General features: G+C 66.6%; 50 protein-coding genes, 3 tRNA genes, 1 pseudogene and 2 riboswitches (2 of these 56 running past the window's edge). Of the genes and pseudogenes, 37 read left to right on the top strand and 17 right to left on the bottom strand.

Translation table 11 applies throughout. The features are described 5' to 3' along the window. On the bottom strand, window positions 1-995 hold the 5' portion of the coding sequence (locus AC6JAC_RS15305) for a sensor histidine kinase (protein ID WP_028272569.1). Its footprint begins 796 nt before the window's first position; the window shows 995 of its 1,791 coding nt (coding positions 1-995); its start codon is at window positions 993-995; its stop codon lies beyond the left edge, outside the window. A gap of 177 nt (window positions 996-1,172) precedes the next feature. Between AC6JAC_RS15305 and AC6JAC_RS15300 the strand changes: the two genes are divergently transcribed. The 4 genes from AC6JAC_RS15300 to gatB all read left to right on the top strand — a co-directional run bounded on the left by AC6JAC_RS15300 (window position 1,173) and on the right by gatB (window position 6,186). Then, window positions 1,173-2,660: a CitMHS family transporter gene (locus AC6JAC_RS15300; protein WP_028272568.1), complete on the top strand. Its 1,488-nt coding sequence runs from the start codon at window positions 1,173-1,175 to the stop codon at window positions 2,658-2,660. 161 nt (window positions 2,661-2,821) lie between these two features. Next, complete coding sequence (gatC, locus tag AC6JAC_RS15295) at window positions 2,822-3,118, top strand: Asp-tRNA(Asn)/Glu-tRNA(Gln) amidotransferase subunit GatC (protein WP_028272567.1); 297 nt, start codon at window positions 2,822-2,824, stop codon at window positions 3,116-3,118. 3 nt (window positions 3,119-3,121) lie between these two features. Beyond that, window positions 3,122-4,678, top strand: coding sequence for an Asp-tRNA(Asn)/Glu-tRNA(Gln) amidotransferase subunit GatA (gene gatA, locus AC6JAC_RS15290; RefSeq protein ID WP_028272566.1), 1,557 nt, complete (start codon window positions 3,122-3,124; stop codon window positions 4,676-4,678). Then, window positions 4,678-6,186 carry an Asp-tRNA(Asn)/Glu-tRNA(Gln) amidotransferase subunit GatB gene (gatB, locus tag AC6JAC_RS15285; protein ID WP_028272565.1) on the top strand — a complete coding sequence of 503 codons (1,509 nt, stop codon included), beginning with the start codon at window positions 4,678-4,680 and terminating at the stop codon, window positions 6,184-6,186. Before gatA ends, gatB begins: the two co-directional genes overlap by 1 nt. A 100-nt stretch (window positions 6,187-6,286) precedes the next feature. Here gatB and AC6JAC_RS15280 read toward each other — a convergent pair whose 3' ends face one another. After that, window positions 6,287-7,195: a LysR family transcriptional regulator gene (locus AC6JAC_RS15280; protein ID WP_028272564.1), complete on the bottom strand. Its 909-nt coding sequence runs from the start codon at window positions 7,193-7,195 to the stop codon at window positions 6,287-6,289. Between the two features lie 146 nt (window positions 7,196-7,341). Between AC6JAC_RS15280 and tdh the strand changes: the two genes are divergently transcribed. Genes tdh through hutI form a run of 4 tightly spaced genes read left to right on the top strand, consistent with a single transcriptional unit; the run spans window position 7,342 to window position 12,053 of the window. Then, window positions 7,342-8,388 carry an L-threonine 3-dehydrogenase gene (gene tdh / locus AC6JAC_RS15275; RefSeq protein ID WP_028272563.1) on the top strand — a complete coding sequence of 349 codons (1,047 nt, stop codon included), beginning with the start codon at window positions 7,342-7,344 and terminating at the stop codon, window positions 8,386-8,388. A 56-nt stretch (window positions 8,389-8,444) separates the two neighbouring features. Further along, window positions 8,445-9,653 carry a glycine C-acetyltransferase gene (locus AC6JAC_RS15270; protein WP_028272562.1) on the top strand — a complete coding sequence of 403 codons (1,209 nt, stop codon included), beginning with the start codon at window positions 8,445-8,447 and terminating at the stop codon, window positions 9,651-9,653. A 40-nt stretch (window positions 9,654-9,693) separates the two neighbouring features. Then, window positions 9,694-10,821, top strand: coding sequence for an NAD(P)/FAD-dependent oxidoreductase (locus tag AC6JAC_RS15265; protein WP_028272561.1), 1,128 nt, complete (start codon window positions 9,694-9,696; stop codon window positions 10,819-10,821). A gap of 11 nt (window positions 10,822-10,832) precedes the next feature. Then, window positions 10,833-12,053, top strand: a complete 1,221-nt coding sequence (gene hutI, locus AC6JAC_RS15260; RefSeq protein WP_028272560.1) for an imidazolonepropionase — start codon at window positions 10,833-10,835, stop codon at window positions 12,051-12,053. A 6-nt stretch (window positions 12,054-12,059) separates the two neighbouring features. Here hutI and AC6JAC_RS15255 read toward each other — a convergent pair whose 3' ends face one another. Further along, complete coding sequence (locus AC6JAC_RS15255) at window positions 12,060-12,740, bottom strand: histidine phosphatase family protein (RefSeq protein ID WP_028272559.1); 681 nt, start codon at window positions 12,738-12,740, stop codon at window positions 12,060-12,062. Between the two features lie 85 nt (window positions 12,741-12,825). On the opposite strand from AC6JAC_RS15255, the gene AC6JAC_RS15250 reads away from it, so the two are divergent. After that, window positions 12,826-13,593, top strand: a complete 768-nt coding sequence (locus AC6JAC_RS15250; protein ID WP_454698037.1) for a CPBP family intramembrane glutamic endopeptidase — start codon at window positions 12,826-12,828, stop codon at window positions 13,591-13,593. A gap of 132 nt (window positions 13,594-13,725) precedes the next feature. Here AC6JAC_RS15250 and AC6JAC_RS15245 read toward each other — a convergent pair whose 3' ends face one another. Beyond that, entirely contained in the window at window positions 13,726-14,364 is a 639-nt protein-coding gene (locus AC6JAC_RS15245) for a VOC family protein (protein WP_028272557.1), read from the bottom strand. Window positions 14,365-14,524: 160 nt separating this feature from the next. After that, window positions 14,525-14,640: riboswitch (SAM riboswitch) on the top strand. A gap of 74 nt (window positions 14,641-14,714) precedes the next feature. Between AC6JAC_RS15245 and AC6JAC_RS15240 the strand changes: the two genes are divergently transcribed. From AC6JAC_RS15240 to AC6JAC_RS15225, 4 genes are all read left to right on the top strand, one after another. Then, the gene (locus tag AC6JAC_RS15240) at window positions 14,715-16,031 is read left to right on the top strand and encodes a bifunctional o-acetylhomoserine/o-acetylserine sulfhydrylase (RefSeq protein WP_497965279.1); all 1,317 of its coding nucleotides are present in this window, start codon (window positions 14,715-14,717) and stop codon (window positions 16,029-16,031) included. Window positions 16,032-16,122: 91 nt separating this feature from the next. Further along, window positions 16,123-16,238: riboswitch (SAM riboswitch) on the top strand. A 12-nt stretch (window positions 16,239-16,250) separates the two neighbouring features. Further along, window positions 16,251-17,477 carry a homoserine O-acetyltransferase MetX gene (gene metX / locus AC6JAC_RS15235; RefSeq protein WP_497965277.1) on the top strand — a complete coding sequence of 409 codons (1,227 nt, stop codon included), beginning with the start codon at window positions 16,251-16,253 and terminating at the stop codon, window positions 17,475-17,477. 194 nt (window positions 17,478-17,671) lie between these two features. Further along, a complete protein-coding gene (locus tag AC6JAC_RS15230; protein ID WP_028272554.1) occupies window positions 17,672-19,066 on the top strand; it encodes an MFS transporter in 1,395 nt (464 codons plus the stop codon). A 5-nt stretch (window positions 19,067-19,071) separates the two neighbouring features. Beyond that, entirely contained in the window at window positions 19,072-20,190 is a 1,119-nt protein-coding gene (locus AC6JAC_RS15225) for a zinc-dependent alcohol dehydrogenase family protein (protein ID WP_497965275.1), read from the top strand. Window positions 20,191-20,210: 20 nt separating this feature from the next. Here the strand turns inward: AC6JAC_RS15225 and AC6JAC_RS15220 are convergent, their stop codons facing one another. Beyond that, entirely contained in the window at window positions 20,211-21,110 is a 900-nt protein-coding gene (locus AC6JAC_RS15220; protein WP_043439513.1) for a LysR family transcriptional regulator, read from the bottom strand. A 174-nt stretch (window positions 21,111-21,284) separates the two neighbouring features. On the opposite strand from AC6JAC_RS15220, the gene mmsB reads away from it, so the two are divergent. From mmsB to AC6JAC_RS15200, 4 genes and pseudogenes are all read left to right on the top strand, one after another. Then, window positions 21,285-22,187, top strand: coding sequence for a 3-hydroxyisobutyrate dehydrogenase (mmsB, locus tag AC6JAC_RS15215; protein ID WP_028272551.1), 903 nt, complete (start codon window positions 21,285-21,287; stop codon window positions 22,185-22,187). A 30-nt stretch (window positions 22,188-22,217) separates the two neighbouring features. Next, window positions 22,218-23,702: a CoA-acylating methylmalonate-semialdehyde dehydrogenase gene (locus AC6JAC_RS15210; RefSeq protein WP_497965273.1), complete on the top strand. Its 1,485-nt coding sequence runs from the start codon at window positions 22,218-22,220 to the stop codon at window positions 23,700-23,702. A 49-nt stretch (window positions 23,703-23,751) separates the two neighbouring features. After that, a complete protein-coding gene (locus tag AC6JAC_RS15205) occupies window positions 23,752-24,648 on the top strand; it encodes a hypothetical protein (RefSeq protein WP_497965271.1) in 897 nt (298 codons plus the stop codon). Between the two features lie 24 nt (window positions 24,649-24,672). Next, a pseudogene (locus AC6JAC_RS15200) lies at window positions 24,673-25,880 on the top strand (HNH endonuclease); the annotation flags it as partial. Between the two features lie 173 nt (window positions 25,881-26,053). Here the strand turns inward: AC6JAC_RS15200 and AC6JAC_RS15195 are convergent. From AC6JAC_RS15195 to AC6JAC_RS15185, 3 genes are all read right to left on the bottom strand, one after another. Next, on the bottom strand, window positions 26,054-26,626 hold the full coding sequence (locus tag AC6JAC_RS15195; protein WP_497965269.1) for a hypothetical protein: 573 nt from the start codon (window positions 26,624-26,626) through the stop codon (window positions 26,054-26,056). A gap of 135 nt (window positions 26,627-26,761) precedes the next feature. Continuing rightward, window positions 26,762-27,889 carry a winged helix DNA-binding domain-containing protein gene (locus AC6JAC_RS15190; RefSeq protein WP_497965267.1) on the bottom strand — a complete coding sequence of 376 codons (1,128 nt, stop codon included), beginning with the start codon at window positions 27,887-27,889 and terminating at the stop codon, window positions 26,762-26,764. A 6-nt stretch (window positions 27,890-27,895) separates the two neighbouring features. Continuing rightward, window positions 27,896-28,717, bottom strand: a complete 822-nt coding sequence (locus tag AC6JAC_RS15185) for an SGNH/GDSL hydrolase family protein (protein WP_231511378.1) — start codon at window positions 28,715-28,717, stop codon at window positions 27,896-27,898. A 149-nt stretch (window positions 28,718-28,866) separates the two neighbouring features. Between AC6JAC_RS15185 and AC6JAC_RS15180 the strand changes: the two genes are divergently transcribed. Further along, window positions 28,867-29,517 (top strand): alpha/beta hydrolase, encoded by a 651-nt coding sequence (locus AC6JAC_RS15180; protein ID WP_028272544.1) that lies wholly within the window; start codon window positions 28,867-28,869, stop codon window positions 29,515-29,517. A 16-nt stretch (window positions 29,518-29,533) separates the two neighbouring features. Here AC6JAC_RS15180 and AC6JAC_RS15175 read toward each other — a convergent pair whose 3' ends face one another. Continuing rightward, the gene (locus tag AC6JAC_RS15175; protein WP_028272543.1) at window positions 29,534-29,770 is read right to left on the bottom strand and encodes an RNA-binding S4 domain-containing protein; all 237 of its coding nucleotides are present in this window, start codon (window positions 29,768-29,770) and stop codon (window positions 29,534-29,536) included. A 33-nt stretch (window positions 29,771-29,803) separates the two neighbouring features. Between AC6JAC_RS15175 and AC6JAC_RS15170 the strand changes: the two genes are divergently transcribed. The 3 genes from AC6JAC_RS15170 to AC6JAC_RS15160 all read left to right on the top strand — a co-directional run bounded on the left by AC6JAC_RS15170 (window position 29,804) and on the right by AC6JAC_RS15160 (window position 33,325). Then, on the top strand, window positions 29,804-30,805 hold the full coding sequence (locus AC6JAC_RS15170; protein ID WP_497965264.1) for a DMT family transporter: 1,002 nt from the start codon (window positions 29,804-29,806) through the stop codon (window positions 30,803-30,805). Between the two features lie 124 nt (window positions 30,806-30,929). Continuing rightward, window positions 30,930-32,315: a glycine--tRNA ligase gene (locus tag AC6JAC_RS15165; protein ID WP_028272541.1), complete on the top strand. Its 1,386-nt coding sequence runs from the start codon at window positions 30,930-30,932 to the stop codon at window positions 32,313-32,315. Between the two features lie 2 nt (window positions 32,316-32,317). Then, window positions 32,318-33,325 carry a GNAT family N-acetyltransferase gene (locus AC6JAC_RS15160; RefSeq protein WP_497965262.1) on the top strand — a complete coding sequence of 336 codons (1,008 nt, stop codon included), beginning with the start codon at window positions 32,318-32,320 and terminating at the stop codon, window positions 33,323-33,325. 74 nt (window positions 33,326-33,399) lie between these two features. Here the strand turns inward: AC6JAC_RS15160 and AC6JAC_RS15155 are convergent, their stop codons facing one another. The 4 genes from AC6JAC_RS15155 to AC6JAC_RS15140 all read right to left on the bottom strand — a co-directional run bounded on the left by AC6JAC_RS15155 (window position 33,400) and on the right by AC6JAC_RS15140 (window position 37,313). Continuing rightward, on the bottom strand, window positions 33,400-34,839 hold the full coding sequence (locus AC6JAC_RS15155; protein ID WP_497965260.1) for a short-chain fatty acid transporter: 1,440 nt from the start codon (window positions 34,837-34,839) through the stop codon (window positions 33,400-33,402). Window positions 34,840-34,919: 80 nt separating this feature from the next. Further along, window positions 34,920-35,750: a lysophospholipid acyltransferase family protein gene (locus AC6JAC_RS15150; RefSeq protein WP_497965258.1), complete on the bottom strand. Its 831-nt coding sequence runs from the start codon at window positions 35,748-35,750 to the stop codon at window positions 34,920-34,922. Between the two features lies 1 nt (window position 35,751). Beyond that, window positions 35,752-36,576 carry a DUF1295 domain-containing protein gene (locus AC6JAC_RS15145; protein WP_497965256.1) on the bottom strand — a complete coding sequence of 275 codons (825 nt, stop codon included), beginning with the start codon at window positions 36,574-36,576 and terminating at the stop codon, window positions 35,752-35,754. A gap of 2 nt (window positions 36,577-36,578) precedes the next feature. After that, a complete protein-coding gene (locus tag AC6JAC_RS15140; protein ID WP_043439505.1) occupies window positions 36,579-37,313 on the bottom strand; it encodes an alpha/beta hydrolase in 735 nt (244 codons plus the stop codon). Window positions 37,314-37,560: 247 nt separating this feature from the next. On the opposite strand from AC6JAC_RS15140, the gene AC6JAC_RS15135 reads away from it, so the two are divergent. The 7 genes from AC6JAC_RS15135 to AC6JAC_RS15105 all read left to right on the top strand — a co-directional run bounded on the left by AC6JAC_RS15135 (window position 37,561) and on the right by AC6JAC_RS15105 (window position 45,311). After that, a complete protein-coding gene (locus AC6JAC_RS15135; protein WP_028272537.1) occupies window positions 37,561-38,934 on the top strand; it encodes an FAD-binding oxidoreductase in 1,374 nt (457 codons plus the stop codon). A gap of 26 nt (window positions 38,935-38,960) precedes the next feature. After that, entirely contained in the window at window positions 38,961-40,439 is a 1,479-nt protein-coding gene (locus tag AC6JAC_RS15130; RefSeq protein WP_497965254.1) for a YibE/F family protein, read from the top strand. A 97-nt stretch (window positions 40,440-40,536) separates the two neighbouring features. Beyond that, window positions 40,537-41,718: a tRNA dihydrouridine synthase DusB gene (gene dusB, locus AC6JAC_RS15125; protein ID WP_028272535.1), complete on the top strand. Its 1,182-nt coding sequence runs from the start codon at window positions 40,537-40,539 to the stop codon at window positions 41,716-41,718. Continuing rightward, a complete protein-coding gene (locus tag AC6JAC_RS15120; protein WP_497965252.1) occupies window positions 41,711-43,000 on the top strand; it encodes a deoxyguanosinetriphosphate triphosphohydrolase in 1,290 nt (429 codons plus the stop codon). Before dusB ends, AC6JAC_RS15120 begins: the two co-directional genes overlap by 8 nt. Window positions 43,001-43,016: 16 nt before the next feature. After that, complete coding sequence (gene dnaG, locus AC6JAC_RS15115) at window positions 43,017-44,972, top strand: DNA primase (protein WP_497965250.1); 1,956 nt, start codon at window positions 43,017-43,019, stop codon at window positions 44,970-44,972. A gap of 67 nt (window positions 44,973-45,039) precedes the next feature. Beyond that, window positions 45,040-45,112, top strand: a tRNA-Asn gene (locus tag AC6JAC_RS15110). 126 nt (window positions 45,113-45,238) lie between these two features. Continuing rightward, a tRNA-Asn gene (locus AC6JAC_RS15105) sits at window positions 45,239-45,311 on the top strand. Window positions 45,312-45,370: 59 nt separating this feature from the next. Here AC6JAC_RS15105 and AC6JAC_RS15100 read toward each other — a convergent pair. From AC6JAC_RS15100 to AC6JAC_RS15090, 3 genes are all read right to left on the bottom strand, one after another. Then, window positions 45,371-45,784, bottom strand: a complete 414-nt coding sequence (locus AC6JAC_RS15100) for a hypothetical protein (RefSeq protein WP_028272120.1) — start codon at window positions 45,782-45,784, stop codon at window positions 45,371-45,373. An 89-nt stretch (window positions 45,785-45,873) separates the two neighbouring features. Continuing rightward, entirely contained in the window at window positions 45,874-46,053 is a 180-nt protein-coding gene (locus tag AC6JAC_RS15095) for a hypothetical protein (protein ID WP_028272121.1), read from the bottom strand. 50 nt (window positions 46,054-46,103) lie between these two features. Then, the gene (locus AC6JAC_RS15090; protein ID WP_028272122.1) at window positions 46,104-47,327 is read right to left on the bottom strand and encodes a multidrug effflux MFS transporter; all 1,224 of its coding nucleotides are present in this window, start codon (window positions 47,325-47,327) and stop codon (window positions 46,104-46,106) included. Window positions 47,328-47,511: 184 nt separating this feature from the next. On the opposite strand from AC6JAC_RS15090, the gene AC6JAC_RS15085 reads away from it, so the two are divergent. From AC6JAC_RS15085 to AC6JAC_RS15060, 6 genes are all read left to right on the top strand, one after another. Next, window positions 47,512-48,378 carry a phage holin family protein gene (locus tag AC6JAC_RS15085; RefSeq protein WP_497965247.1) on the top strand — a complete coding sequence of 289 codons (867 nt, stop codon included), beginning with the start codon at window positions 47,512-47,514 and terminating at the stop codon, window positions 48,376-48,378. Window positions 48,379-48,429: 51 nt separating this feature from the next. Further along, a complete protein-coding gene (locus AC6JAC_RS15080; RefSeq protein WP_028272124.1) occupies window positions 48,430-49,053 on the top strand; it encodes a CDP-alcohol phosphatidyltransferase family protein in 624 nt (207 codons plus the stop codon). Next, window positions 49,053-49,958, top strand: a complete 906-nt coding sequence (locus tag AC6JAC_RS15075; RefSeq protein ID WP_028272125.1) for a DMT family transporter — start codon at window positions 49,053-49,055, stop codon at window positions 49,956-49,958. Before AC6JAC_RS15080 ends, AC6JAC_RS15075 begins: the two co-directional genes overlap by 1 nt. Window positions 49,959-50,066: 108 nt before the next feature. Further along, window positions 50,067-51,263, top strand: a complete 1,197-nt coding sequence (locus AC6JAC_RS15070) for a glycosyltransferase (protein ID WP_028272126.1) — start codon at window positions 50,067-50,069, stop codon at window positions 51,261-51,263. Between the two features lie 144 nt (window positions 51,264-51,407). After that, window positions 51,408-51,481: transfer RNA gene (locus AC6JAC_RS15065), tRNA-Ile, on the top strand. Between the two features lie 166 nt (window positions 51,482-51,647). Further along, window positions 51,648-52,838 carry an acyl-CoA dehydrogenase family protein gene (locus tag AC6JAC_RS15060; RefSeq protein WP_028272127.1) on the top strand — a complete coding sequence of 397 codons (1,191 nt, stop codon included), beginning with the start codon at window positions 51,648-51,650 and terminating at the stop codon, window positions 52,836-52,838. A 52-nt stretch (window positions 52,839-52,890) separates the two neighbouring features. Here AC6JAC_RS15060 and AC6JAC_RS15055 read toward each other — a convergent pair whose 3' ends face one another. Continuing rightward, a complete protein-coding gene (locus tag AC6JAC_RS15055) occupies window positions 52,891-53,472 on the bottom strand; it encodes a M23 family metallopeptidase (RefSeq protein WP_497965244.1) in 582 nt (193 codons plus the stop codon). Window positions 53,473-53,918: 446 nt separating this feature from the next. Between AC6JAC_RS15055 and rpsB the strand changes: the two genes are divergently transcribed. The 3 genes from rpsB to pyrH form a co-directional block, all read left to right on the top strand. Beyond that, window positions 53,919-54,788 (top strand): 30S ribosomal protein S2, encoded by an 870-nt coding sequence (gene rpsB, locus AC6JAC_RS15050; protein ID WP_497965242.1) that lies wholly within the window; start codon window positions 53,919-53,921, stop codon window positions 54,786-54,788. Window positions 54,789-54,916: 128 nt separating this feature from the next. Continuing rightward, window positions 54,917-55,753, top strand: coding sequence for a translation elongation factor Ts (gene tsf, locus AC6JAC_RS15045; protein ID WP_028272130.1), 837 nt, complete (start codon window positions 54,917-54,919; stop codon window positions 55,751-55,753). 148 nt (window positions 55,754-55,901) lie between these two features. Beyond that, window positions 55,902-56,607 carry the 5' portion of a UMP kinase gene (pyrH, locus tag AC6JAC_RS15040; protein WP_028272131.1) on the top strand. The gene runs 32 nt beyond the window's last position, so only the first 706 of its 738 coding nucleotides appear in the window; it begins with the start codon at window positions 55,902-55,904; the stop codon falls past the right edge of the window.

The following is a 56,607-nucleotide window of genomic DNA, read 5'->3' as shown; positions in this document are numbered from 1 at the left end:
AGGTGCTGCAGCTCGGTGCGGTCGCGGAGCATCACCACCCAGCCCAGGTCTTCCTGCCGGTGCAGCGCCTTGCGGGCGCTGGCCACCAAGACGCGGGCACCGGCGATGACTTCGACGGCGTCGGCCTCGGCCGCGTCCGGCAGGGTCAGCGCCTTCAGCTGCTGCGGCACCGGAGCCTGCTTCCACGGCGTGCCGGCAAGGTCCGGCTGTCCCAGGAGCCTCTGCGCGGCGGCGTTGAAGACGCTGATCCTGCCATCGGCCGAGACGCCGATCACGCCGTCGTCAACGCCTTGGAGGACGGCCACCTGGTCGTGGACCAGCGTGCTGATCTCCTCCGGTTCCAGGCCGAGCGTCAGCCGCTGCAGGCGGCGACGCAGCAGGAAGGAGGCCAGGATTCCGGCCAGCAGCGAGCCGGCGGCCGTCAGCGCAATGGGCGTGATGTCGCGGGCGAGGCTCTGGACCACGTTCTCGGTGGAATACCCCACGCTGACCTCGCCCACCACGGTGTCCGAGTCCGGCGCGAAGACCGGTACCTTGGCCCCTGCCGAGGGTCCCAGCGTTCCGGTGTTCCGGGTGGTTACTTCTTTGCCCGAGAGGGCTTCGGAGGGATCCGTGCTGACTTTTTCGCCGAGCCGTTCGGCGTCCGGGTGGGCGAGCCGCAGGCCGGTTTCATCCGTAATCACCACAAACAACGCCCCGGTGCGGGTCCGGGCCCCCTCGGCCACCGCCATCAGGGGGCCGGCCAGCAGCACCGGCGCCGGGGGAGTGCCCGCCTCGCGGCTGATGGCCTGGACCTCGCGGCGGACCGCGGGATCCGAGGCGACCGTGCGGGCCAGGGTGAGCGCCTGGTTTTCGGCTTCCCGGCCAAGCCGCTCGTAGGTGAGCCACGCATGCACGGCGCCGCTGAGCAGCACAACGAGCAGAACCACCCCGAGCTGAAGCAGCAGGGTCTGGGTGGAAAACCGCAGGGGCTGCCTCGGTGCCGGACGCTTCATTGCCCTCCTGAGGGGTTTTGTGACGGAGCGGGGGTGCTGAGCTAAATGAGCAAAATGCTCCCAATAAGCAGTATGCCAATCAATTGAGCCAAAGGCACGGCCGTGACGCGGGCCACTCTAACGTCTGTAGTGCGCATCACACCGGAGTGGTGCCATTGACTGACAAAGGAGCCGGCCGTGCTGGTATTACTTGGATTCGCCATGATCGCGGTATTCATGGTGCTGATCATGACGAAGAAGTTGACGCCAGTGCTGGCGCTGATCATCGTCCCCACCGTCTTCGGGCTGTTCGCCGGGGCCGGACTGGGCATCGGGGACATGGTGCTGGACTCCATGAAGTCCATGACGTCCACCGCCGCGCTGCTGATGTTCGCCATCATCTACTTCGGCCTGATGATCGACGTCGGGCTGTTCGACCCGCTGGTGCGGTTCATCCTCCGCAAGCTGGGCAACGACCCCGCCAAGGTGGTCCTGGGCACCGCACTCCTGGCCGCCGCAGTGTCCCTGGACGGCGACGGCTCCACCACCTTCATCCTCACCACCGCGGCGATGCTGCCCATCTACCTCCGGCTGAAGATGAGCCCCGTGGTCCTCACCTGCGTCGCCGGCCTCGCCAACGGCACCATGAACATCGTCCCGTGGGGCGGCCCCACCGCCCGCGCCGCCAGCGCCCTCAAGATCGACGTCAATGACGTCTTCGTCCCCATGATCCCGTCGCTGATCGGCGGCCTCGCCGTCGTCCTGGTCTTCGCCTGGGTGCTCGGCCTGCAGGAACGCAACCGCCTCCGCGCCACCCAGCCGGAAATCTGGGGCGTGCCTGATACCGCTGAAGGGTTCGACGGCGGCAGCACTGCCGGCGGTTCCGGAACCGGCGGCGGACGCAAGGGTCCCGGCACCGTTCCCGCAACGGGCGGCCCCGCAGACCTCTCCCCGGCAGGATCCTCCGTAGCAGTCCTCGAGCGCACCGAAACCCCGCTGGACAGCACTGCGGACGACCGCGATTCCGCGATGGCGGGCACCGCCCTGGATCCGAACCGCAAGACCCTGCGCCCCAAGCTGCAGTGGTTCAACCTGGGCCTCACCGTCGCCGTCATGGGCATGCTCATCGCCGACCTCGTGCCCCTGCCTTACGTGTTCATGGTGGGCTCGGCCATCGCCCTGCTGGTCAACTTCCCGCACGTCAAGGACCAGGGTGCCCAGCTCGTGGCCCACGCACAGTCCATCGTGGCCGTGGTCAGCATGGTCATGGCCGCCGCCGTCCTGACCGGTGTCCTGACCGGCACCGGAATGGTTGAGGCGATGTCCGCGTGGCTCGTGCAGATCATCCCCTCTGACATGGGACCGCTCATGGCAGTCATCACCGGTGTACTGAGCATCCCCATGACGTTCTTCATGAGCAACGATGCCTTCTACTTCGGCGTACTTCCCGTGCTGAGCGAGACGGCCGCGCACTACGGCATCAGTGCCGCCGAGATGGCGCGTGCCTCCATCACCGGCCAGCCGTTCCACATGCAGAGCCCGCTGGTCCCGGCAATCCTGCTCCTGGTTTCCCTGGCCAAGGTGGACCTGGGGGACCACCACAAAAAGGTGCTGTGGCGCAGCGCCGTCGTCTCCCTCGTAATGCTCGGTATTGGAATGCTGACGGGAGCCATCGGCATCGGCTAGGGTAAAGCTGCCTGCGGCTGCCGGCTGCTTGCAGCCTGGCTTCTTGCGGCAGGGCCGCAGGTCAGTGTTGCCCGTCTGACGCCCGCTGGGGGTCGTCAGGCGGGCACACTGTTGCAACGTAGACTATTGGGGAAACCAAAACTACATTGCAGGGGAGATCCATGGCTGCGATCAACCGCGACGACGTCGCGCATCTCGCGCGTCTCGCGCACATCGAGATGAGTGCTGAAGAGCTGGACCGGATGGCCGGCGAACTCGCCGTCATCGTCGATTCAGTGAAGTCCGTAAGTGAAGCCGCCGGTGATGATGTCCCGGCCACGTCCCACCCGATTCCGCTGACGAATGTGTTCCGCGAGGACGTTGTGGGCCACACCTTCACAGCCGAGCAGTCCCTGAGCGGCGCCCCTGACGCATACGAAGGCCGCTTCAAGGTTCCGGCCATCCTGGATGAGGACTGATACATGACTGAGAACAACGTTCTGATCCGCCTCTCCGCCGCCGCGCTCGCCGAAAAGCTCGCGGCCGGCGAGGTCACTTCCGTAGAAGTCACCCAGGCCTACCTGGACCGCATCGCAGCGGTTGACGGCGGACCGCGGGGCGTCCACGCCTTCCTGCACGTCAACACCGAGGAGGCGCTCGCCGTCGCCGCAGAGGTGGACGCCATCCGCGCCGCCGGCGGCGCGGCAGCTGAAGAGCTCCATGAACTCGCCGGCGTGCCCATCGCCGTCAAGGACCTCATCGTCACCGTCGGCCAGCCCACCACGGCGGGCTCCAAGATCCTCGAAGGCTGGCACAGCCCGTACGACGCCACGGTGGTCAAGCGCCTCCGCGACGCCAAGATGCCCATCCTGGGCAAGACCAACCTGGACGAATTCGCCATGGGGTCCTCCACGGAACACTCCGCCTACGGCCCCACCCGCAACCCGTGGGACCTGGACCGGATCCCGGGCGGCTCGGGCGGCGGCTCCGCTGCCGCCGTCGCCGCTTTCGAAGCGCCCCTGGCCTTGGGCACGGACACCGGCGGATCCATCCGCCAGCCCGGCGCCGTCACCGGCACCGTGGGCGTCAAGCCCACCTACGGCAGCGTGTCCCGCTACGGCGCCATCGCCATGGCCTCCTCGCTGGACCAGATCGGTCCGGTCTCCCGCACCGTGCTGGACTCGGCCCTCCTGCACCAGGTCATCGGCGGCCACGATCCGCATGACTCCACGTCCCTGCCGGACCCGCTGGAGGACCTCGTTGCCGCCGCACGGACGGGCAACGTGGATGGCATGAAGATCGGCATCATCAAGGAACTCCACGGCGAGGGCTACCAGGCCGGTGTGGAGAACCGCTTCAACGAATCGCTCGAACTGCTCAAGCAGGCCGGCGCGGAAATCGTTGAGGTGTCCTGCCCCAACTTCAAGTACGCGCTGGGCGCCTACTACCTGATCATGCCCTCGGAGGCTTCCTCCAACCTGGCAAAGTTCGACGGCGTCCGGTACGGCCTGCGCGTGCTGCCCAAGGATGCGCCGCTCACCATCGAACGCGTCATGGGCGCCACCCGCGCCGCAGGCTTCGGCGACGAAGTGAAGCGCCGCATCATCCTGGGCACCTACGCGCTCAGCGCCGGGTACTACGACGCCTACTACGGCTCTGCCCAGAAGGTCCGCACCCTGATCCAGCGGGACTTCGAGGCTGCGTTCGCCCAGGCCGACGTGCTGATTTCCCCGACGGCCCCCACCACGGCCTTCAAGCTCGGTGAGAAGCTGAACGACCCCCTGGCCATGTACCTGAACGACGTCGCCACCATTCCGGCCAACATGGCCGGCGTCCCGGGGCTGTCCCTGCCGGGCGGCCTGGCGGATGAGGACGGGCTTCCCGTCGGCATCCAGCTCCTGGCCCCTGCCCGCCAGGACGCGCGCCTGTACCGCGTAGGTGCGGTGCTTGAATCGCTGCTCGAGGCGCAGTGGGGCGGCCCGTTGCTGGACCGCGCCCCGGAGTTGGCCGCTTCGATCGAAACCCAGGAGGCAAAATAATGAGCACTGACGCAACCCTGAGCTTCGAAGAGGCCATGGAGAAGTACGATCCCGTCCTGGGGTTCGAGGTCCACGTGGAGCTCAACACCAAGACCAAGATGTTCTCCTCCGCCCCGAACGTCTTCGGCGACGAGCCCAACACGAACGTCAACGAGGTGGACCTCGGCATGCCGGGCGTGCTGCCCGTGGTGAACAAGACCGCGATCGAGTCCTCCATCAAGATCGGCCTGGCGCTCAACTGCAAGATCGCCGAGACCTGCCGCTTCGCCCGGAAGAACTACTTCTACCCGGACACCCCGAAGAACTTCCAGACCTCGCAGTACGACGAGCCCATCGCGTACGACGGCTACCTGGACATTGAACTCTCCGACGGCACCGTGTTCCGCGTCGAAATCGAACGCGCCCACATGGAAGAGGACGCCGGCAAGCTTACCCACATGGGCGGATCCGCAGGCCGCATCCAGGGCGCGGACTACTCCCTGGTGGACTACAACCGCTCCGGCGTTCCGCTGGTGGAAATCGTCACCAAGCCGATCCAGGGTGCCGGCAGCCGTGCCCCGGAACTGGCCAAGGCCTACGTCGCCGCGGTCCGCGAGATCGTCAAGAACCTCGGAGTTTCGGACGCGAAGATGGAGCGCGGCAACGTCCGCTGCGACGCCAACGTGTCGCTGCGCCCGCACGGCCGCGAACGCTTCGGCATCCGCTCGGAAACCAAGAACGTCAACTCGCTGCGCGCCGTCGAACACGCCGTCCGCTACGAAATCCAGCGGCACGCCGCCGTCCTGGACTCCGGTGAGCCGGTCATCCAGGAAACGCGCCACTGGCACGAGGACACCCGCTCGACGACGTCGGGCCGGGCCAAGTCCGACGCCGATGACTACCGCTACTTCCCGGAGCCGGACCTGGTTCCGATTGTGGCTTCCCGTGAATGGGTGGAGGAACTGCGCGCCACCCTGCCCGAGCCGCCGGCCGAGCGCCGCAAGCGCCTGCAGGCCGACTGGGGCTATTCGGACCTGGAATTCCGCGACGTGGTCAACGCCGGCGTCATGGATGAGATCGAGGAAACCATCGCCGCCGGCGCCACGGCCACCGTGGCCCGCAAATGGTGGATGGGCGAGATCGTGGGGCGTGCCAAGAACGCCGACGTCGACCCCGGCCAGCTGGGCGTCAAGCCCGAAACCATCGTGGAACTGAACAAGATGGTGGAGGCCGGCAAGATCAACAACAAGATGGCCGCCGAAGTGCTCGACGGCGTGCTCGCCGGCGAAGGCACCCCGGCGGAGATCGTGGAGAAGCGCGGCCTGGCCGTGGTCTCCGACGACGGGCCCCTCCTCGAAGCCATCGACGCTGCCCTCGCCGCGCAGCCCGGCGTCGCGGACAAGATCCGCGGCGGCAAGCTGCAGGCGATCGGTGCCATTGTTGGTGCCGTCATGAAGGCCACCCGCGGCCAGGCCGACGCCGGCCGCGTCAAGGAGCTGATCCTGGAGCGCCTCGGCGTCGAAGGCTAAGTTCCCTGATTTAACCCAACTGGGTCGCAGTTAATGTCGTTTAGAACGCTCATAACGACATCTACTGCGACCCAGTTGGGGTTTAAGGGGAGGGCCGGGGCTACGGGGAGACCAGCCCGGCCATGATGTCCTCCAGGGCCTCGCACACCATCATCACCGAGGTTCGCTTGAGGTTTTCCGGCCTGGCCAGGATGTCGATCCGGCGCCGGGTGCTGATGCCCTGCAGCGGCCGCAGCACGATTTCCGGGTTCAACACAGGCCGCGCGGTGTGCCGGGGCAGCAGCCCGATCACGCTGCCCGTGGCCACCAGCCCGGCCACGGTGGAATAGTCGTTGATCCGGTGGACGATGTTCAGTTCCCTGCTGGACACGGCGGCGACGGCGGACAGCACGTCCGCGGGGGAGTAGCCTGTGTGGCTGGTCACCCATGGTTCGCCGACGACGTCGTGCGCCGTGAGCGTTTCCTTGCCCGCCAGCCGGTGCCCGGCGGACAATGCCACGTCCAGCGGTTCGTGTGCGAGCGGGATGACGGCCACCCGTTCCTCCGGCCACCGGGGGCTGTGGTCCATGCGGTGCGCCAGGACGAGGTCATACCGGGCGGTCAATGCGGGGAAGTCCTGCTGGGCGACGTCCTCGTCGGAGAGCAGCACTCGTGGCTTGTCCGGCGAGTCGAGCAGCCGTGCCAGCGGAGCGAACAGCGCCTGCCCGGCGCTGTGGAAACCGCTCACCGTCACCGGCGCCACCGTGGAACCGTGGTAGGCCCCGATCGCCATCCGCGCATCGGCCATCGCGCTGACGACGGCGGCACCGGCGTCGGCCAGTGCCTGGCCGGCTTCGGTCAGCACCAGGTTCCTGCCCTCCTTGCGGGTCAGCGGCACGTCGACGCTGCGCTGGAGTGCAGCCAGTTGCTGGGATACGGCGGACGGGGTGACCAGGAGCGTTTCGGCCACCGCTTTGACGCTGCCAAGGGCGCCGAGTTCCCGGAGCATTTCCAGCTGATGGATTTCCATGCCCCGAGTCTATTGCTTAGCGAAACCTAAATCGTCGATTGAGAAGAATTCGGTTGTGCTAATGCTTCTTTGTGGTTCTAATGAAGGGAGCCAGCCCGGACACACCGCGGGCACCGCACGACGCAACACCGAGAGTTAGGAAGCCAATGAAGGCTCTGTACAAAGCCGGCGCACACGCCGGATTTGAGCTGGTGGACCGCCCCGAGCCGGAAACCGGCCCGGGCGACGTAAAGATCCGCGTGATGACCACCGGGATCTGCGGTACGGACCTTCATATCCAGTCCTGGGACGCCTGGGCGCAGGGCATGATCGAGGCGCCCCTGATCGCCGGCCACGAGTTCTACGGCGAAGTAGTGGAAATCGGCGAGGACGTCCGCGACGTCAAGGTAGGAAACCGGGTCTCCGGCGAAGGGCACATTGTCTGCGGCATCTGCCGGAACTGCCGCGCCGGCCGGCGGCAGATGTGCATCCACACCGTGAGCGTCGGCGTCCAGCGTGACGGCGCCTTCGCCGAATACGTGGTGATCCCCGAGACCAACGTCTGGGTCCACCAGGATCCCTCCGTCACCCCCGAACTGGGCGCCATTTTCGATCCCTTCGGCAACGCCGTCCACACGGCCCTGAGCTTCCCGCTCGTGGGCGAGGACGTGCTGATCACGGGCGCAGGGCCCATCGGCCTCATGGCCATCGCCGTCGCCCGCCATGCCGGAGCCCGGAAAATCGCCATCACCGACGTCTCCGCCCCGCGCCTGGAGCTGGCCCGCCAGCTGGGCGTGGACCTCGCCATCGACGTCTCGAAGATGCGGGTCAAGGACGCCCAGCGCGAACTGGGCATGCGCGAAGGCTTCGACATCGGCATGGAAATGTCCGGCCACCCCACCGCCCTGCCGGAGATGATCGACAACATGAACCACGGCGGCCGGATTGCGATGCTGGGCCTGCCGAGCCAGTCCATTGATATCGACTGGGGCAAGGTGGTCACGCATATGCTGACCATGAAGGGCATCTACGGCCGGGAAATGTTCGAGACCTGGTACGCGATGAGCGCCATGCTGTCCTCCAACCCGGTGCTGCACGCCAACATCTCGGCGGTGGTCACGGACACCCTGCCCGCCACGGACTGGGAGAAGGGCTTTGAGATTGCCCGCGCCGGCGTGGGTGGCAAAGTGGTCCTCGACTGGACCGTCTTCTAGCCCGCACCGCCCGGCGCTACAACCCCACGAATTCACCCAGCTGAGGAGCAACCCCCATGTATTCAGCCATCAAGGACCAGCTGCAGAACGAGCTGGACGAGATCCGCACCGCAGGCCTGTTCAAGACCGAACGCCACATCGACTCGCCGCAGGCCAGCCACATCACGGCCGGCCAGATCGGCGAGGCCGGGGCCAACGTGCTCAACTTCTGCGCCAACAACTACCTGGGCCTGGCGGACCACCCGGACATCATCGCCACTGCCAAGGCAGCCATGGACGAGCGCGGCTTCGGCATGGCCAGCGTGCGCTTCATCTGCGGCACCCAGGACCTGCACCTGGCTCTCGAGGCCCGCGTCTCCAGGTTCCTGGGCACCGAGGACACCATCCTGTTCTCCAGCTGCTTCGATGCCAACGGCGGTGTGTTCGAGTCCCTCTTCGGGGCGGAGGATGCCATCATCTCGGACGCCCTGAACCACGCGTCCATCATCGACGGCATCCGGCTCTGCAAGGCCCAGCGGTTCCGCTACGCCAACCGCGACATGGCGGACCTGGAAGCGAAACTGATCGAGGCCACCACGCAGGGGAAGCCTGCCCGCCGCAAGATCATCGTGACGGACGGCGTGTTCTCCATGGACGGCTACCTGGCCCCGCTCGAAGCCATCTGCAACCTGGCCGAGAAGTACGACGCGCTGGTGATGGTGGACGATTCGCACGCCGTGGGCTTCATGGGATCCACCGGCGCGGGCACCCCCGAGCACGCCGGCGTGGGCCACCGGGTGGACATCTACACCGGCACGTTCGGCAAGGCACTGGGCGGCGCCTCCGGCGGCTACGTCTCCGGCCGCGCCGAAGTGGTGGCCATGCTCCGGCAGAAGGCGCGCCCCTACCTGTTCTCCAACTCGCTCGCGCCGGCCATCGTCGCAGCGACGCTGAAGGCACTGGACCTCGTGGAGAACTCCGCCGAGCTGCGCTCCACGCTGTTCGCCAACGCCGAGCTGTTCCGGACCCGTATGACGGAAGAAGGTTTTGAGCTTCTGGACGGCGAGCACGCGATTGTGCCGGTGATGTTCGGGGACGCCGTGATGGCGGCGAAGGTGGCGGACCGGATGCTCCAGCACGGCGTGTTCGTCACCGCCTTCAGCTATCCCGTGGTGCCCAAGGGGGCAGCCCGGATCCGGGTCCAGCTCTCCGCAGCGCACAGCGCCGAGGATGTGGAGGCGTGCGTCAGGGCGTTCGTGGACAGCCGCGACGCGGTGGGAGCCTGAGGTACTGACGTGACGTCCTGACGGGTGTAAGGATGTAGTCATGTCAGCAAATTACGATGTGGTGATTGTGGGCGGCGGCATTGCCGGGCTGTCCCTGGCCTCCGCCCTGGCCGGTAAATGCAGCGTGGCGCTCGTGGAGGCCGAACAGTCCCTGGCGTATCACACGTCGGCCCGTTCGGCCCGGCAACTGATCCCCAGCTACGGCCCGGTGGTGGTGCAGGAGCTGACCCTCCGCACCCTTGGACTGATCGCGGCGCGGGACGCGGAACTGCAGGTTCCAGTCCTGTCGCCGCGCAGCTTCATGCTGATCGGCGACGAGGACTCGGTCCGGGAAGAAGCCAGCGGCCACATGCACCGGATTTCCCATGACGAGGCCCTGGCGCTGTGCCCCGTGCTGGATCCCGGATTCTTCACTGCCGCCGGCCTGGACACCGGTTCGTTCGCCTGCAACGCGCCGGTGCTGCTGGAGGACCACAGGCAGCGGGCCGAGGCGGGCGGTGTGGACATCATCACCGGCGCCAAGGTCCATTCCGCACAGCGGCTGGGTTCCGGCTGGGAGCTCGGGGCCGGCCAGGAAGCATTCGAGGCCGGCGTAGTCGTCAATGCCGCCGGTGCCTGGGCCGATGAACTGGCCGTGATCAGCGGCGTGGAGAAGCTCGGCCTCCAGCCGTACCGCCGCACCGCGGCGATTGTCGACGTCGAACGTTCCCTCCCGGAGTCCTGCCCCATGGTGGCGGCGGCGGACGAATCGTTCTACTTCCGGAAGGAAGGCGACGACGTACTGATTTCGCCGTCGGAATCCGTGCCGAGCGGCCCCGAGGACGCAAAGCCCTACCCGGGCGACGTCGAGGCGCTGGTGTCGCGGCTCAATGCGGTGACCACGCTGGGCATCAGGAACGTGAAGTCCGCGTGGACCGGCCTGCGAACGGAAGCCGCCGACGGCGTCCCGGTAGTGGGGTTCGACGCCGAAGCCACCGGATTCTTCTGGCTCGCCGGGCAGGGCGGCTACGGTTTCCAGACGTCGTCCGGCATCGCGGAACTGGCTGCGGAGCTGATCCTGGCCGGCCCGTCCGTGGGTCAGCGTGCCTGGGGCGAGGAAGCCGGGCTCAGTCCGGCATCCCGGACAGCGGCGGCCCTGGCCGCGACCCGCTGGTCCATCCGGCACTGAAGAATGGACTCATGAGCACCCTCATCACCAACATTGCCGAGCTGATGACCCAGGACGCGGAGCACCGCGTCCTCAAGGATGCCGCCGTGGTGATCGAGGGGGAGCGCATCTCCTGGATCGGACCGTCGTCGGCGGCCCCGGCGGCTGACGATTCCGTGGACGCCGGAGGCCGCGCCCTGCTCCCGGGCTGGGTGGATTCGCACACGCACCTGATCTTCGCCGGCGACCGCACCGCCGAGTTCGAGGCGCGGATGGCCGGCGAGAGCTACAGCGCCGGCGGCATTGCCGTGACCACGGGCGCCACCCGGGAGACGGGCGACTTCGACCTCACCCGGCTGGCCCTGGGACGCGTGGCCGAAGCGGTCTCGCAGGGAACCACCTACCTGGAAACCAAGACCGGCTACGGCCTGGACGTGGAGAACGAGGCGCGCAGTGCGCGCATCGCCTCCACCGTGGCTGACGAAGTGACCTACCTCGGCGCCCACCTGGTCCCTGCCGGCGCCGATGCCGACGACTACACCGACCTGGTGTGCGGACCCATGCTGGCTGCCGTCCGCCCCTACGTCAGCTGGGCGGACGTGTTCTGCGAGCAGGGGGCGTTCAACGAAGGACAGTCGCGCCGCGTGCTGCAGGCCTGCAAGGAAGCGGGACTGGGGCTGCGCGTCCACGGCAACCAGCTCGGCGAAGGACCCGGCGTGCAGCTGGCAGTGGAGTTCGGGGCGGCCAGCGTGGACCACGTGAACTATTTGTCGGCCGCGGACGTGGACGCCCTGGCGGGCAGCTGGTCCGGGTGGCAGGGCGCGGGCAACGGGCTCGCCGCCGGCGGCAGGGGGACCGTGGCCACGTGCCTGCCGGCCTGCGACCTCTCCACCCGCCAGCCGCTGGCTCCCGGCCGCGAACTGCTCGACGCCGGCGTGCCGGTCGCCCTGGCCTCCAACTGCAACCCCGGCACCTCCTACACCAGCTCCATGGCGTTCTGTGTCACCACCGCAGTGCTGCAGATGCGGCTAAGCGTCCACGAGGCCGTCCGGGCCGCCACATACGGCGGCGCACTGGCGCTGCACCGGGAGGTGGGGAACGACGTCGACGGCGAACGGGCGGTGGGGTCGATCGCCGTCGGCCACCGTGCGGACCTGCACCTGCTGAACGCCCCGTCCGCCACCCACCTGGCCTACCGGCCGGGCATCCCGCTGACCCACGCCGTCTGGCGTGCAGGCGTCCGCGCCCGCTAGGGTGCCTCAGAAGACCATCGGCGGCGCATCCAGGACGGTTTCATCCACCCGGCGGTCCACCCACTGGCTGAAGGGCTGGTCCAGTTCATACTTGCCCACGCGGGTGCGCACCAGGGTCCGCACTTCGGCGTTGTCCGGGTTGTTCAGTGACTCAAAATACTCCACGGACCAGTGGAACCAGCGCATGCAGAACAGCCGCATGGTGAGCCCGTGCGTCACAAAGAGCGCGTTGGGGGCGTAGTCCGGCCTGGCCCAGTGCCGGTGCAGGGTTTCCATAAAGGAGGAGATCCGGTCGTAGACATCCGAGCCGGATTCGCCTTCACGGAACCGGTAGAAGAAATGGCCGTACGCGTTGCGGAGTTCCTTCTGGTCCTCGATGTCCCCGGCGATCTGGAAGTTCGCCCAGTCCTGCTCCCGGAGCCGGGGCTCCTCGATGACCCGTTCAATGAGCGGGCCCAGGTTGAGCGCCTCGAGGGTCTGGTAGGCCCGGAGGTAGGGCGAGACGTAAACGCACACCTGCTGCCCGTCCAGCTCCCGGCGGATCTGCTCGCCGGCGGCCTGCGCCTGTGCCACGCCGAGTTCCGTGAGCGGTATCCGGTAATCCGGCACCCTGTTGTAGATGGAGGTGTCGGCGTTGGCGGCGGACTGGCCGTGCCGGATCATGATGATTTTGTCGGGCGCGCTCATAAATTCCTAGCATAGGCCCCGGGCCGCAGGGCTTCAGGGAGGCGGCGGACAGGAAAGAACCAGCAAGTGCAGGCAAGATAGGAACATGCTGGTTCCCTCCCGCCGTCGTCTGCGGATCGAAGTCTGGATTGTCCTGGGTCTGTCGCTGGGGCAGTCCGCCGTGTATTCGGTGGTGCAGCTGCTCGACAAGCTGACGCGGGCGCCCCTGGCGGAAGGTACGTCCACCCTCAACCGCTCGCAGAGCAGCCGCGAATACTTCGACCTGACCTACCAGTTGCTGGACATTATGTTCGCCCTGGTTCCGGTGGTCCTGGTCATCTATTTCCTCACCGAACACCGGGGGGCGGGGGAGTCCGGCGCTTCGGCGTTCCGCAAACTCGGCTTCAACTTCGTCCGACCGGGGAAGGACCTGTTGCAGGGGCTGGGCCTGGCAGCGCTGATCGGCATCCCGTCCCTGGGGCTGTACGCGGCCGGCCGGGCCCTGGGCATCACCACCGCCATCATCCCCAGCGCGCTGGATGCGTACTGGTGGACCATTCCCGTGCTGATCCTCTCCGCAGTGCGGCACGGGATCGTCGAGGAAGTCATTGTGGTGGGCTACCTGCTGGACCGGCTCGGGAAGTTCGGCTGGAGCATGCCGCTGGCCATCTTCGCCAGTTCCATGCTCCGCGGCAGCTACCACCTCTACCAGGGATTCGGCCCGTTCATCGGCAACGCTGTGATGGGCGTCGTGTTTGCCTGGATCTACACGAAGACCCGCCGCGTGATGCCGCTGGTGATCGCCCATGCGCTGCTGGACATCGTTGCGTTCGTCGGTTTCAGCCTGTTCGGCAAGGCGATCGGGCTGGGTTAGGCGATCGGGCCGGGTTAAAAGGATTCGGCCGCTATCGGTGGGTGGCGTCGTTGGCACCCGCTGATAGCGGCCGAAGATCGGGGGCAGCAGGCTGCCGGGTGGTCCCTTGGGGGACCACCTTGTGGAACAGGGTCAGATGGTTACTGCCCCGGAGGCGGTCTCGAAGGTGACTGAGAGGATTCCGGGCGTTCCCTTCGGGGCGACCCATTCAACGGCCACATCCTCCAGGGGCTTCTCCACCGGTTGGCCGAGCCATTCCGTGACGCGTTCGGCAGAGCCGGCGATGGTGAGGCTGGACATCTTAACGTTGCTCGGGTAGGCGTTGGACGGGTGAAGTTCCGGGTCGCCTTCCCACTTGAGCATGTACGGAACCTGCGGGTCTGCAATGAGGCCCAGGATGCCGATCTGCTTCCAGACGAGTTCGCGGCCGTCGGGGAACTTGCGGTTGCCGTTGACAGCCGAGCGGCCGAGGCGTTCTTCGAACGGTGCCAGGTCGTCCACTTCGACGCACCAGCCCATCCAGCCGCCGCCGGCTGCGGAGCGTGCCCGGACAGCCTGCCCGAACGGAGCCTTGTCGGAGGCCGGGTGGTCCAGGACCTCCACCACCTCCAGATACTTGTGCCCGGCGAGCGGGATAATCATGTTGCGGGTGCCAAAACGGGGGTGTACCCCGCCCTTCACGGCTTCGACGCCGAGGGCGGTTGCAATACGTTCGGTGGTGGCAGCCAAGCCATCTTGTTCACAGGCGTAAGAGACGTGATCCATGCGCATGCCCTCATCTTGGCACTTTGTGATGGAGCTCTCAGCTAAGGGTGGCCTAACCAAGATGGGATGTCATCGTTGACCCGCACAAGGCCCGTGAAATCACGCCGCTGACGTCCTTCGTCACAAAGCTGTTCACAGGCGATCCGCCCTTCCTAGACTGGGCCCAGGTCATGAGCGCCAGCATCGAGCCCCGGCTTGCTGGCCGGCAACCCTCGTTCCGCGGTGGGGTGCCCCGGGTGAAGACCTGGCCTGCCGGCAACCGCCGGGCGGCAAGCGCGGCACCAGTCCTGCCAGGGCATGTCCAGTACGGCATGTCCGGCACGGCCGAGGTGCCCTTCCTTAGAAGGAGCTCCCAGATGTCCAACGCATGGTCATTCGAAACCCGCCAGATCCACGCCGGCCAGGTGCCGGACAGCGCCACCGGTGCCCGGGCACTGCCCATCTACCAGACGACGTCGTTCGTGTTCCCGAGCGCCGAAAGCGCCGCCAACCGCTTCGCGCTGGCCGAGCTGGCGCCCATTTACACCCGCATCGGCAACCCCACCCAGGATGCGGTGGAACAGCGCGTTGCCAGCCTGGAAGGTGGCCTGGCGGCGCTGCTGCTCAGCTCGGGCCAGGCTGCCGAAACCTTCGCCATCCTTAACGTGGCCGAAGTCGGCGACCATGTGGTGGCCAGCCCCAGCCTCTACGGCGGAACCTATAACCTGCTGGCCCACACCCTGAAGAAGTTCGGCATCTCCGTGACGTTCGTCGAGGATCCGGACAACCTCCAGCAGTGGAAGGATGCCGTCCGGCCGAACACCAAGCTCTTCTTCGCCGAGGTGGTCTCCAATCCGCGCCAGGATGTCCTGGACATCGAAGGCGTGTCCCGCGTTGCCCACGAGGCCGGCGTCCCGCTGATCGTGGACAACACCTTGTCCACGCCGTATCTCATCCGGCCGCTGGAATGGGGTGCCGACATCGTGGTGCACTCGGCCACGAAGTACCTCGGCGGGCACGGCAGTGCCATCGCCGGAGTGATCGTCGACTCCGGCAACTTCGACTTCGGAAAGGACCCGGAGAAGTTCCCGGGCTTCAACACGCCGGACCCCACCTACAACGGCCTTGTCTACGCCCGCGACCTCGGGGCGGGCGGTGCCCTGGGCGCGAACCTTTCCTACATCCTCAAGGCCCGCGTCCAGTTGCTGCGCGACCTCGGTTCGGCGGTATCCCCGTTCAACGCCTTCCTCATCGCCCAGGGGCTGGAAACCCTGAGCCTGCGCGTGGAGCGGCATGTTGCCAACGCGGTGACCGTCGCCGAGTGGCTGGAGTCCAGGGACGACGTCGAATCCGTCGCCTATGCGGGCCTGCCGTCCAGCCCCTGGTACGAGCGCGGCCGCAAGTACGGACCCAAGGGCACCGGTGCGATCGTGTCCTTCAACATCGCCGGCGGGGCCGAGGCGGGCAAGCGATTCGTGGACGCCCTGGAGTTGCACTCCCACGTGGCAAACATCGGCGACGTGCGCTCCCTGGTCATCCATCCGGCGTCGACCACGCACAGTCAGTTGACGGCGGAGCAGCACGCCGTTGCCGGCGTGACCCCCGGCCTGGTCCGCCTCTCGGTGGGGCTGGAGCACATCGACGACATCATCGCCGACCTGGATGCCGGTTTCCGCGCCGCCAAAGGCGACTGAGCACTATGACTCCCGGCGTCCACGACGCCGGGAGTCATATTGATGTCACATTCTTGGCCATTGCGGCGACGCATTTCGTAGACTCTTTGAAGGTCATGAGTGCCAGCGACAGCCCCGGCTTGCTGGCCGGCAACCCTCCTTTCGCGGCGGGGTGCCCCGGGTGAAGACCTGGCCTGCCGGCCAGTTGGCGGCGGGCAAGCGCGAAGAAGAGGTCCTCAGATGACGATTGCCGTCACCCGCAGCGGTGTACCCGAAACAAATGTCCACGGAGTAGAAACGAACGCGGAAACGAACGCGGATAAGAGCACAGGCGCCAGCACGGCGGAAACCCGGACAGATATCAACACAGTGGACACCAGCGCCCCTGACGGCACCGTCAAGTTCCTCAGCGTTGGCGGGCTGGAACTGGAGGCCGGCGGCTTTCTTCCGGACGTGACGCTCGCCTACGAAACGTGGGGCACGCTGAACGCGGACCGTTCCAACGCCGTGCTGGTGCAGCACGCCCTCACCGGCACCACGCACGTCACCAGGGGTGCCAGCGACGAAGAAGGCTGGTGGGAACAGCTTGCCGGCCCCGGCGCCCCCGTTGATACGGACAAGTACTTCGTGGTCTCCATCAACATCGTGGGCGGCTGCTACGGCTCCACCGGCCCGTCCACCCCGGCCCCGGACGGCAAGCCCTGGGGTTCGCGCTTCCCCCTGGTGACCCTGCGGGACACGACGGCGGCCGAGTCCCGGCTGGCGGATGCACTGGGGATCGAGAGCTGGTACGCGGTGTTGGGCGGCTCCCTGGGCGGAGCCCGGGCGCTGGAATGGGCCGTGAGCTACCCGGACCGCGTCCGGCGCTGTGCCGTGATATCCATCGGCGCCAGCAGCACGGCCGAGCAGATCGCCTTTGCCCAGGCCCAGACCCTCGCCATCCGCCAGGACGTCAACTTCAACGACGGCGATTACTACGGCGGCCCGGAGCCGGAAGCCGGCCTGGCCCTGGCGCGCAGGATAGCCCACATCACGTACCGGTCCGCGTACGAGCTGGAGACCCGGTTCGGCCGCAATGCGCAGAGCAGCGAGAGCCCGCTCGAAGCGGTGTCGCTGGGGGGCCGCGGCCGCTACCAGGTGGAGAGCTACCTCGACCACCAGGGCACCAAGCTGGTCCGGCGCTTCGATGCCAACAGCTATATCGCCATCACCGAAGCGCTCATGAGCCACGACGTGGGCCGCGGGCGCGGTCCGCTCAAGGACGCGTTGGCACGGGCCACGGCCGAGTTCTTTATAGCCGCCGTGAATACGGACCGGCTGTATTTTCCGGCGCAGTCCTATGAACTCGCGGCGGCGCTCCCGGGGGATGTGCCCGTGCACGTCATCGAAGCGCCCATCGGCCATGACGGCTTCCTGACCGAGATCGGCCAGCTCAGCACGCAGTTGCGGCAGAACTTCTTCGCCTAGGCCGCGCTTCTTCGCATATCGCCCGTTGGCCCAATGTGCATTTTTGCAGAGCAGTCCTGCAGAAAATGGCGTTGAGCCTGCGGCAATGTGAGTCCATACTCTAGGGGACCGGCGCGCGTTGGTGGTGCACATCACACGCGGCCGCTACGGAATGGTCCACATGGCGTCGACGGAGACGCCGAAGGAGTTCACAAATGAGCACGCAAGACTCCGCCGCAAGGCGCGTAGATGAGACTGACGTCAAGGCCTCCGGCCTGAAGAAGGTGGTGACGGCCTCGATGGCCGGCACTGTTGTTGAGTGGTATGAGTTCTTCCTCTACGCCTCGGCGGCAACACTGGTTTTCGGCAAGATGTTCTTCCCCAATTCCGGCACGGAGCTGGACGGGATCATTGCCGCCTTCGTCACGTACGCGGTGGGCTTCGTTGCCCGTCCCATCGGCGGCATCGTTTTTGGCCACTTCGGTGACAAGTTCGGCCGCAAGCAGCTGCTCCAGCTGAGCATCATCCTGGTGGGCGTCTCCACCTTTGCGATGGGCTGCCTCCCCACTTTCGCGCAGATCGGCTACTGGGCTCCCGCCCTGCTGGTGTTCCTGCGGTTTGTTCAGGGCTTCGCCGTCGGCGGGGAATGGGGCGGCGCCGTGCTGCTCGTGGCTGAACACAGCCCCAGCAAGTCCCGTGGATTCTGGTCCAGCTGGCCGCAGTCCGCCGTGCCCATGGGTAACCTGCTCGCCACCGGCGTGCTGTTCACGCTGTCCTCCACGCTGTCCTCGGCCGACTTCCTCGGCTGGGGCTGGCGCGTCGCCTTCTGGCTGTCCGCAGTGATCGTGATCGTGGGCTACTACATCCGGACCAAGGTCCAGGATGCCCCCATCTTCCTCGAGGCACGCAAGGAAGTCGTCGTTGAGAACAAGGGCTACGGCGTGGCAGAGGTGTTCCGCCGGTACCCGCGCGGTGTCTTCACCGCCATGGGCCTGCGGTTTGCGGAAAACATCCTTTACTACCTCGTGGTCACGTTCTCCATCACTTACCTGAAGGTTGTGGTCCAGACCGACACGTCCAGGATCCTCCTGCTCCTGCTGGTGGCGCACTTCATCCACTTCTGCACCGTGCCGATGGTCGGCAAGCTTTCGGATGCCTTCGGCCGCAAGCCCGTCTACATGGCCGGCGCCATCCTCGGCGGCACCTGGGGCTTCTTCGCCTTCCCGATGATGGACACCAAGAATGACCTCGTCATCCTCGCCGCCATCACCATCGGCCTCCTGTTCCACGCACTGATGTACGCCGGCCAGCCGGCGATCATGGCTGAAATGTTCCCCACCCGGATGCGCTACTCCGGCGTGTCACTCGGGTACCAGGTCACCTCGATCGTTGCCGGCTCCCTGGCCCCGATCATCGCCACGGCGCTGCTGAGCAACTTCAAGTCCTCAGTCCCGGTGGCGTTCTACCTGCTGGGCGCCTGCCTGGTGACGCTGGTGGCGGTGTACTTCCTCAAGGAAACCCGGGGAATTTCACTGCATGATGTCGACGCTGCCGACGCGCAGGGCACGGCGGACCTGCTGGCCGCGTCCAAAGTCTCCGCCAGGAAGTAGTTTCGATGCGTGCAGCAGTCCTTTACGCCGCTTTCCCTGCGGGCACCAGCTATACGGAAGTCCGCCCGCTCGTGGTGGAGGAACTTGAGCGGCCCGAACCCCGCGCCGGCGAACTCGGGGTGGCCATCACCTACTCCAGCCTGTGCCATTCGGATCTGTCGGTGGTGGACGGATCCCGGGTACGGCCGCTGCCCATGGCGCTGGGGCATGAGGCCGTGGGCCGGGTCGTGACAGTCGGCGAGGGAGTGGCGGGCGTCTCGGCGGGGGACCATGTGGTGCTCGTCTTTGTCCCCAGCTGCGGCGACTGCCGCGCGTGCCGCTCCGGCCGCCCGGCCCTGTGCCACCGTGCCGCCGAGGTCAACGGCTCGGGTGACCTGCTGCATGGGGAGGCTCTGCTGCGGACACAGTCGGGGGAGCGGATCAACCACCACCTCGGGGTATCCGCCTTTGCTGACTACGCAGTGGTGGCGCGTGAATCCGTCGTGGTGATCGGCGACGACGTCCCGGACACTGTCGCTGCCATGTTCGGCTGCGCCGTGCTCACCGGCATGGGCGCTGTGCTGAACACCGCGGCGGTCACCGCCGGTCAGTCGGTGGCCGTCTTCGGTCTCGGCGCCGTTGGGCTGTCCGCAGTGATGGCGGCGTCCCTGGCCGGTGCTGCCTCGGTCATTGCCATCGACCCCAACGAGGGCAAGCATCAGCTGGCCCTGGACTGCGGTGCGACGGCAGTGGGAACTCCCGACGACGCGGCGCGCCTGGTCGCTGAGGCGACCGGCGACGGCGTGGACGTCGCCGTTGAGGCGGTGGGCTCCCCGGGGGTGATCGGCTCGTGCCTGGACCTCGTCACCCGCGGCGGCGCCGTCGTCTCGGTCGGGCTGCCCAAGCCCTCAGCGGAACTGACCGTGGGAGCGCTCCAGTTCGCCGGTGCGGGGAAGCGGCTTCTCGGTTCGTACATGGGGGATGCCGTGCCGGAGCGCGACATTCCGCTGTACCTTGACCACTGGCGCGCCGGGCGGCTCCCGGTGGAACTGCTCCACACGGACACGCGGCCGCTCGCGGAAATCAACGAGGGCCTCGATGCCCTGGCGGCCGGGAAAGTGGTTCGCCGGCTGTTCCAGGCGTAGCTAAATGCCAGGGCCCGCTGTCAGGCTGCCAGGATGTCCTGGCGGCCTGACACCTCCGCTTTGAGCGCTTCCACCACCGCCCGGACGGACGCGGAGCGCAGTGACTCCGGACGGGCCACCGCCCAGATGGGAAGCTGCCGCTGGAACAGCTCAGGCAGCACCGGAACAAAGTCCGGGTTGTCCGCCACCATGAAGTTCGGCAACAGGCCGATGCCCGCGCCGCAGCGGACCGCCTCCACCTGGGCGAAGACGCTGGTGGCCTGGAAGCTGGATTTTGGAGCGGGCAGCTGCGAAGACCGGTGCCCCAGCTCCGCCACCTGCAGCGCCGACTCGACGTAGGAAACAAAGCCGTGTGCCCTGATGTCGTCGAGGGCGGCCGGCAATCCGCGGGACCGGACGTAGCCCGGACTCGCGTAGAGGCGCAGGAAGTAGTTCGTGAGGAACACAGGCTGCATGGTGGTGACCTCCATCCGGCCCACCACCACCTCCAGGTCCACGCCGGAACGGTTCTGGCTGACCTTGCGGGTGGCGCTGAGTATCTCCACATTCAGCAGCGGATTGTCCTGCTGCAGGCGGACCAGTGCCGGCGCCACGAATTCCGCCCCGAAGCCGTCGGACGTGCTGATCCTGACCAGGCCGGACAACGAATCTTCGCCGTTGCTGAGGGCGCCGGTCAGGGAGCCGAGCGTTGCCTCGATCGCCTCGGCGGCGGCAACGGCCTGGCTGCCCAGTTCGGTCAGTTCCCAGCCGTGCGGGCTGCGCTCCAGCGTCCGTCCGCCCAGCTGCTTGTCCAGCGCCATGACCCGCCGGGAAATGGTGGTGTGCGTTGTGCCCAGGGTTTCCGCCACCGCGTTGAACCGGCCCAGCCTGGCCACTGTCAGCAGGATCAGCAGGTCATCCGGACTCGGCAGCCGGTTCAAATCCACTTTTTCACTTCCACCCTTATCAATCTGCGGAACGGCTGTTCGGAGGTGTGTGCATCAATGCACATACCGTCTGTATTTTTTCCCCTTGATTGCACTGTAACAGGGTGTGATGGTGGACACGGAACTTCCAGCAATTGGGCTGGTACACGAAGCAAAGGAGCTTTCGCCATGGCAGTTATCGCCTGGATCGGTCTCGGAAACATGGGTGGGTCCATGTCGGCAAACCTGGCTAAGGCCGGTCACGACGTCCGCGGGTTCGACCTCAATCCCGAGGCGGTGGCGGCTGCCGAAGCAGCCGGTGTGAAGCCCGTGGCCAGCATCGCCGCGGCCGTGGACGGCGCCGACGTCGTCTTCACCATGCTGCCGAAGGGCGAGCATGCCCGTGCCGTCTACCTGGGCGAGGACGGCGTCCTGGCCCATGCCGACACCAGGACCCTGCTGGTGGATTCGTCCACCATCGATATCGCCTCCGCCCAGGCATTGCACGACGCCGCCGCTGCCGCCGGCTTCCGCTTCGTGGACGCCCCGGTCTCGGGCGGGATGAGCGGCGCGAAGGCAGGGACGCTGACCTTCATGATCGGCGGTGAGGCGGGCGCCGTGGCCGACGCCACCGAATACATCCGTCCCATGGCCGCCAACATCATTCCCACCGGCGGCGCCACCACGGGGCAGGCTGCGAAGATCTGCAACAACCTGATGCTCTTCATCAACCTCGCTTCCACCGCCGAAGGTGCAGTACTCGCCGACCGCCTCGGCCTGGACAAGCAGGTCTTCTGGGACATTGCCTCGGTGTCCTCCGGCGACAGCTGGGCGCTGCGGACCTGGTACCCGGTGGCGGGCGTCGTTCCCACTGCTGCCTCCAACAACGACTTCGCGCCGACGTTCACCACCGAACTGGCGAACAAGGACATCGGCCTGGCCATCAGCGCCGCCCGGGACACCGGCACTCCGCTGGAAATCGGCGAGCACGTGCAGACGCTCTTCCAGCGACTCATCGACTCCGGGCAGTCCGGCAAGGACTGCTCCATGATCATCAAACTCGTCGACGGCTCGTTCGAGTCCTCCAACTAACCGCAGCCTGCTTCACGAATAGGACTTTCCATGGAACGCATTCCGCACTTCATCAACGGCGCCCTGATTAGCGACGCCGAGCGCTTCGGCCCCGTCTTCAACCCCGCCACCGGAGCACAGGACAAAGAGGTTGCCCTCGCATCGGCCGCACGCGTGGAGGAGGCCATCGCTGCCGCCCAGGCCGCCCTGCCGGGCTGGCGGGCCACGAGCCTGGCCAAGCGCACCAACATCTTCTTCCGGGTCCGGGAACTCCTCACGCAGCGGAAATCCGAGCTGGCCGCCATCCTCACCAGCGAGCACGGCAAGGTACTTTCCGATGCCGAAGGCGAGATCTCCCGGGGCCTCGAAAACATCGAATTCGCCACCGGGCTCTCCCACATGCTCAAGGGCGAACGCTCGGAGCAGGTTTCCAGCGGCGTGGACGTCCACTCAGTGCGCCAGCCGGTCGGCGTGGTCGCCTGCATCACCCCGTTCAACTTCCCGGCCATGGTGCCGTTGTGGATGATCGGCAGTGCGCTCGCCTGCGGCAACACCGTCCTCCTCAAGCCCAGCGAGAAGGACCCGTCGTCGGCTGTTTTCATCGCCCATGTCTTCGCGGAGGCGGGACTGCCACCCGGCGTCCTCAATGTCGTCCACGGCGACAAGGAGGCCGTGGACGTACTGCTGGAACACCCCGGCGTCAAGGCTGTCAGCTTTGTCGGGTCCACTCCGATCGCGCAGTCCATCTACAAGCGTGCGGCGGACCACGGCAAGCGCGTCCAGGCACTGGGCGGCGCCAAGAACCACATGGTGGTCCTGCCGGACGCGGACCTGGACATGGCAGCCGACGCCGCCGTGTCAGCGGCCTACGGCTCGGCGGGGGAACGGTGCATGGCGGTGTCCGTGCTGGTGGCGGTGGGCAGCATTGCCGACGACCTGGTGAAGGCCATTTCCACGCGCATGGCGGACCTCAGGATCGGTCCGGGCACAGACCCGGCGTCGCAGATGGGTCCACTCATCACGAAGGAACACCGGGACAGGGTCGCGTCCTACGTGGCCGGGGCAGCCGAGGAAGGCGCCACGGTTGTGGTGGACGGGCGCGAGCAGGCCTTTGACTCGGACGGCTTCTTCATCGGGGTCAGCCTCGTGGACCACGTCAAGCCGGGTATGAAGGTGTACGACGACGAAATCTTCGGGCCCGTGCTGTCGGTGGTCCGCGCGGACAGCTACAGCGACGCCGTCAAGCTGGTGAACGACAACGAGTTCGGCAACGGCGTGGCCATCTTCACGCGCGACGGCGGCGCGGCGCGCCAGTTCGAGTTCGACGTCGAGGCCGGTATGGTGGGCATCAACGTGCCCATCCCGGTACCGGTGGGGACGTTCTCGTTCGGCGGCTGGAAGAACTCGCTGTTCGGCGACACGCACATGTACGGACCGGACAGCATCCGCTTTTACACCCGCGGAAAAGTGGTAACCACACGCTGGCCGGATCCGTCGACGTCGGTGATCGACCTGGGCTTCCCGCAGGTGGACTAGCGCAGTCCCTGTCTGGTCACCGTCACTTTCTTCGAGATGAGACGCACCCATGAGCCTGTTCTCCCGCAAGTCCCGCAGCGCCGATCCGTACCTGCCTGAACTGAGCATCATGCAGGCTGACAGACTGCGTGACCTGTCCGTCGCCGCCCTCGGCCGCCTCGGCGTTTCCGCCGTAGCGGCCGGGGACCATCTGGCCGCATCGCACAACCACCAGTACGGGCTGTTTGCTGTTGGACGAAAGGCCGCGCAGCTGCCTGAACGCGAGTGGCCGGGCATGGTCGAGCAGCACTTCGGCGCAGTCATCGGGGACGCGGCGGGACGTTCGGACATAGCGCCCGAGGAAATCCTCGGCCGGGTGTACCCGAAGTTCATTTCCCCGGGAGTGCTTGCACACTCACAACAGAGTGATCCTTCCCTGTACGCCTACGCCCGCGACGTCGCGATGGTCCCGCTGCTCGTGGCACTGGACTCCCCGGAGTCCGTCACCTACGTGGCATCAACCAAGGTGGAGGCCGCCGGCGGGGCCGGCATCGTGTGGGACGCTGCGTTGAGGAACCTGATCGCAGACGGTCCAGGGCACGCGGAAGAGATGCGTTTTGACGACGGATCGTTTCTGGTTTTCGAGACCGAATCGGTCTACCAGGCCTCATGGCTGGCCTACCCGGACAAATTCGTGGAGTTGCTCGGATATAACCCCGGACCACTCGGCGCACTGCTCAGCATCCCGGCGACCAATATCCTGTGCCTGCATCTGGTCACCGAGGCCACCACCATCAACGACATCTCGGCCATGCTCCGGGTCACCGGGCTGATGCAGGCCCAGCACCCCTCCGCGCTCAGCCCGCTGCTGTACTGGTGGGATGGCTACAGTGTGCAACCGATTTCCGGCCACGACGGTGAAGACGTCCACCTGTTCGTCCCCGACGAGCTCGCCAGCATCCTCTAACACCAGTGCGCACGGCTGGCGCCGATGCGGGATCTGGAGGACTTGAAATCAGCCGCGGCCTCGATGCAGGCCCGCTCCTCGGTGGCGTTCGATGTCCAGCAGCGCCGTGCGCAGGCTGAGTCCGGGCTGCCTGCTGATGAACTGGGCAAAGGCGTCGCGGCTCAGATCGCTTTGGCCCGCCGTGAATCTCCGGCCCGCGGCGGCCGGCTGCTTGGACTGGCGAAGGCCCTGGTCACGGAGATGCCCCACACCCTCAGGCCCTGCGCACCGGCCAGATCAATGAGTGGCGCGCCACGCTGCTGGTGAAGGAGACTGCCTGTTTGTCCGCGGCGGACCGGTGCGCCGTCGACGAAGAACTTGCCGCAGATATTGGGACCCTTGCGGGCGCGGGCGACCGGGCCATTATCGCGGCAGCCCGGACGGCGGCGTATCGGCTGGACCCCCACTCCGTGGTGAATCGTGCCCGCCGGGCCGTGGCGGACGGGCATGTGAACCTTCGCCCTGCACCGGACACCATGACGTACCTGACCGCCCTGCTCCCGGTCACCGCCGGCGTGGCCGTTCATACAGCGCTTACCCGGCAGGCCGATGCGCAGCGCTCGGCGGGAGACAGCCGGTCCCGCGGACAAATCATGGCTGATGACCTGGTCGAACGCATCACGGGGACACCTGGCGGGATCGCGGGGATTGAAATCCAGCTCATCATGACCGACCGCACCCTGTTCCAAGGCGACAGCGAACCGGCGAGGCTTCCGGGCTACGGTGTGGTCCCCGCCGGGTGGGCCAGGGAGATCTGTGTCCAGGACCAGAGCCAGGGCCACGCTCAGAGCCAGGGCAAGGCTCAGGGCCTGAGCTAAGACCGTGACCGGCCGTTGAACGTTTGGCTGCGGCGGCTCTACACCGCCCCGTGCACTGGAGAGTTGCTTGCCATGGATTCCCGGGCAAGGCTCTTCCCTGCCGGTCTCCGCCGCTTCATCCAGGCACGCGATGGCACCTGCCGCATGCCTTACTGCGATGCGCCGATCCGCCACCACGACCACATCGTCGCATGGCAGCACGGCGGGCCCACGAGCCTTGGCAACGGCAACGGCAGCGGGCTCTGCGAATCCTGCAACCACACCAAGGAGTCGCCAGGCTGGCACGCAGAACCACGGCCAGGTCCTCGGCACACGCTTGAAATCCATACTCCGACCGGGCACAGCTACCAATCCACGGCGCCTCCACTGCCCGGGACAGCGTTGGGCGGGACATCGCCGCCTACGAACCGACGCCAGCTGCTTCACCGCGCCAAGATTCTCAAACGCTCCCGGCCAAGGGGGCTCGCTGGCTGCCAGAGGACAGGCTGCTTAAGGGAACCGGCGGCCCGAAGGGAAACGTCAGCGCCGGGGGTAACGGGAAGGGGCGGCTAACCCTTCATGATCTCGTCACGCCGGGTCATGTATTCCTCCATGGCGATTTCGCCGTTGCTGTACTGCTGGTCAAGCTCCGCCAGTTTCCGCGCGCGGAAACCCTGAGGGGCCGACGGCGGCGGGGGAGTAACCGGGGCAGACGGCTGGTGGCGTGACTGGTTGGCCGGATACTCGGGGCTGTCCTCGTACGGCACCTGTCCGGGGCCGCCGGGGGCAGGATAGCCATTGTTCTGGCCGCCGGGGGCAGGGTATCCGGGGTTCTGGAAATCCTGAGCCGGATATCCGGGGTTCTGGTAGGGCTGGTCGAGCGGGGGCTGCTGACCGCCGCCGCCGAGCTGCCGGAAGCCGCCGCCGAAGTAGTCCTGCTGGGTGTAGCCGTCACGCGGCTGGTTGTTGGGCCGGCCCGGCTGCTGGCCAGGAAACTGGTTCGGGAACTGCCCGGGGAACTGGCCCGGGTACTGTCCGTAATCCTGGTTCCGGTTCCTGCCCCGGACGGACTTCCGGTACATACGCATGGCGAAGGGAATCAGGAACGACAGGATGATGATCCAGAAGAACACGTTGCTCACAGTGGAGGGCCTCTCAGAAGTGTCCCTTCAGTTTAACCCCCGGCAGCCAACCTGCCCTGTCTGAGCATTGCCGTCTGAGCATTGCCGTCCGTTCATGGCCGTCCGATCAATTTCCGTCCTGTCGGATCCGTCTGATCATTTCCGTACGGCGGGCATGCCCAGGAACCGTCCGTAGGCGGCAACAGCTTCATCGATCGCACGATTGCCGGGCCGGCCGGGATCGGAGCGGGTGCGGATATCCAGCTCACAGCGTCCGCCGGCCAGGTCATGGCGCCACGAACCGATCATTCGGCCGTCGCCCAGCACCACATGCATGGGCGTGTCGCGCTCAGGCAGGGCAGGGGCGGTGCCGCCCAGGAAATACCGTGACCGTGAATAGCCCATGACGTATTCGTCGTAGCACTGGATCAGGTCGATCCTGGGCTCGTCGCCGGTCTCCGCACCAGCCGCGGGTATCGCAGCAGGCCCGGGCGCGGCGGAACTGAAATAGAACTCCAGCCCGTCCAGTGCCGAAGCGGTGAGGACTCCGGGATCGGCCTCCAGCACCAGGCCCAGCCCCAGCCGGACATCAGTCACTGTGAGCCCGGACCAGTCGGCACAGTCCTTGACCGTGGCCGGACCGCGGCTGAGGAAATACCGGCGGACAAGTTCGGCCAGCGCCTCGGAGCGGTCATCGTGGCCGCCGGCTGTTGCCGGAACACGTTCGTCGAAGAGCGCGTAGGTCTGCTTGAGCGCGCCGCCGGTGCTGCGCACGGGTATGCCGCTGGTCAGGACACCACTGATCTCGGCGTGCATGATCAGGTAGGCGAGCCCCAGGCCTTTGGCCGGGAATCCGTGGCGCTGCAGTTCGAGGGCGAGCTGCTCACGGGTTCTGTGGGCGCCGCCGGCAACGGCTGCGGCCAGGATCCGGGCGCTTCGGGATGCGGCTTCGGCGTCGATGCCGGTCTGGCGATACATGCCCCCGTTACCCTGGTGCAGCCGGGGCGCCGAGAGCATCAGCAGCCAGCGAAGGTCGTCCCGGTGTACAAAATGCCAGGTGGGCCGGAGGATATGGGTCCGGAGGATCCGGCCGTCGGCCACTGCCTGTTCGACGTCGGCAGCAGAGGCTCCTGCCGTGCGCTGCGCCAGCGACCAGCGGGCGTACGGGAACTCCTGCGCCTGGACGGCGAGGAGGTTCTTCAGCGCAGCCTCGGCGGAAACCGCGCCGGGACGGCGGAGCTGCTGCTGGCTGAGCCGCAGCCTGACGACGTCGTCAGCGTCCACCTGCGCCTACTTCCGGTCGGACTCGAGTCCCGCCGCCCCTAGTCCCGCTGCCCCTAGTCCCGCTGCCTCGCCCGAGCCCAGCGGCATTCCGGGCCCGAAGACGGGACCTGGCGTGGGGCGCTTGGCCGTGATGCCGTCCCCGGATGACTGGTGCCGGAGCCGGCGGACAACCCACGGAACGAAGTATTCGCGTGCCCACACCAGGTCGCCGGACCGCGCCTCCCGCCAGCTGCGCTGGGGGAGGGGCTTGGGGGAGAGCGGCTCCAGGGTGTGCTGGATGTTCAGTGAATCGAGCACCATCGCCGCTATGGTGTGGTGGCCCAACGGCGAGAAGTGCAGGCGGTCCTGGTCCCACATCTGAGGATCGCTGAGCTGGCGGAGCGACCACATGTCCGCGATGACGGCATCGTGCCGGGCGGCCACAGTGCGAAGGTTTTCGTTGTAGATGGCGATCTTGCTGCGGACCCTGCCCAGGACGGACGAACCGGTGTCCGGGCCGTTGAACAACACCACGGTGGCGCCGCCCAGGCTGAGGATATGCACCACAGAGTCCAGCTTTTCGGCCAGCGCATCAGGGTCGCCGCCGGGCCGGATGAGGTCGTTGCCGCCGGCCGAGAGGGTTACCAGGTCCGGCTTGAGGGCCAGGCACGGTGCCAGTTGCTGGTCCACGATCTGTTCCAGGAGCCGTCCCCGCACGGCAAGGTTGGCGTAGGCAAAATCGCTGTGCCCGCGGCTCAGTTCCTCGGCCACGCGGTCCGCCCAGCCACGGTGCCCTCCGGGACTTCCCGGTTCCGGGTCGCCGATGCCCTCGGTAAAGGAATCGCCCATGGCAACGTAGCGGCCCCAGGGGTGGCTATCAACAGTGTCCTGCGGGTTCGGAATGGCTTCAGTTTCGCTCACGCTTCCATCCTGCCTCGTAGGTAACAAGCTACGCCACCGTAGGTTGTTACCCGGAGGTAACTGCAAGAATGGAACCCATGACTGAAGCCGACGTTTCCACTGCCCCTGTTGTCCTGTGGTCCACTCCTGACGATGAGCGCTCGGGTAAGCCACTCCTGGTCCTGCTGCACGGCTACGGTGCCAACGAACAGGACCTGCTCAGCCTTGCGGATCTGTTGCCCGGTGATTTTGCGGTGGCGTCGGTCCGCGCCCCCATCGCCATGGGCCCGGGGTTCACCTGGTTCCCGCTGACGGACTCCGCCGACTATTCACTCGATGCCGTTAAGGATGCCTCCGCCTTTGTGCTGGACTGGCTCGACGGCGTCAAAGGTGACCACCCGTCCGTCACGTTGCTGGGGTTCTCCATGGGAATGGCGATGGCCACCACGCTGCTGAGGCAGCGCCCGGCGGACTTCGCCGCCGTCGTCGGGCTTTCCGGCTTTGCGGTGAACGCCGGAGGGGACCCGACGTTCCGGGACGACGAACTGGACGGCAGCGTCCCGCTGTTCTGGGGCCGCGACCAGCAGGACCCCGTCATCACCCAGGACAAGATCGAATACACCATGGGCTGGGTGCGGAAGCATGTGAAGCTGACGAAGGTCCTCTACACGGGGATGTGGCACGGGATCAACCAGCAGGAGATCGGCCACGTTTCAGAGTTCCTCACCCACGAGGTGCTGAAGAAGTAGTCCAGCGCAGCAACGGCTAGGAACCGGCGGGAGTCAGAATCCGCACGGTCCGGCCGTTCACGGTGACCGTGTCGCCGTGGTGAAGCTGCCGGCCGCGGCGGTCGTCGATGTCGCCGTTGACCTTGACCAGTCCGTTCTTGATCAGCTCCGTGGCCTCAACGCCGTCCTCCACGAGGCTGGCCAGCTTCAGGAGCTGGCCCAGGCGGATCATGTCGTCGCGGATGGGGATGTCTTCGATTTCCGGGTTGCTCATACAAGCAATGATGCCTGACGTAAGGTGAATCCAGTGACCCATGCACCCCGTCTGCCCCTCCTTGCAGGACTGCCGATTGCCGTAGCCGCCGGACTCGCCATCCCCGTCCAGGGCCGGATCAACGGCGCACTGGGCGCCCGGCTGGATGACGGCATTGCCGCCGCGGTAGTGAGTTTCACCACCGGACTGATCGTGATGGTCCTGGTCTCGCTGGTCCTGCCGCGGGGACGCCGCGGGCTCGCCCAGATCCTTCCTGCGGTCCGGGAACGCCGGTTTCCCCCGATCTACGTAATGGCCGGCGGCATCGGCGCGTTCTTTGTGTTCGCGCAGACCTTCACCGTTGGCCTGCTGGGCGTGGCGCTGTTTACGGTAGCCACCGTCACCGGGCAGACGCTCAGCGGGCTGCTCGTGGACCGGCTCGGGATCGGCCCCGCCGGCAAGAAGTCCGTCACCGCCATCCGCGTCATCGGCACAGTGCTGACCATCGCCGCCGTCGCGTGGGCCGTGTCCCCGCGGTTCGGGGGTTCCGGCACCGGCTCCGGTGGCGCCGGCACCGACCCGGCGCAGCTGCTCCTCCCGGTGCTCCTGCCCGTTATCGCCGGGTTCCTGATGAGCTTCCAGCAGGCCATGAACGGCACGGCCACGGTGCACTACGGCACCCCCATCGCGGCCACCTTGGTGAACTTCATCTCCGGCGCCACGGTGTTGTGGCTGGCCCTGCTGATCAAGCTGGCGGTCGCCGGGCCCGGCAACGGGCTGCCGGCCGAATGGTGGTACTACCTCGGCGGTCCCATGGGCTGCGCGTTCATCGGGCTGGGCGCACTGCTGGTCCGAAGCCTGGGGGTCCTGGTCACCGGGCTGGGCATGATCGCGGGCCAGTTGCTGGGGTCACTGGGCCTGGACCTCGCCTTTCCCGCGCCCGGCACGGTGGTGGCCCTGCCCACGATCCTCGGCACCGTCCTGACCCTCGGTGCGATTGTCCTGGCCACCCTTCCGTGGCCGCGCGGCGCCCTCAAGCGGCAGCCGGGCCGGTAGGCTAGGACACGCAGCTTCCTGCACATCTTTCCTTCGTACCGCCCCGCCCGGCAACCAGCCGGGTACAGGGGCCTAGAAACCGCGCGGACCGCACCCAGCGGCCCTGTAGAAATTGGAGTTCCCCATGGCAGCAAAATCCGTTCTCGACCAGGTCATCTCCCTCTCCAAGAGGAGGGGCTTCGTTTTCCAGGCCGGTGAAATCTATGGTGGCTCCCGTTCTGCCTGGGACTACGGGCCCCTCGGCGCCGAGCTGAAGGAAAACATCAAGCGCCAGTGGTGGCAGTCGGTAGTCCGCGGCCGCGAGGACGTAGTGGGCCTGGACTCTTCCGTGATCCTGCCCCGCCAGGTCTGGGAAGCCTCCGGCCACGTGGAGGTCTTCTCCGATCCGCTGGTGGAGTGCCTCTCCTGCCACAAGCGCTACCGCGCCGACCACCTCGAAGAAGAGTACGAGGAAAAGAAGGGCCGTCCGGCCGAAAACGGCCTGAAGGACATCGCCTGCGCCAACTGCGGCACCCGCGGCGAATGGACCGAGCCCCAGGAATTCTCCGGCCTGCTCAAGACCTTCCTCGGCCCGGTGGCCAGCGAGGAAGGCATGCACTACCTGCGCCCGGAAACCGCGCAGGGCATCTTCGTGAACTTCAACAACGTGCTCACCACCTCCCGGAAGAAGCCGCCGTTCGGCATCGGCCAGATCGGCAAGTCCTTCCGCAACGAGATCACGCCCGGAAACTTCATCTTCCGCACCCGTGAGTTCGAGCAGATGGAAATGGAATTCTTCGTCGAGCCGGGCACGGACGAGCAGTGGCACCAGTACTGGATGAAGGAACGCATGGACTGGTACACCGGCCTGGGCCTCAAAGCCGAGAACCTGCGTTTCTTCGAGCACCCGCTGGAGAAGCTGAGCCACTACTCCAAGGGCACCACGGACATCGAATACCGCTTCGGCTTCCAGGGCTCCGAGTGGGGCGAGCTTGAAGGCATCGCCAACCGCACGGACTTCGACCTCTCCACGCACTCCAAGGCTTCCGGCCATGACCTGAGCTACTTCAACCAGGCCACCAACGAGCGCTACACCCCGTACGTGATCGAACCCGCCGCCGGCCTGACCCGCTCCTTCATGGCGTTCCTCATCGACGCTTACACCGAGGATGAGGCCCCCAATGCCAAGGGCGGCGTGGACGTCCGCACCGTGCTCAAGCTGGACCCGCGCCTGGCCCCCGTCAAGGCCGCAGTGCTGCCGCTGAGCCGCAACGAGGACCTGTCCCCGAAGGCCAAGGCCCTGGGCACCCAGTTGCGCAAGAACTGGAACATCGACTTCGACGACGCCGGCGCCATCGGCCGCCGTTACCGCCGCCAGGACGAAATCGGCACCCCGTTCTGCATCACCGTGGACTTCGACACCCTCGAGGACCAGGCCGTGACCATCCGCGAACGCGACACCATGAGCCAGGAACGCGTCTCCCTGGACAAGGTGGAGGGCTACCTGGCCGCGCGGCTGATCGGCGCCTGAGCATGGCCATCGAATACCGCGAATGGCGCGAGGGCGACGACCTTGCCCTGCTCGAACTCTGGGGCGGCCCGGAGACCGAACAGGCACGGCAGTTCCGCGGCACGCTCGCGCCCTCGGGCAACTCGCCGTGGCGCCGCTGCATCGTGGCCGAGGACGTCGTGGACGGCGTGGCCATCCCGGTCGCGGCGGCAGTGGTCCACGAAGCATCGCTGCACCCCGAACGCCTCTGGATGTACATCGAGGTCGCAAAGGACCACCGCCGGGCCGGCGTTGGCTCCACCCTGCTGACCATGCTCCGGCACGAAGCCGGCCAGGCGCCGTCGGGCGTTTCCAGGCTGCGGACCAAGGTGGAGCCGGGCACGCCCGGCGCCGCGTTCGCCGAAGCTGCCGGCCTGGTGCCGATCCAGCGTTCACGCCTGGTCGTGGTGGCACCGGGGGCGCTCAAGCTGCCGGTCTTCGGCGACGGTTCGGAGGCCGCGGCGTCCGAACAGATCGAGGACCTCGCCACCGGTTCGGTGGAGCTCAGCGACGTGGTGGGCCGCTACTACACGGCCGTCCACACCTGGGACAGCCCCGGCGAGCTCAGCATCGGCACCGTGCAGCGGCTGTTCCTCGACGAACTCAGCGGGGCGCACGGCGCGATCGTGCTCCGGGCACCGAAGGCCAGCGCCTTCGGCCAAGGCGTCCCGGCCAGCAGGAAGGGACGGCTCGAGGCCTTCGCCATCAGCTACGCGGAACTTGTCCCCGGCGGGGAGAGCGCGGCGGGCGGCGAGGGGTCCGCGTCGGGCCAGCCCACGGATGTGTTCGTCGGCCACGATCCGAAGCTGTCCGACGATGAAGCCCGGGCCGCGATCCGGGACCTGCTGGCGCTCATCGCGTTCCAGCACCCCGTGGTGCTGGAACTGGACGATTCGATGACTGCCCTGCGCGCCGTCGTCGAGCCTTTGCTGGACAGCGGCACGGCCAGCCTCCGGGGCAGCGAAACCCTGGTGGTTTCCGACCCCGCCTAGGCACCAACCAACTGACCCGCAGCGGGCGCCGTCGAAATCGGCGTCAGCTGCGGGTCAGCGTGGTTTAGGGCCAGCTACTTGGGGATCACCGGAGGAACGAAGTCGAACGTCATTCCCAGCAGCCACACCAGCAGGAGCACCACGGGCAGGTGGAACACGAACTGCAGGAACGTGAAGCCCACCAGGTCACGGGCCCGCAGTTTGAGCACGGCGAGCAGCGGCAGCATGAAGAACGGGTTGATCAGGTTGGGCAGCGCCTCGGCGATGTTGTAGATCTGGACGGTCCAGCCCAGGTTCATGTTCACATCCGTCGCCGCCTGCATCAAGTACGGCGCCTCCACGAGCCACTTCCCGCCGCCGGAGGGCACAAACAGTCCCAGTAGGGCCGTGTAGAGGGCAATCACGACGGCGAACGCACCGCCGCCGCCGATGTCCGAGAAGAATTCGGCCAAATGTGCCGACAATGACATGCCCCCGTGGCCGGTGGCCTTCGTGAGGATGGCGGCCATGGCTGCGTAGAGCGGAAACTGCACCAGTATGCCTGCGGTCGCCGGGACCGCTTTGGTCACTGCCTGCAGGAAGTTCCGCGGCGTCCGGTGCAGCACCAGGCCCAGGATGAGGAACACGAGCAGGTAGCCGTTGAGGCTGCTGACCACGGTCAGGAACGGCTTCGTGAGGAACTGGGAGACCAGCCAGCCCAATGTCAGGATCCCCGCCAGGACCGGCAGGATCACGCTGTATTCCAGCCATTCCCCGGGCCGGGACCGCGGCTCGGGTTCGCTGGGTTCGTCGTCGAGGTCCACACCGAGATCCGCGGCCGTGCGCACCGCCGCGCCGCGCGGAGCCGAGAAATGGGCGATCACCGTGGTCAGCGCCATGAGGATGGCCAGGGTGAGCAGCGACTGCCAGGTGAAGATGGTGGTGCCGAAATCCAGGACCCCGGTGATCTTGAGGAGGGCAGGCGGCAGGGAAGCTGCGGTCGCCTGCAACTGGGCGGCCGACGATGACAGCCCCAGCGCCCACACGGCGCCCAGGCCCATGAAGGCGGCCGCACCGAGCGCCCGGTAGTCCACGGACAGATCCTTGCGCCGCGCGATGGCACGCGCCAGCAGGCCGCCAAAGATCAGGCTAAGGCCCCAGTTCAGGAAGGACACGGACATCGACAGCATCGCCACGAAGCTCACGGCGGTCCGGGCGGTGGACGGGACCAGCGCGAGCCGGTCGATGAGCTTGGCCACCGGGGGAGAGGTGGCCACCACGTAGCCGGTGAGGACCACCATGGACATCTGCAGCGTGAATGCTGTGAGGTCCCAGAATCCGTTGCCGAAGGAATCGGCGATGGATTGCGGTGAGGCGCCGATCGCGAGGGCAGCTACGGCTATGAGGACCACGCCGGCCAGCGCGAAGATATAGGCATCCGGGAACCACTTTTCCGTCCATGCCGCCAGCCTTTGGGCCAGGCGGGCCAGGCCGCGTTCGTCGATCTCGCTTCTTGTCAGGACTGTGTCTGCCACAGGAAGGATCCCTCTCCATTGAGTGTGTGCAAATGTGCTTGCGTACCCATGGAGCCTAGCCAAGGCCCGGCTCTGCCTGCCTAAGCGCGCCGCCCACCCGCGCGCCGGGGACCCTCCGCCTTATCCAGCCGCTGGCGTTCGGCGTCGGTGGGAGCACCGCCGCCCAAGTGCGCCGGCATCCACCAGGCGCCGGGCCGGGGCGCGAGCGGAAAGTCCGCGATGGCGGCGTCGATTCCGGCCTGCAGGATGCTCCGCAACCGTTCGGTGGCAGGCTGGGCGTCACGAACGGGATCGGGCAAATCCCCCGGCAGCAGGGGCTCGCCCACGTGGATCCGGACGGGCGCGCGCCAGGCGCGAAGCGGTGAGAACCCGTGGCGGCGGGTCATCAGCCGGTGCGCTCCCCACACCGAAACGGGAATGATCGGCACGCCGGCTTCCGCCGCCATCCTGACGGCTCCGGTTTTGCAGTCGCGGACCGTGAAGCTGCGGCTGACGCCCGCCTCGGGAAGGACGGCGATGTACTCGCCCGCGTGTAGTTTCACGACGGCGGCGTCATACGCGCCGCTGCCCGAACCGTACGGAACCATCACATGCCCGGCAGCGCTGATGGCCGGACCGGCGAGCCAATGGTCGGCCGCGCCCTGGGTCACCAAGTAGCGCAGCTCGGCCCGGTTGTGGTTCCACAGGAGCATCTCGGCGAAGGCAAAATCGAGGTAGCCGAAATGGGTGATGGCGACGACGGCTCCCTCGCCCGGCACCACCTGGCGCGACGGACCGTTGAGCGGCCCCGGCGGCGGCAGGTGTTCCCGGCCCGTGACGATGACGCGGATCCGGAAGAACCGGCGCAGCGCCAGTCCGGTCCCTACGATGAAACGGTAGAAGCGGTCATTGGGCTGCGGCCGCCAGGCCATTTCAGCGCCTGCCCGGCTGACCGCCAGCCGAACGGCGAGGCGGCCATGGGATAAAGCCCGACGTCGACTCGACGTATTCCTTGTAGCCCGGCCGGGCGGACATCGCCTTCTCCGTGAGCGGCTTCCCGGTCTGGCCCGCGAGCGCCCAGACCATCAGGGCCGGGGACAGGATGGTCAGGATTCCGGGCCAGGAGTCAGCGGCAACCAGGAACAGGCCGGTCCAGACGGCGGCGTCGCCGAAGTAGTTGGGGTGCCGGGTGTACCGCCACAGTCCCGTCTTGAGCACTGTTCCCTTGTTGGACGGGTTCTTCTTGAACTGTGCGAGTTGCCAGTCACCCACCGTTTCGAACACGAAGCCGATGACCCACAGCAGCACACCGAGGAGGGCAACCCAGCCCACGGCGCCGGTGGCGAACATCCCCACCTGAACCGTCAGGGACACGAAGAACATCACAAGGCCCTGGGGAAGGTAGACACGGCGCAGTGCGTACACATCGCGGGAGCCCGGGGCATCGCCCAGCATTGCCTCGTAACGGGGATCTTCATGGCCGCCCCGGGCGCGCCAGCCGATGTGGGTTCCGAGGCGGAGGCCCCACACGCCCGTCAGCAGCAACAGCAGGAGGCGCCTGCCGTCGTCGCCTGTTCCGGCGGACAGCAGCCACGAGGCCAGGGCGACGGCAACGAAGCCGGGTCCCCAGGCCACGTCCATGACGGAGTGCCGCCTCTGCGCCACGGCCACGGCGAAGGTGACCGCCAGGACACCCGCCACGGCCAGCGCCGTCCAGGGCAGGCTGGCCAGGAATTCGTTGACGGGAAATCCGGCCATGGTCACAACACCACCGGAATGCCGTGGGCGGCGCCGGCGGGCAGCAAGGTATCCAACCGTGCCGTATCGCCGTCGAGTTCCATACCGGTGTTTTCCGCGAACGACTTGAGGACGAAGCCGGTTGCCAGTGTGTGCCACAGCCGGACCTTGCGGAACATGAAATGGCCTGCCCCGGCCAAGGAGACGTAGCGCATCTCGTCGGCCAGATCCGCTGCCCGCCGCGCAAATTTCAGCGATTGGGCCGGGCTGGTCCAGCGGTCCCGGGAACCGTGGACAATCAGCACCCTGCGGCCGGCCACGTTTTCGGCCGGTGTCTCGGCGCTCAGCCAGGGGGCCAGGGCCACTACGGCACCCACCTGGGGATCGTCGGCGGCGCAGATGGCGGTGAGTCCGCCCATCGAGTGCCCCAGGAGGTAGACGGGCACTCCGGGGTGCTGCGCGTGGATCCGGGCCAGCGCCCAGCGGGCATCCTGCAGCGGTGACATGTCCGCGCCGTTCCAGCCGCGCACGCTGTTCCGCAACGTCCAGACGGCCAGTCCGTGGCTGCCGCCGGCGCGGTGCAGATGCTTGGCGAAGGGCACCATGCGGGCAGGGCTCAGATGTCGGGCTTCCACCGGCTCATAGCTGTGCGAACGGCCGCCGTGCAGGACCAGGGCCACGCCGCGGGTAACGCCCGCCGCCTCGCGCACCGTTAGTACGGGCTTGTTGTTGCCTTGGTCATTCCTGCGATTACCCATGCGGGCCTCCAGACTCCTCGTCCTACATTTATAAACCCAAGGGTCCCGGCAATCCTTCCAACCGGCCCTTACGGGATCACAATGGGCATTCGGAGCCGCCGGGCCGGAAGATTGCGTTCGCTCCTGAAATCCCTTGACGGCGCCTGCCGAGAGGAGTAGGCCGGACGCGTAAGCTCCGGTCGTTAGCCCGATGGGATGCGAAGTGGGCGGCCGGATCCGAGGTCGAAGAGGATCGGCGGTACTGGAAATGAACGCAACATCGCTCGATGCCCTGCGGGAACAGGTTCGCGGGCAAGTGGTCACACCGGATGACGCGGACTACGACAATGCCCGCGCCGTCCACAACGGAATGATCGACAAGCGCCCCGCTGCCGTGGTGCGGGTGTCCCAGGTGGCGGACGTCATCGCTGCCGTCAACTACGCCAGGGACAACGGCATGCCCGTCGCCATCCGGGGCGGCGGGCACAGCGGGCCCGGGTTTGGCACGGCGGACGATGCAGTGGTCGTCGACTTTTCCGCCACCAGGGGCGTCCGGGTCGATCCGGCCGGCAAGACGGCCAGGACCGAGGCCGGCGCGACGTGGGCCGACTTCAACCACGCCACCCACGCCTTCGGGCTGGCCACCACCGGCGGCATTGTCGGTTCAACCGGCGTATCGGGGCTGACCCTCGGCGGAGGGATCGGCTACCTGGACCGGAAATACGGCCTCAGCTGTGACAACCTCCTCTCCGCCGATGTCGTCACGGCGGACGGGAAGTTCCTCACGGCCAGTGAAACCCAGAACGAGGATCTTTTCTGGGCGCTGCGCGGGGGCAGCGGGAACTTCGGCGTCGTGACGTCCCTGGAATTCCGCCTGCATCCCGTGGATATGGTCCACGCCGGCATCATCATCTACCCGCTGGAGCACGCCGAAACCGTAGCGAAGTTCTACCGCGAGAACATCGCGGCGGCCCCACGCGAGTTCGGCGCTTTCCTCGCCTTCCACCAGGGACCGCCGGTTCCGTTCCTTCCCGAGGAGTGGCACGGGAAGCCGGTCTGCATCGTCGTGGGTATGTGGACAGGCGACCCGGCGGAAGGACCGGCCCGCTGGCAGCCGTTCCTCGATGCCGCGCCGGTAGCGGGGTCCATGGTGGGGCCGATGCCCTACCCGGCCCTGAATTCTGCCTTTGACGGAATGTATCCCAAGGGGCTCCTCGCCTACTGGAAGGCGGCCTTCCTCACGGAACTCAACGACGGCGCCATCAACGCCCATGCGGAGTTCGGAAAACGGGTGCCCAGCGTGCAGACCGCAGTGCACATCTATCCGATTGACGGAGCCGTGCACGATGTGGGGATTGCGGACACAGCCTTCCCCAACCGGAATGCCAGGTTCTCCCCGGTCATTGCGTGCCATTGGGCGGACCCTGCCGAAAGCGAGGCGAACATCGCCTGGGTGCGGGACTTCGCGGCGGCGCTGCAGCCCTACTCCGAGACTGCGGGCTACATCAACTTCATGGACGGCGATGACTTGTCCAAGGTCGCGGAAAACTACGGACCCAATTACGGCCGCCTGCAGGAGATCAAAGGCAAATACGATCCGGGGAACCTGTTCCGTGTCAACCAGAACATCAAGCCCCAGTAAAGTGCAGGCATGAGGTTTTACTGCTGATGGGTGCCGGACATTCCCACGGTCACACAGATCATTCGGATCCGACACCCGGGGCCCTCGCTGCCCGCAAACGGGCCAACTGGCTTCTCGCGGCGGTATTGATTCCGCTGACGCTCCTGACCCTGGCGGCCATGGCCATGATGTGGCCGTCCGGGAACAAGGAGGACCTGAAGCTCGCCAGCCCCTACGCGGCAGCCCCGGGCGTGACGTTCGACACCGGTAAGATCCAGCGGGTGGTGGTGGAAAGCTGCATCCAGGGAAGCGCAGGCCAAAACGCCACCGCACAGCCCGGCACCGGCCAGGACGCCGCCCAGCAGGGGAGCGAGTGCACCTTCGCCTTTACCGAGCCGGACAAGGGCGGCAACCCGGTCAAGGTGGTGATCAACCCGGACGTGGTGAAGTCCCACGGCGTCAAGGTGGGTGACGACATCCGGTACCTGAACCTGTCCAACGCGCAGGGCGCATCGGCGGGCCAGGGCGGAGCACCGGCCTACATCTTCGTGGACTTCGTCCGCACCCTGCCGATCATCCTGCTGGCCGTCCTCTACGCGGTGGTGGTGATCGCCGTGGCGCGCTGGCGCGGTCTGCGGGCGCTGATCGGCCTCGTGGGAGCCTACGGGGTGCTGGTGACGTTCATGCTGCCCGGGCTGGTGGAAGGGAAGCCGCCCCTGCTGCTGGCCCTGGTGGGATCGACTGTGATCATGATCGGCGTCCTCTACTTCGCCCACGGCTTCTCGGCCCGCACCTCCACGGCGTTGCTGGGCACCATGTTCGGCCTGGGCATCACGGCGCTCCTCGCTGCCTGGGCCACGGACGCGGCCAACCTGGCGGGCGTGGGAAGCCATGACGCCGCCACGCTGGCGAACATCTCGGACAACATCTCCATTTCCGGCATCATCCTGTGCGGGCTGATCATTTCCGGACTTGGCGTGCTGAACGACGTCACCATCACCCAGTCGTCCGCGGTGTGGGAACTGTACGAACTCGCGCCGGAGACCAGCGCCCGCCAGCTCTTCTCCTCAGCCATGCGGATCGGCCGCGACCACATCGCCTCCACCGTCTACACCATCGCCTTCGCCTACGCGGGCGCCGCCCTGCCCATCCTGATCATCGTGATGCTGTACGACCGTCCGCTCGGCGAAGCACTGACCAGCGCCGAACTGTCCGAGGAAGTCATCCGGACCCTCGTCGGGTCCGTGGGCCTGGTGCTGGCCATCCCCGTTACCACGCTGATCGCGGTGCTGGTGGTCAAGGCCACCGGGATCAGGCAGGCGTCCGTCCCGGAAACAGGCCGCACCTCTTCCGGACGGGCACCCGTAGCGCCCGACGACGTCGGGGACACCGGCGCGCTGGCGGCGGCAACGGAGTTCTCCCGCAGCGGCCGGACGCGCGCGGCCGGCACCCCTGAAGCCCGGGACAGCTCCCGGGATCCCCTGCCCGGCAGCCGGCGGGCACGGCGGGCCGCGGAAGGGGAGTAGCAGGGGGAGGACTGCAACTTAACCCGTGTTTTCGGCCGCCGGCTCGCCGGTTTGGCCGGCTTTGAGACGATTTGCCCGGCTTTGAGACAATGAACGGGTGACTGTTGTAGCAACGCCTCCCGCCCCTAAGCTGGAACTCCCGCCCCTGAAGCTGGGCCCCATCACGGTGGACACCCCTGTGATCCTGGCTCCCATGGCGGGCATCACCAACTCCGCCTTCCGCCGTTTGTGCCGTGAGTACGGCGGCGGCATGTACGTCGCGGAGATGGTCACCTCGCGTGCCCTCGTGGAGCGCACCCCCGAATCACTGCGCATCATCTCCCACGACCCCGACGAGAAGGTCCGCTCCGTCCAGCTCTACGGCGTTGACCCCGTGACTGTGGGCCAGGCCGTCCGCATGCTCGTCGAGGAGGACCGGGCGGACCACATCGACCTCAACTTCGGCTGCCCCGTGCCCAAGGTGACCCGCCGCGGCGGCGGCTCCGCCCTGCCTTGGAAGATCGACCTCTTTACCTCGATCGTGCAGACCGCGGTGAAGGAGGCCTCCAAGGGCGGCGTCCCGCTGACCATCAAGATGCGCAAGGGCATCGATGAGGACCACCTGACGTACCTCGACGCCGGCCGGATTGCCCGCGATTCGGGCGTCGCCGCCGTCGCACTCCACGGCCGCACGGCCTCCCAGTTCTACTCCGGCCAGGCCGACTGGTCCGCCATCGCCCGGCTGCGCGAGGCGCTGCCGGACATTCCGGTGCTGGGCAACGGTGATATCTGGTCCGCCGAGGACGCGGTCCGCATGGTCCGCGAGACCGGCGTGGACGGCGTGGTGGTGGGCCGCGGCTGCCAGGGACGCCCGTGGCTCTTCGGCGACCTGCAGGCCGCGTTCGAAGGCAGCGACAAGCGCCACAAGCCCAACCTGCGGCAGGTCGCCGAAGGCGTGTACCGCCATGCTGAGCTTATGGTCGAAACCTTTGGCAACGACGAAGGCAAAGCACTCCGCGAAATCCGCAAGCACATGGCCTGGTACTTCAAGGGTTACGTCGTGGGCAGCGAACTGCGGACGCGGCTGGCCCTGGTGACCAGCCTGCAGGTCCTGCGCGAAACGCTGGCCGAGCTGGATCAGGACTCCCCGTACCCCGGCGTCGATGCGGAGGGGCCGCGCGGACGTGCCGGTTCCCCGAAGAAGCCCGCGCTGCCCAAGGACTGGCTGGTCAGCCGGCAGATGGACGCCGACCAGACGCGCGACATCGCCGCTGCGGAACTGGACGTCTCAGGTGGCTGAAACCCGGACCACCGCGCCCGTGCTGCCAGGCTACGAAGCCCACGACTCCGCCCGCTGGGTGGAGGAACCGCCCAAAACCACCTACCGCTCCGACTTCGAACGGGACCGTGCACGGGTCCTGCACTCGTCCGCGCTGCGCCGGCTCGGCGCCAAGACCCAGGTGGTTGCCCCGGACACTGACGACTTCGTCCGGACCCGGCTGACGCACAGCCTGGAAGTGGCCCAGGTGGGCCGCGAACTGGGCCGGACGCTGGGCTGCGACCCTGACGTCGTGGACACCGCCTGCCTCAGCCACGACCTCGGCCACCCGCCCTTCGGGCACAACGGTGAATCCGCCCTGAACGAGATGGCCCACGCCATCGGCGGCTTTGAAGGCAACGCCCAGACCCTCCGCCTGCTGACCCGGCTGGAACCCAAGGTCCTGGCCGCGGACGGAACCCCGGCCGGGCTCAACCTGACCCGGGCCAGCCTCGACGCCGCAGCCAAGTATCCGTGGTCCGCGCTGAACGCCCCGGTGATCCACGGCCAGCGGACCAGCAAGTTCGGCGCCTACGAGGACGACCTGCCCATCTTCGACTGGATCCGCCAGGGCGCGCCGGAGCGCAGGTCATGCCTCGAAGCCCAGGTGATGGACCTCGCGGACGATATCTCCTACTCGGTCCACGACGTCGAGGACGCCATCGTCGCCGGCCACTTCCAGCTGCGCTGGATGGACAACCCGGACCACCGCGCCCGCGTGGTGGGATACGCCAAGCAGTGGTACCTGCCGCACAACGACCCCGCCGCCATCGACGCCGCCCTGGCCCGGCTCGAGGCCACCGACGTTTGGGTGCGCGAAGCCGACGGCAGCCGTAAGGCGATGGCCGCACTGAAGAACATGACCAGCCAGCTGATCGGCAGGTTCTGCCAGAGCGCCCTGGAGACCACGCGGGCCGTCTACGGCCCCGAAGACCTGACCCGGTACAACGCCGAGCTGATGGTGCCGGACGATACCGTGATGGAAATCGCAGTCATGAAGGGCCTGGCCACCACCTTCGTGATGACCACCGAACACCGCCAGCCCATCTACGAACGCCAGCGCGAGGTCCTGCACGCCCTGGTGACGGCGCTGAACGCCACCGGAGACCGCCACCTGGAACCGATGTTCGCGGCTGACTGGAGGGACGCACCCGACGACGGCACCCGCCTTCGCGTCGTCATCGACCAGGTCGCCTCGCTCACCGACGGATCCGCGCTGGCCATGTACGAGCGGTTGGTGGGCAGCCTGCCATCCCTTTGGTAAGGACTAGGATGGCTCTGTGGCCGGGCTGATTAAACGCGAAGATATTGACGAAGTACGCCAGCGCACGGACATCAAGGAAGTGGTCGACGGCTACGTGACGCTCAAGGGCGCCGGGCTGGGATCGTTCAAGGGCCTGTGCCCCTTCCACGACGAGCGCTCGCCGTCGTTCACTGTCCGCCCCCAGGTGGGCAGGTACCACTGCTTCGGCTGCGGAGAAGACGGCGACGTCATCTCCTTCGTCCAGAAACTGGACCACACCTCGTTCCATGAGGCCGTGGAAAAGCTGGCCGCCCGGATCGGCTTCGAACTCCGCTACGAAGACGGCGGCACGGGCCCCAACCGCGAGGAAGTGGGCAAGCGCCAGCGCCTCCTGGACGCCCACAAGGTGGCTGACGAGTTCTTCCGCGCCCAGCTGCTGACCCCCGGGGCCGCCGAGGGCCGCAACTTCCTCCACGGCCGCGGCTTCGACCGTGCCGCCTCCGAACAGTTCGGTGTGGGCTACGCCCCGCAGGGCTGGGACGCGCTGCTCAAGCACCTCCGCGGCCGCGGCTATACCGATGCTGAGCTGAAACTCACAGGCATGTTCTCGGAAGGCAACCGGGGAATTTACGACCGCTTCCGCGGCCGCCTGATCTGGCCCATCCGCGACATCGCCGGCGACACCATCGGCTTCGGCGCCCGGAAGCTCTACGAGGACGACCAGGGCCCCAAGTACCTCAACACGCCGGAAACCACGCTCTACAAGAAGTCCCAGGTGCTCTACGGCATCGACCTCGCCAAACGGAACATCGCCAAGGATCGGCAGCTGGTGGTGGTGGAGGGCTACACCGACGTCATGGCCTGCCACCTGTCCGGAATTACGACGGCGGTGGCCACCTGCGGTACCGCGTTCGGCGCCGACCATATCAAGATCGCCCGGCGGCTGCTGTCCGACGACGGCACCGGGGGAGAGGTCATCTTCACGTTCGACGGCGACGCCGCCGGCCAGAAGGCCGCCCTCCGCGCCTTCGAGGAAGACCAGAGATTCGTCGCGCAGACCTACGTCGCCGTTGAACCCACCGGCGCGGACCCGTGCGACCTGCGGCAGGCCCGGGGTGACTCGGCGGTGCGGGACCTGATCAGCAGCCGCCGTCCGCTGTTCGAATTCGCCATCAGGGCAACGCTGAAGCGGCACAACCTGGACACGGTGGAAGGCCGCATTGCCGCGCTCCGGGAGTCCGCTCCGGTGGTGGCCCAGATCCGGGACGCGGGCATCCGCCCCGCCTACGCACGCGAGCTGGCAGGCTGGCTGGGCATGCCCGTGGAAGAGGTCAGCCGCGCAGTGGCCGTGGCTGCCAAACGTGCCGCCCAGGGCGAAACGCCAGCCGGCAACGGTGCGGGGCCGCAGCGCGCCGGTGCCGGAACCGGGCCGTCCGCCGGGCAGCCCGGACGCCCCGCCCAGGGTGCCGCGCCGGGCATTGCCGAGCTCCCGGCGTCGGGCGTGGTGCCGTCCTTCAACCGGCCGGACCCCCGGGACCCTGTGGCTTCCATGGAGCGGCAGGCGCTGGAGGTGGCGCTTCAGGAGCCCTCCATGCTTGCTGGCGGGACCTGGGACCGGTTCAGTGCCGCGGGGTTCAGGACCCCCGCCTACCAGGCCGTCCACGACGCCATGCGCGCCTCCGGGCCCGGGCTGACCGGCGATCCGGTGCGCTGGGTGGAGCAGGTGATGAACGAGGTGCCGGAGCCGCTCCGCCCGCTGGTCTCCGAGCTGGCGGTGGTGCCGCTGCCGGCAAGCAACGCGGAAGGCGTGCTCAGGTACTGCCGCGACATCCTGGCCCGGCTGTTCGAACTGCAGATCACCAGGGTCAAGGCGGACAAGATGGGGCAGCTTCAGAGGCTGGATGCCTCGGCGCACCCGGAGGAGTTCCAGCGGCTGAACCGGGAACTGATGATGCTGGAAATGGAGCGCCGTTCACTGCGTTCCGATGCCTAGCTTCGGCTCAGCCCGCTTGCCGATTTCACTTCCTGACGGGGGCTTGCTAGGCTAGTACCCGCTTCATTCCTCCTTAGCTCAATTGGCAGAGCATTCGACTGTTAATCGAAGGGTTGCTGGTTCAAGTCCAGCAGGAGGAGCGCACAGTCCCCGTTCCGGGTCACCGGGACGGGGACTTTTTTATACCCGGGAGGGGTATTGGGCTGCGCTGCCGGAGCCGATTTCACATTGGGGCAAAACCTTTGCTAATGTCATACCTGCTTCATTCCTCCTTAGCTCAATTGGCAGAGCATTCGACTGTTAATCGAAGGGTTGCTGGTTCAAGTCCAGCAGGAGGAGCGGACAGGCCCCGCGGCCGGCGAACTGTCGGCTGCGGGGCCTTTTTTATTGCGGGTTAGTCAGACGAAGTCCATCTCCACCTGCAGGAAGCGCTCCGCCTCTGCGATGGCGGCCCGGAAGGCCTCGTCCTCGGTGGGTGACTTCCGCGGCTCGCGCGGGTGCCATTCGTGCGGCGCTGAGTGCACCCTGGTGAAGCCGCTGTTGGGCGGGGCGTAGAAGATGCCAAACCGCTGTACAGGCCATTCAGGGGATGTCTCAGGGGCCACCAGGAGCGCGGCGTTGAACGCCGGGTTGAACCACTGGGCGATGGGGCGGCGCCGGTCCTCCGTGAAGAGCCCGGCGGCATACAGCGCTGCCGACTGCGGGCTTGTCTGGGAGCATAGCCGTTCCCACCACAGGGGCAGGATGCCGGCGTCGTCGCAGCGCTGCCATGTGGCCGGAAGGGGCGGGTGATGCTTCTGCCAATCGGGCACAGAACAACTTTATCGCGCGGGCAATTGCCGGAACAGGGCCACTCAGCCCGTGCCCTGCCTCTGGAGGAGATTGCCCGCCGGGGCGTTCGTCAGGGCCGGTTCCACGGACCGGGGTTGACCCGGAAGAGCAGCGCGGAGCCGGCGATCGCCCCCAGGATGATGCCCATTGCCGGGTTCCCCATCGCCCGGCCGGCGAAGTAACCGGCGACGCCGCCGATCACCGCGCCGAGGAACAGTCCCCTGCGGTTGCGGTGCGGTCTCTTGGCCATGGTTCCAGCCTACCGGGGTGGATCGGGGGCACTCGGTGGATGGCGAGAGCTCAGTGGATCGAGGGCACTGTGCGCGGGCGCACCACCAGCCACAGGGCAGCCGCTGCCAGCAGGATGCTCGTGGCCTGGACCCCGCCCATGACGGTCGCCGAGATGTCGCCGAACCAGCCCACCACGGGGGACACGATGCCGGCCATCATGAACGTTGCCGCTCCCAGCAATGACGCCGCGGTTCCGGCCTGGGCGCCGTGCTTGGACAATGCCAGGACCTGGACGCAGGGGAACGTGAAGCCAGTGCCGAGGATGTAGAACCAGAGCGGCACCATCACACCCCAGAGCCCGAAGCCGAGCTGGTCGAAAATAACGATCAGCACGGCCATCACGAACATCCACGCCGTCGAACAAGCCAGGATCCATTGCGGCGGTACGCGCCGGATCACCCGGGAGCTTGTCTGCACGCCGGCCACGATGCCCAGCGAATTGATGCCGAAGAGCAGGCCGTACTGCTGGGGCGTGAACCCGTAGACGTCCTGGAACAGGAACGGGGACGCGGACAGGTAGGCGAACAGGCCGGCGAAGTTCATGCCGCCCAGCAGCAGCAGGCCCACGAAGATCCGGTCCGAAAAGAGCAGCTTGTAGCGCTGGCCCGCCGTCAGGCCTGACGTGCCCCGGAGCTCGCGGGGGAGCGTTTCGCGCACCAGGAGGATGGCGGCAATAATCACCAGCGTGCCGTAGCCGGCCAGGAAATAGAAAATGCCCGGCCACGGCATGATCAGCAGCAGCTGGGAGCCGATCACGGGCGCCAGGATCGGAGCCAGGCCATTGACCAGAGCCATCCGGGAGAACATCCGCACCATGGCGTACCCGGTGAAGAGGTCCCGCACCATGGCCATGGCCACCACGCCGCCGCCGGCCGCACCGATGCCCATCAGCACGCGGAAGAGTCCCAGGGTGGCAAGGTCCGTGGACAGCGCCGCGCCGAGCGAGGCGGTGATGTGCAACGCGGTGGCAAGGATCAGCGGGAGCCTCCGGCCGAACTTGTCGCTCAGCGGCCCGACTACCAGCTGTCCCAGGGCGAAGCCGATGGTGGTGCCGGTCAGCGTGAGCTGGACTTCCGCCTCCGACACCCCGAGGCTCGCCTCCAGCGCCGGAAAGGCAGGCAGGTAGAGGTCGATCGTAAAAGGGCCCAGTGCCGTCAGGGCGCCGAGCAGGAGGATGTACAGGAGTTTCCGGTTGCGGCTCAGGGAGTCGCCCGGATTGGCGGGAATGCTCACAGGGACCAATCCTAGGGCCCTTGGATCATACTTTTACAGCGTTGGAGGGCGCGCCACGGCTTATTACCCGAAGGAGGTGCCGAAGCTGAATGATAGTTTTGACAACGGGGAGTGTGTGAAGCCGCGCAGGCCCCCGGAATCCACCGGAATCCGAATCAAAGATGGAACCAGTTAGGCGGGATCGATGAGCGGACGACACAGCGGCCGGACAACAGGCGGACTGAGTATTGCGGCGCTGCCCAAAACTCTGAGGCTTGTTGCCAAGCTGGCACCACGGCAGCTCAACGACGAAATCGCGCTCGCGAAGATCGAGATCAAGCGCAAGGGCATCCAGGTCGGGGTGGCTGCAGCGTTTTTCGCCGTCGCACTGGTGTTCCTCGCCTTCCTCGTCACCGGGCTCATCGTGGCGGCCATCATGGGGCTCGCCACCATCATGCCGGCCTGGCTTGCAGCCCTCCTGGTGTGCGCCGTGTTCCTTGTCATCGCCCTCATCGGAGCCCTGATCGGAATGCGCAAATTCAAGAAGGCCATGCCGCTGGTGCCCGAGGAGACGATCCGCGGCCTCAAGCACGATCTCGGCATCGTCAAGGAAGGCTCGGAATTCAACCCGGCCGTCCTGGATCCGGCCTCCGACGAGGCCAAGGCCGCCAAGGCCGCCAAGGCCGCCAAGGAAGCGAAGGCAGCCCGGGAGAAGGCGGAGAAGGAAGCCAAGGAAGCGGCAAAGCCGGACCTTGGTCCCGCCCCCACCGAAGCTGAACTGAAGAGCCGCCTCGACAAGCGCCGCCGGCACCTCACGGGCGTCCGCGACGAGCTCGGCGAGGAGCTTGACGTCAAGACCCAGGCCCAGCTCCTGCTGGGTGCCGCCGAAGTGCAGCTGAAAGCCGGCAAGGAACGCGCGGGCCACCAGGCTGAATCCCTCAGCCGCTCTGCCTCCAGCCTCCTGAACCGCGCCGGCGAGAGCGAGCTGGGAACCCGCTGGAAGCCGCTGGCCGCCCTGGTCGCATCGGCCGCCGTCCTGGCCGTCCTTCTCCGCAAGCTCCTCAAGGGCTAGGACTTACCGGCACTGCCCAGGTAGCCGTAGCGGAAGGGAAGGAGGTGGGGGATGAAGTTCATTAATGCAGGTGCGCGTCCGGGCCAGCGGCACGTAGACAGTGACGCCGTCTTCACCATCCCCAACATCCTGACGGTGGTCCGCTTCATGGGTGTGCCCCTCTTCATCTGGCTGGTCCTGGGGCCAAAGGAGTACGCACTGGCCACGATCGTGCTGGTGGTCATGGGCAGCACCGACTGGGTGGACGGGTATATCGCCCGCCGCTTCAACCAGACCTCCAGGCTGGGCCGGATCATGGATCCGATTGCCGACCGGATGGCGCTCATTGCCGTGGCCGTCACCCTGGTGATCGCCGGCGTCGTGGAATGGTGGTACCTGACCGCACTGGTGGTCCCGGACGCCATCCTGATGGCCGTCTCGCTGTACTACTTCCACAGCCACCCGGACCTCCCGGTCAGCCGGATCGGAAAGATCCGCACTGCGCTGCTCCTGGTGGGCACCCCGTTGCTGGTGCTCGCCAAACTTCCCATCCCGCTGACTGACGTCTACTTCGTGGCGGCATGGATCTTCCTCGGCCTGGGACTGCTCGGCCACTGGGTGGCCGGCTACAACTATTTCCGCGCCATCATCCGTAAGGGCCGGCTCAGGATCTCGAACGACGGCGGACGCGGCTGATGGTCTGGCTCGCCGTCTTCCTGGCGGTGCTGGGCGCATTTTGCCTGGCCATCGGTGCGCAGCGCCAGGGCAGCGCCGTCAAGGCGGACACCGGCGGCCTTGCGCTCAGCTCGCACGGCCTCCTGCGGCTGATCCGCAATCCGCGGTGGGTTTTCGGGCTGTTGCTGCTGTGCGCCGGCATGGCGATGAACGCCGTCGCCCTCGTATCGGCGCCCCTGACGGTGGTGCAGCCGATCGGGGCCATCGCCCTGGTGATCACCACAATCGTCAATGCCAAGGACCAGGGACTAAGCATCAACCGCGCCACCGTGGTGGCCATCTCGGCGTGCGTCACCGGCTCGGCCGTCTTCGTCCTGCTGGCGGTGAACGTGACCCAGGAAAACCATCACGTAAGTTTCGACGACGAACTCACCATTGTGCTTCTGCTCACCCTTGCGGTGGGCCTCTTCGGCACGCTGGCCCTGGTGTTCAAACACCGGATGAGCGCCTTCATCTACATCCTCGGGGCCGGAGTGCTGTTCGGTTTCGTGGCAGTGCTGACCCGCATCATCGGCAAGCACCTGCTCGACCCGAACGGGCTGGCCCTGCTCAACGTGCAGTGGTATTCGGTGGTGGCGATCGCCGCGGCGGGCGGGCTGGGTTCATGGTTCGTCCAGTCGGCGTACTCCGGCGGGCCGCCGGATCTTGTTATCGCCGGGCTGACGGTCATCGACCCCATTGTCGGCATCGCCATCGGCATCGCCATCCTCGGTGAACTGCGGCCCGATGTCCACGCCGTGCTGGCGATTGCCATGGGGGCGGCCGCTTCCCTTGCTATCGTGGGGGTAATCGCCCTCTCGCGGCACCATCCGGAAGTGACCAAGCGCAAGAAGGACGCGCGCAAGGCCGCAGGGCGGGTGTCTTAGGGCGGGTGATACCCAGACTTCACCAGAAGTCCCGGCGCTACTGCGCCGAGGGACAGCCGGCCGCCACAGCCAGCGCTGACCGCACCGTGACCACCAGGAGCTCTCCACGTGACCATGCCCGACAGCCAGCAACCACTCACCATCCTGATTGCTGCGGACACCTACCCGCCCCACGTCAACGGAGCCGCTCAATTCGGATACCGCCTGGCCAAGGGCATGACGGCACGGGGACACGACGTCCATGTGCTCGCGTGCCGGCCGGACAAGGGCAAGAGCTTCACCGAGTTCCGCACGGAGGGCACCGTGCACCGGATCCGCTCGCACTCAGTTCCCACGCACGAGTATTTCCGAATCACGTTCCCCTGGGAGATCAAGAAGGAGATCAGCCTCCTGTTTGACCGCGTCAAGCCGGACGTCGTGCACATCCAGAGCCACTACATGATCGGCGAACACGTGCTCTACGAAGCCGAACGGCGCGGAGTGCGGATCGTGGCCACCAACCACTTCATGCCGGAGAACCTGAACCCCTTCCTGCCGTTTCCGCAGTGGTTCAAGGACATCGTCGGGCGTATCTCCTGGAAGGACATGGGCAAGGTCATGGGCCGGGCCGACGTCGTCACGACGCCGACGCCGCTTGCCGCCAAGGCCATGCACCAGCACGCCTTCCTGCGCAAGGTCCTGCCGCTCTCCAACGGCATCGATTCGGCCGCTTATGAACTCCGGGAGGGCGAGGTGATGGAGCGCCACCCGCACCCCACCGTGCTGTTCGCAGGCCGCCTTGCCGAGGAGAAGCACGTCAACGTCCTGATCGATGCCGTGGCGAAGACTCCTGCCGAGTTGAACGTCCACCTGGAGATCGTCGGCGGAGGCGAGGTCCGCGCTGCCCTGGAAGCCCAGGTGGCACGGCTCGGGCTGGAATCGCGGGTGAAGTTCCTGGGCCTGGCCAGCGACGACGAACTGCGCGAGGCCTACATCAAGGCAGACCTGTTCTGCATGCCGGGAACCGCCGAGCTCCAGTCCCTGGTCACCCTGGAAGCCATGTCGGCATCAACACCGGTGCTGCTGGCGGACGCCATGGCGCTGCCGCACCTGGTGCGCGACGGTGAGAACGGTTACCTCTTCACGCCCAACGACAGCGACGACCTCGCCGCGAAGATCACCCGGGTGCTGAAGCTCCCGGCCGAGGATCTTGCGGCGATGGGCAAGGCCAGCCGCTGCATGGTGGAGCCGCACAGCATCCAGGGGACCCTTCAGACGTTTGAAGACCTCTACCGCGGGGCCACCTACGACGACAAAGTGGTGTAGTCCCCGGATGGGTCATCCCGCTGCGCCGCCGGCCGCCGGAAGGCTGGTGCGCAAATCAGGCCGCTACTATTGCTAGAGTGTTTTTGCCCCGGAACTGCGGAGGCTCCCTGCGGAGCCGCGAGTCCGCCAGTCCGCGGGGCGCACGGGGCTATAGCTCAGCTGGTTAGAGCGCGGGACTCATAATCCTAAGGTCCTCGGTTCAAGTCCGAGTAGCCCTACCTCCACGGGAGCCGTGGCCGATGTGATGACATCGGCCGCGGCTCCCTTTTTGCTGTCCTGCGCTTGCCCGGCACCTCGCCCTGCGGTATGTTACTCGTGAGTAACTTAACCGCCGGTGCGACGTCCGCGCCCGTGGTCGCTGCTGATCACACGTGAAGGAACAACATGTCCAAAGCTGCAATCGACATCAACAACCTGCCGTACGCCGATGGCGACTTCTTCGCGTTTGAGCAGCTGCTCAGCGGCAAGGAGCAGGACCGGCTGGCCGAGGTCCGGGAGTTCCTGGCCCGCGAGGTCAAGCCGATCGCCGTTGACTGCTGGAACCGGGCCGAATTCCCGATGGACCTGATCCCCAAGCTTGCCGAGATCGACCTCGTCAGCCCCGTCCGGCGCCAGGGCTACTCCAACCTCTTCGCCGGGATCCTGCACGCAGAGGCAACCCGCGCGGACACTTCCATCGCCACCTTCCTGGGTGTGCACGACGGACTCTTCACCGGCTCCATCGAGGCCCTCGCTTCGCAGGAACAGCAGGAAGCCTGGCTGCCGGACATCTACTCGCTGAAGAAGATCGGCGCCTTCGGCCTCACCGAACCGCTGGGCGGTTCCGATGTTGCCGGCGGCACGCGCACCACGGCGCGCCGCGAGGGCGACAGCTGGATCCTCAACGGCGCCAAGCGCTGGATCGGCAACGCCACGTTCTCCGACTGGGTGGTCATCTACGCCCGCGACCTCGCGGACAACCAGGTCAAGGGCTTCCTCGTCGACACCACCACCGAGGGCTACAGCGCCACCAAGATTGAAAACAAGATCTCGCTGCGCACCGTCCAGAACGCCGACATCACGCTCGAAAACGTCGTGGTGCCGGACTTCTTCAAGCTTGCCAACGCCAACAGCTTCCGGGACACCAACAAGGTCCTGAAGGTGACCCGTCTCGCCGTGGCCTGGCAGGCGGTGGGCCAGCAGCTCGCCGCCTTCGACGTCGCCCGCCGTTACGCCGTGGAACGAAGCCAGTTCGGCCGTCCGATCGCATCCTTCCAGCTCGTCCAGAACCAGCTCGTGCAGATTCTTGGCAACGCTGTCAGCTCCATGGGCATGATGGTCCGCCTCTCCCAGCTTGAAGACGCCGGCGAGGCGAGGGATGAGCAGTCGGCCCTGGCCAAGGCCTTCACCACGGCACGGATGCGCGAAAGCGTGGCCATCGGCCGCAGCCTCCTCGGCGGCAACGGCATCGTCACGGACTTCGAGATGGCAAAGATCTTCTCCGACGCCGAAGCGATCTACTCCTACGAGGGCACGCATGAGATCAACACGCTGGTGACGGGTCGTGCAATCACGGGGATCTCAGCAATCGTGTAGCCGGTCCGGCCGGCCGTTCGCCGGCCGCCCGCCGCTGGTCCGCCGCGGCCCTTCATCCTGAGCCCCCTCCACCAACGGGAAGCAGGATGGAGGGCCGCAGGTCTGTCACCAGGGAGAGCGGGTTGAGGTACTCCTCGCCCCGCCGCACTCCCCAGTGAATGCACGGCAGTGACGCGCAGTGTCCCAGCACCACCGTCCCGACGACGTCGCCCTTCGACACCACGGCCCCGGCCGCCAGGCTGCTTTCGACGGGCTCGAAACTGCTGCGCAGGCCGTAACCGTGATCGATGGTGATCACGGGCCGGTCCACCACGACGCCCACGAAGCTGACGGTTCCTGACTCCGGAGCGGTGACCGGGCCGCCGTCGGCCGCTGCCTGCAGGTCCACCCCGCGGTGCCCGCTCAACCACGGCTTGTCCGGGGGATCGAACGCGCGGAGTACGGCCGGCCTGGGTGCCAAAGGCCAGTCCCAGGTGTCGGGGGCGGTGGTGCCGGGGGCTGCGGCAGCGGCAGCGGCAGGCGTGACCCCTGCGCCAACTGTGCCCGCTGCGCCAACTGTGCCCGCTGCGCCGGCGGAGGGTGTGATGGCAGAGACGGAGAGCAGGGCGGCGGCCGTGATGGCTCGGAATTTCATGCCTCCAGCCTGTTGTCCCGATGCTGCGGCAGGAAGGGGTTTCCACCGCTATGTGGACAAGGCCGCGGTCCCGGAATTGGTCAGATTCGGGGGAGCTGCTGTAGTACACTTGACGGAGCAGTTTGCTGTGCCCTCAACTATGCCCGGCTAGCGGTTCAAGCCACTTTTGGTCGCTTGGTCCTCAACGCCGTTTAGTCAGCACGTCTCATTCAGAGGTGTGGGGGAGCAGTGGCTGACTACGCGTATCCAGCCCTCCACAGACGAAGCCTGAAACTTCTGCTGCGGGGGACTGTGCCTCCTGCGGTCCGTGCCTAGGCCCGGATGGGAAGCGCAGTGGATGCCAGGAGCAATGCCCATCCCGGGCGAAGCTAATCAACCGTCAACTATTGGCAGGGTAAGAGAGCCAGGGGCTCTCTCATGAATGACCTGCCGGAAGGAGCGTCGGCATGCCCGTCGTAACTATGCGCCAGCTGCTTGACAGCGGCGTCCACTTTGGACACCAGACCCGTCGTTGGAACCCGAAGATGAAGCGATTCATCTTCACGGAGCGCAACGGCATCTACATCATTGACCTGCAGCAGTCACTGTCCTACATCGACCGTGCCTACGAGTTCGTGAAGGCCACCGTTGCACACGGCGGCACCGTTCTCTTCGTCGGCACCAAGAAGCAGGCTCAGGAATCCATCGCCGAGCAGGCCACCCGCGTCGGCCAGCCGTACGTCAACCAGCGTTGGCTCGGCGGTATGCTGACCAACTTCCAGACGGTCTCCAAGCGCATCCAGCGCATGAAGGAACTCGAAGAGATCGACTTCGACGACGTCGCCGGTTCCGCTTACACCAAGAAGGAGCTGCTGCTCCTTCGCCGTGAACTCACCAAGCTGGAAACCAACCTTGGCGGTATCCGCAACCTGACCAAGGCACCGTCCGTGCTCTGGATCGTGGACACCAAGAAGGAACACCTCGCCGTTGACGAGGCCAAGAAGCTGAACATCCCGGTTGTTGCCATCCTGGACACCAACTGCGATCCGGACGAAGTCGACTTCCCGATCCCGGGCAACGACGACGCCATCCGCTCCGTCAACCTGCTGACCCGCGTTGTTGCCGACGCCGTTGCTGAGGGCCTGATCGCCCGCAACCAGCGCGCAACCGGCACCACGGAAGCACCGGAAGAGCCGCTGGCCGAGTGGGAGCGCGAGCTCCTCGAAGGCAACAAGGCTGAAGAGGCTGCCGCTCCGGCCGCCGCAGAAGCTGCTGCTCCGGCTGCCGAGGAAGCCCCGGCCGCTGCCGAGGCTCCCGCCGCAGACGCGGACAAGTAAGACAAATAAATCCGGACTCCCGGTGCTGCCAGCAGCGCCGGAACTGCTGACAGGATGGCCGCTCACTCGGTGAGCTGCCGTCCTGTCAGTCCGTACACCACATAAAATTTCTAGACAGAGGGGTTCACATGGCGAACTACACTGCCGCTGATATCAAGGCTCTGCGTGAGCGCACTGGCGCCGGCATGATGGATGTCAAGAAGGCTCTTGACGAAGCCAACGGTGACGCCGAAAAGGCCATCGAGATCATCCGCATCAAGGGCCTGAAGGGCGCTACCAAGCGTGAAGGCCGCTCCACCGCCGAAGGCCTGGTTGCTGCCAAGGTCGCCGGGGGCGTCGGCGTGATGATCGAAGTCAACTGCGAGACCGACTTCGTTGCCAAGGCTGACAAGTTCATCCAGCTCGCCGACAAGGTCCTGGCCGTTGCAGTCGAGTCCGGCGCTGCCGACCTCGAGACCCTGCTGGCCACCGACGTTGACGGCAAGCCGCTGTCCGAGGTTGTCGTCGAAGAAGGCGCCATCCTGGGCGAAAAGGTTGTTGTCCGCCGCATCTCCCGTATCGAGGGTGCAACGGTCGACGCTTACCTGCACAAGACCTCCAAGGACCTCCCGGCCCAGGTCGGCGTCCTGTTCGCTGTCGACGGTGAAGGCGAAGCCGCCGCCACCGCAGCGCACGACGTCGCCGTCCACATCGCCGCGATGTCCCCGAACTACCTCTCCCGCGAGGATGTTCCGGCCGAGCTCGTCGAATCCGAGCGTCGCATCGCCGAGGAAACGGCCAAGGCTGAAGGCAAGCCCGAGGCTGCAATGACCAAGATTGTGGAAGGCCGTGTTACGGGCTTCTACAAGGGCGAGGTCCTCCTCGACCAGGCATTCGCCAAGGATGCCAAGAAGTCTGTCGCGCAGGTCCTCGAAGAGGCCGGCGTCAAGGGCACCGCGTTCACGCGTTTCCGCGTCGGTTCCTAGTTAGGCACGCAAAGGGGTGGTCACTTCGGTGGCCGCCCCTTTTGCATGCAACCGCTGCCTTAAGGGCTGCACCTATGGCCGGGGGGAATGACACCTTTGGCCATCCGGCACGATAACCTAGCTCAGAGCTCATTTACGGGAAGGCACCATGGAAACCGTCAACAATTCTGTCCAGTCAGAGAAGAGCCGGCGTCGCGTCCTCCTGAAACTCTCCGGCGAGGTCTTCGGCGGCGGAAAGCTGGGCGTGGACCCGGACACCGTCCGCGGAGTCGCCAAGCAGATCGCCGCAGCAGTACCCGACGTCGAGGTTGCAATCGTTGTGGGCGGCGGTAACTTCTTCCGCGGCGCCGAACTGTCCCAGAGCGGCATGGACCGGTCCCGCGCCGACTACATGGGCATGCTGGGTACCGTGATGAACTGCCTCGCCCTGCAGGACTTCCTGGAACAGGCCGGCGTCGAGACCCGCGTGCAGAGCGCCATCACCATGGGCCAGGTGGCCGAGGCCTATATCCCGCGCCGCGCCATCCGCCACATGGAAAAGGGCCGCGTCGTGATTTTCGGCGCCGGTGCCGGGCTGCCGTACTTCTCCACCGACACCGTGGCTGCCCAGCGTGCGCTGGAAGTCCACGCCGACGTCGTCCTGATGGCAAAGAGCGGAGTGGACGGCGTCTACACCGCCGACCCCAAGAAGGATCCGGGCGCTGAAAAGCTGGACCGGCTGAGCTACGACGACGCCCTGCGCCGCGACATCCGCGTGATGGACCAGACCGCCATGACCATGTGCAAGGACAACAACCTCACCATGGTGGTGTTCGGCATGGAAGGCGAAGGCAACGTGACCCGGGCGATCCGCG

It is taken from the genome of Arthrobacter sp. KUASC02, from assembly GCF_059739395.1.
This window is presented reverse-complemented; position numbering and strand designations above follow the sequence as displayed.

Excerpts from the sequence above, each read along its gene's own strand:
- AC6JAC_RS15085 (WP_497965247.1), top strand. The coding sequence starts at position 47,512 with ATGAGCGGACGACACAGCGGCCGGACAACAGGCGGACTGAGTATTGCG.
- AC6JAC_RS15150 (WP_497965258.1), bottom strand. The coding sequence starts at position 35,750 with ATGGCCTGGCGGCCGCAGCCCAATGACCGCTTCTACCGTTTCATCGTA.
- metX (WP_497965277.1), top strand. The coding sequence starts at position 16,251 with ATGACGATTGCCGTCACCCGCAGCGGTGTACCCGAAACAAATGTCCAC.
- rpsB (WP_497965242.1), top strand. The coding sequence starts at position 53,919 with ATGCCCGTCGTAACTATGCGCCAGCTGCTTGACAGCGGCGTCCACTTT.
- AC6JAC_RS15160 (WP_497965262.1), top strand. The coding sequence starts at position 32,318 with ATGGCCATCGAATACCGCGAATGGCGCGAGGGCGACGACCTTGCCCTG.
- AC6JAC_RS15250 (WP_454698037.1), top strand. The coding sequence starts at position 12,826 with ATGCTGGTTCCCTCCCGCCGTCGTCTGCGGATCGAAGTCTGGATTGTC.
- tdh (WP_028272563.1), top strand. The coding sequence starts at position 7,342 with ATGAAGGCTCTGTACAAAGCCGGCGCACACGCCGGATTTGAGCTGGTG.
- AC6JAC_RS15205 (WP_497965271.1), top strand. The coding sequence starts at position 23,752 with ATGAGCCTGTTCTCCCGCAAGTCCCGCAGCGCCGATCCGTACCTGCCT.
- gatB (WP_028272565.1), top strand. The coding sequence starts at position 4,678 with ATGAGCACTGACGCAACCCTGAGCTTCGAAGAGGCCATGGAGAAGTAC.
- tsf (WP_028272130.1), top strand. The coding sequence starts at position 54,917 with ATGGCGAACTACACTGCCGCTGATATCAAGGCTCTGCGTGAGCGCACT.
- AC6JAC_RS15130 (WP_497965254.1), top strand. The coding sequence starts at position 38,961 with ATGGGTGCCGGACATTCCCACGGTCACACAGATCATTCGGATCCGACA.
- AC6JAC_RS15095 (WP_028272121.1), bottom strand. The coding sequence starts at position 46,053 with ATGGCCAAGAGACCGCACCGCAACCGCAGGGGACTGTTCCTCGGCGCG.
- mmsB (WP_028272551.1), top strand. The coding sequence starts at position 21,285 with ATGGCAGTTATCGCCTGGATCGGTCTCGGAAACATGGGTGGGTCCATG.
- AC6JAC_RS15060 (WP_028272127.1), top strand. The coding sequence starts at position 51,648 with ATGTCCAAAGCTGCAATCGACATCAACAACCTGCCGTACGCCGATGGC.
- AC6JAC_RS15280 (WP_028272564.1), bottom strand. The coding sequence starts at position 7,195 with ATGGAAATCCATCAGCTGGAAATGCTCCGGGAACTCGGCGCCCTTGGC.
- AC6JAC_RS15140 (WP_043439505.1), bottom strand. The coding sequence starts at position 37,313 with ATGGGTAATCGCAGGAATGACCAAGGCAACAACAAGCCCGTACTAACG.
- AC6JAC_RS15240 (WP_497965279.1), top strand. The coding sequence starts at position 14,715 with ATGTCCAACGCATGGTCATTCGAAACCCGCCAGATCCACGCCGGCCAG.
- AC6JAC_RS15245 (WP_028272557.1), bottom strand. The coding sequence starts at position 14,364 with ATGCGCATGGATCACGTCTCTTACGCCTGTGAACAAGATGGCTTGGCT.
- AC6JAC_RS15185 (WP_231511378.1), bottom strand. The coding sequence starts at position 28,717 with ATGGGCGATTCCTTTACCGAGGGCATCGGCGACCCGGAACCGGGAAGT.
- AC6JAC_RS15230 (WP_028272554.1), top strand. The coding sequence starts at position 17,672 with ATGAGCACGCAAGACTCCGCCGCAAGGCGCGTAGATGAGACTGACGTC.
- AC6JAC_RS15075 (WP_028272125.1), top strand. The coding sequence starts at position 49,053 with ATGGTCTGGCTCGCCGTCTTCCTGGCGGTGCTGGGCGCATTTTGCCTG.
- AC6JAC_RS15225 (WP_497965275.1), top strand. The coding sequence starts at position 19,072 with ATGCGTGCAGCAGTCCTTTACGCCGCTTTCCCTGCGGGCACCAGCTAT.
- AC6JAC_RS15055 (WP_497965244.1), bottom strand. The coding sequence starts at position 53,472 with ATGAAATTCCGAGCCATCACGGCCGCCGCCCTGCTCTCCGTCTCTGCC.
- AC6JAC_RS15145 (WP_497965256.1), bottom strand. The coding sequence starts at position 36,576 with ATGGCCGGATTTCCCGTCAACGAATTCCTGGCCAGCCTGCCCTGGACG.
- AC6JAC_RS15180 (WP_028272544.1), top strand. The coding sequence starts at position 28,867 with ATGACTGAAGCCGACGTTTCCACTGCCCCTGTTGTCCTGTGGTCCACT.
- AC6JAC_RS15175 (WP_028272543.1), bottom strand. The coding sequence starts at position 29,770 with ATGAGCAACCCGGAAATCGAAGACATCCCCATCCGCGACGACATGATC.
- AC6JAC_RS15135 (WP_028272537.1), top strand. The coding sequence starts at position 37,561 with ATGAACGCAACATCGCTCGATGCCCTGCGGGAACAGGTTCGCGGGCAA.
- AC6JAC_RS15210 (WP_497965273.1), top strand. The coding sequence starts at position 22,218 with ATGGAACGCATTCCGCACTTCATCAACGGCGCCCTGATTAGCGACGCC.
- AC6JAC_RS15270 (WP_028272562.1), top strand. The coding sequence starts at position 8,445 with ATGTATTCAGCCATCAAGGACCAGCTGCAGAACGAGCTGGACGAGATC.
- hutI (WP_028272560.1), top strand. The coding sequence starts at position 10,833 with ATGAGCACCCTCATCACCAACATTGCCGAGCTGATGACCCAGGACGCG.
- AC6JAC_RS15265 (WP_028272561.1), top strand. The coding sequence starts at position 9,694 with ATGTCAGCAAATTACGATGTGGTGATTGTGGGCGGCGGCATTGCCGGG.
- gatA (WP_028272566.1), top strand. The coding sequence starts at position 3,122 with ATGACTGAGAACAACGTTCTGATCCGCCTCTCCGCCGCCGCGCTCGCC.
- AC6JAC_RS15165 (WP_028272541.1), top strand. The coding sequence starts at position 30,930 with ATGGCAGCAAAATCCGTTCTCGACCAGGTCATCTCCCTCTCCAAGAGG.
- AC6JAC_RS15255 (WP_028272559.1), bottom strand. The coding sequence starts at position 12,740 with ATGAGCGCGCCCGACAAAATCATCATGATCCGGCACGGCCAGTCCGCC.
- AC6JAC_RS15080 (WP_028272124.1), top strand. The coding sequence starts at position 48,430 with ATGAAGTTCATTAATGCAGGTGCGCGTCCGGGCCAGCGGCACGTAGAC.
- gatC (WP_028272567.1), top strand. The coding sequence starts at position 2,822 with ATGGCTGCGATCAACCGCGACGACGTCGCGCATCTCGCGCGTCTCGCG.